Origin of the sequence: Nostoc sp. MS1 (assembly GCF_019976755.1) — a bacterium.
Taxonomy (GTDB): domain Bacteria; phylum Cyanobacteriota; class Cyanobacteriia; order Cyanobacteriales; family Nostocaceae; genus Trichormus.
This window is the reverse complement of sequence record NZ_AP023443.1, coordinates 230,686-288,356: the sequence shown is the minus strand read 5'-3', so window position 1 is coordinate 288,356 and position 57,671 is coordinate 230,686. Positions and strand designations below refer to the sequence as shown.

General features: G+C 39.0%; 56 protein-coding genes and 1 pseudogene (2 of these 57 only partly in view). 26 read left to right on the top strand and 31 right to left on the bottom strand.

All coding sequences use genetic code 11. The annotated features are described in order from the left end of the window. Together NSMS1_RS33785 and NSMS1_RS33780 are read right to left on the bottom strand one after the other, a co-directional pair. Positions 1-1,354: the 5' end (the start) of a plasmid replication protein, CyRepA1 family gene (locus NSMS1_RS33785; RefSeq protein ID WP_224095837.1), read on the bottom strand. It extends 2,357 nt beyond the left edge of the window; the window shows 1,354 of its 3,711 coding nt (coding positions 1-1,354); it begins with the start codon at positions 1,352-1,354; the stop codon falls past the left edge of the window. 899 nt (positions 1,355-2,253) lie between these two features. Further along, positions 2,254-3,663 (bottom strand): NACHT domain-containing protein, encoded by a 1,410-nt coding sequence (locus tag NSMS1_RS33780; protein WP_224095836.1) that lies wholly within the window; start codon positions 3,661-3,663, stop codon positions 2,254-2,256. Between the two features lie 692 nt (positions 3,664-4,355). Here NSMS1_RS33780 and NSMS1_RS33775 point away from each other — a divergent pair. Both NSMS1_RS33775 and NSMS1_RS33770 read left to right on the top strand, forming a co-directional pair. Beyond that, a complete protein-coding gene (locus tag NSMS1_RS33775) occupies positions 4,356-6,218 on the top strand; it encodes a serine/threonine-protein kinase (protein ID WP_224095835.1) in 1,863 nt (620 codons plus the stop codon). Positions 6,219-6,317: 99 nt separating this feature from the next. Continuing rightward, on the top strand, positions 6,318-7,241 hold the full coding sequence (locus NSMS1_RS33770; RefSeq protein ID WP_224095834.1) for a hypothetical protein: 924 nt from the start codon (positions 6,318-6,320) through the stop codon (positions 7,239-7,241). A 66-nt stretch (positions 7,242-7,307) separates the two neighbouring features. Here the strand turns inward: NSMS1_RS33770 and NSMS1_RS33765 are convergent, their stop codons facing one another. Together NSMS1_RS33765 and NSMS1_RS33760 are read right to left on the bottom strand one after the other, a co-directional pair. Continuing rightward, the gene (locus NSMS1_RS33765) at positions 7,308-9,734 is read right to left on the bottom strand and encodes a CHAT domain-containing protein (protein WP_224095833.1); all 2,427 of its coding nucleotides are present in this window, start codon (positions 9,732-9,734) and stop codon (positions 7,308-7,310) included. A 46-nt stretch (positions 9,735-9,780) separates the two neighbouring features. Beyond that, positions 9,781-10,746 (bottom strand): ShlB/FhaC/HecB family hemolysin secretion/activation protein, encoded by a 966-nt coding sequence (locus NSMS1_RS33760; protein WP_224095968.1) that lies wholly within the window; start codon positions 10,744-10,746, stop codon positions 9,781-9,783. Between the two features lie 96 nt (positions 10,747-10,842). Here NSMS1_RS33760 and NSMS1_RS33755 point away from each other — a divergent pair, with 96 nt between their 5' ends. After that, positions 10,843-12,330, top strand: coding sequence for an IS1380 family transposase (locus NSMS1_RS33755; protein ID WP_224093400.1), 1,488 nt, complete (start codon positions 10,843-10,845; stop codon positions 12,328-12,330). A 226-nt stretch (positions 12,331-12,556) separates the two neighbouring features. Here the strand turns inward: NSMS1_RS33755 and NSMS1_RS33750 are convergent, their stop codons facing one another. The 5 genes from NSMS1_RS33750 to NSMS1_RS33730 form a co-directional block, all read right to left on the bottom strand. Then, a complete protein-coding gene (locus NSMS1_RS33750; protein WP_224095832.1) occupies positions 12,557-13,312 on the bottom strand; it encodes a POTRA domain-containing protein in 756 nt (251 codons plus the stop codon). Positions 13,313-13,320: 8 nt separating this feature from the next. Continuing rightward, the gene (locus tag NSMS1_RS33745) at positions 13,321-15,594 is read right to left on the bottom strand and encodes a filamentous hemagglutinin N-terminal domain-containing protein (RefSeq protein WP_224095831.1); all 2,274 of its coding nucleotides are present in this window, start codon (positions 15,592-15,594) and stop codon (positions 13,321-13,323) included. A gap of 11 nt (positions 15,595-15,605) precedes the next feature. Continuing rightward, complete coding sequence (locus tag NSMS1_RS33740) at positions 15,606-16,427, bottom strand: SAM-dependent methyltransferase (RefSeq protein ID WP_224095830.1); 822 nt, start codon at positions 16,425-16,427, stop codon at positions 15,606-15,608. Positions 16,428-16,996: 569 nt separating this feature from the next. Next, positions 16,997-17,278, bottom strand: a complete 282-nt coding sequence (locus NSMS1_RS33735; RefSeq protein WP_224095829.1) for a hypothetical protein — start codon at positions 17,276-17,278, stop codon at positions 16,997-16,999. Positions 17,279-17,579: 301 nt separating this feature from the next. After that, positions 17,580-18,230, bottom strand: a complete 651-nt coding sequence (locus NSMS1_RS33730; RefSeq protein WP_224095828.1) for a hypothetical protein — start codon at positions 18,228-18,230, stop codon at positions 17,580-17,582. Between the two features lie 137 nt (positions 18,231-18,367). On the opposite strand from NSMS1_RS33730, the gene NSMS1_RS33725 reads away from it, so the two are divergent. Continuing rightward, positions 18,368-19,294, top strand: coding sequence for a hypothetical protein (locus NSMS1_RS33725; RefSeq protein WP_224095827.1), 927 nt, complete (start codon positions 18,368-18,370; stop codon positions 19,292-19,294). A 72-nt stretch (positions 19,295-19,366) separates the two neighbouring features. Here NSMS1_RS33725 and NSMS1_RS33720 read toward each other — a convergent pair whose 3' ends face one another. Both NSMS1_RS33720 and NSMS1_RS33715 read right to left on the bottom strand, forming a co-directional pair. Continuing rightward, a complete protein-coding gene (locus NSMS1_RS33720) occupies positions 19,367-19,528 on the bottom strand; it encodes a hypothetical protein (protein ID WP_224095826.1) in 162 nt (53 codons plus the stop codon). A 192-nt stretch (positions 19,529-19,720) separates the two neighbouring features. Further along, positions 19,721-20,290 (bottom strand): hypothetical protein, encoded by a 570-nt coding sequence (locus tag NSMS1_RS33715; RefSeq protein ID WP_224095825.1) that lies wholly within the window; start codon positions 20,288-20,290, stop codon positions 19,721-19,723. A gap of 256 nt (positions 20,291-20,546) precedes the next feature. Here NSMS1_RS33715 and NSMS1_RS33710 point away from each other — a divergent pair, with 256 nt between their 5' ends. From NSMS1_RS33710 to NSMS1_RS33700, 3 genes are all read left to right on the top strand, one after another. Further along, positions 20,547-20,744: a hypothetical protein gene (locus NSMS1_RS33710; RefSeq protein WP_224095967.1), complete on the top strand. Its 198-nt coding sequence runs from the start codon at positions 20,547-20,549 to the stop codon at positions 20,742-20,744. Next, positions 20,741-20,992 carry a hypothetical protein gene (locus NSMS1_RS33705; protein ID WP_317986625.1) on the top strand — a complete coding sequence of 84 codons (252 nt, stop codon included), beginning with the start codon at positions 20,741-20,743 and terminating at the stop codon, positions 20,990-20,992. The genes NSMS1_RS33710 and NSMS1_RS33705 overlap by 4 nt, the downstream gene beginning before the upstream one ends. Positions 20,993-21,168: 176 nt before the next feature. Further along, entirely contained in the window at positions 21,169-21,687 is a 519-nt protein-coding gene (locus NSMS1_RS33700; protein WP_224095824.1) for a hypothetical protein, read from the top strand. 240 nt (positions 21,688-21,927) lie between these two features. On the opposite strand, the gene NSMS1_RS33695 is transcribed toward NSMS1_RS33700, so the two are convergent. The 8 genes from NSMS1_RS33695 to NSMS1_RS33660 form a co-directional block, all read right to left on the bottom strand. Next, positions 21,928-22,623, bottom strand: a complete 696-nt coding sequence (locus NSMS1_RS33695; protein WP_224095823.1) for a DUF488 domain-containing protein — start codon at positions 22,621-22,623, stop codon at positions 21,928-21,930. Further along, positions 22,620-23,117: a DUF1392 family protein gene (locus NSMS1_RS33690; protein ID WP_224095822.1), complete on the bottom strand. Its 498-nt coding sequence runs from the start codon at positions 23,115-23,117 to the stop codon at positions 22,620-22,622. Before NSMS1_RS33690 ends, NSMS1_RS33695 begins: the two co-directional genes overlap by 4 nt. Next, positions 23,114-23,875 (bottom strand): DNA cytosine methyltransferase, encoded by a 762-nt coding sequence (locus NSMS1_RS33685; RefSeq protein WP_224095821.1) that lies wholly within the window; start codon positions 23,873-23,875, stop codon positions 23,114-23,116. The genes NSMS1_RS33690 and NSMS1_RS33685 overlap by 4 nt, the downstream gene beginning before the upstream one ends. 79 nt (positions 23,876-23,954) lie before the next feature. Next, positions 23,955-24,779, bottom strand: a complete 825-nt coding sequence (locus tag NSMS1_RS33680; RefSeq protein ID WP_224095820.1) for a hypothetical protein — start codon at positions 24,777-24,779, stop codon at positions 23,955-23,957. A gap of 4 nt (positions 24,780-24,783) precedes the next feature. Beyond that, positions 24,784-25,164, bottom strand: a complete 381-nt coding sequence (locus NSMS1_RS33675) for a hypothetical protein (protein ID WP_224095819.1) — start codon at positions 25,162-25,164, stop codon at positions 24,784-24,786. A gap of 177 nt (positions 25,165-25,341) precedes the next feature. Then, on the bottom strand, positions 25,342-26,235 hold the full coding sequence (locus NSMS1_RS33670) for a hypothetical protein (protein WP_224095818.1): 894 nt from the start codon (positions 26,233-26,235) through the stop codon (positions 25,342-25,344). 63 nt (positions 26,236-26,298) lie between these two features. After that, positions 26,299-27,690, bottom strand: a complete 1,392-nt coding sequence (locus NSMS1_RS33665) for a helix-turn-helix domain-containing protein (RefSeq protein ID WP_224095817.1) — start codon at positions 27,688-27,690, stop codon at positions 26,299-26,301. A 134-nt stretch (positions 27,691-27,824) separates the two neighbouring features. Further along, entirely contained in the window at positions 27,825-28,643 is an 819-nt protein-coding gene (locus NSMS1_RS33660; RefSeq protein ID WP_224095816.1) for a DUF5131 family protein, read from the bottom strand. Positions 28,644-28,680: 37 nt separating this feature from the next. Here NSMS1_RS33660 and NSMS1_RS33655 point away from each other — a divergent pair, with 37 nt between their 5' ends. Next, positions 28,681-29,640: a cytosolic protein gene (locus NSMS1_RS33655; RefSeq protein ID WP_224095815.1), complete on the top strand. Its 960-nt coding sequence runs from the start codon at positions 28,681-28,683 to the stop codon at positions 29,638-29,640. 64 nt (positions 29,641-29,704) lie between these two features. On the opposite strand, the gene NSMS1_RS33650 is transcribed toward NSMS1_RS33655, so the two are convergent. The 7 genes from NSMS1_RS33650 to NSMS1_RS33620 form a co-directional block, all read right to left on the bottom strand. After that, complete coding sequence (locus tag NSMS1_RS33650; protein WP_224095814.1) at positions 29,705-30,307, bottom strand: MT-A70 family methyltransferase; 603 nt, start codon at positions 30,305-30,307, stop codon at positions 29,705-29,707. 2 nt (positions 30,308-30,309) lie between these two features. Further along, positions 30,310-30,507, bottom strand: coding sequence for a hypothetical protein (locus NSMS1_RS33645; RefSeq protein ID WP_224095813.1), 198 nt, complete (start codon positions 30,505-30,507; stop codon positions 30,310-30,312). Then, positions 30,504-30,983, bottom strand: a complete 480-nt coding sequence (locus NSMS1_RS33640; protein ID WP_224095812.1) for a hypothetical protein — start codon at positions 30,981-30,983, stop codon at positions 30,504-30,506. The genes NSMS1_RS33645 and NSMS1_RS33640 overlap by 4 nt, the downstream gene beginning before the upstream one ends. A gap of 128 nt (positions 30,984-31,111) precedes the next feature. Then, positions 31,112-31,423: a hypothetical protein gene (locus tag NSMS1_RS33635; RefSeq protein WP_224095811.1), complete on the bottom strand. Its 312-nt coding sequence runs from the start codon at positions 31,421-31,423 to the stop codon at positions 31,112-31,114. A 76-nt stretch (positions 31,424-31,499) separates the two neighbouring features. Further along, positions 31,500-32,390: a hypothetical protein gene (locus NSMS1_RS33630; protein ID WP_224095810.1), complete on the bottom strand. Its 891-nt coding sequence runs from the start codon at positions 32,388-32,390 to the stop codon at positions 31,500-31,502. A gap of 26 nt (positions 32,391-32,416) precedes the next feature. Next, positions 32,417-32,875, bottom strand: coding sequence for a DUF1392 family protein (locus NSMS1_RS33625; protein ID WP_224095809.1), 459 nt, complete (start codon positions 32,873-32,875; stop codon positions 32,417-32,419). 63 nt (positions 32,876-32,938) lie between these two features. Beyond that, complete coding sequence (locus NSMS1_RS33620) at positions 32,939-33,778, bottom strand: hypothetical protein (protein ID WP_224095808.1); 840 nt, start codon at positions 33,776-33,778, stop codon at positions 32,939-32,941. 162 nt (positions 33,779-33,940) lie between these two features. Between NSMS1_RS33620 and NSMS1_RS33615 the strand changes: the two genes are divergently transcribed. From NSMS1_RS33615 to NSMS1_RS33565, 12 genes and pseudogenes are all read left to right on the top strand, one after another. Next, positions 33,941-34,456: a helix-turn-helix domain-containing protein gene (locus NSMS1_RS33615; RefSeq protein WP_224095807.1), complete on the top strand. Its 516-nt coding sequence runs from the start codon at positions 33,941-33,943 to the stop codon at positions 34,454-34,456. Positions 34,457-34,579: 123 nt separating this feature from the next. Beyond that, the gene (locus tag NSMS1_RS33610; RefSeq protein ID WP_224095806.1) at positions 34,580-35,623 is read left to right on the top strand and encodes a hypothetical protein; all 1,044 of its coding nucleotides are present in this window, start codon (positions 34,580-34,582) and stop codon (positions 35,621-35,623) included. Between the two features lie 198 nt (positions 35,624-35,821). Then, entirely contained in the window at positions 35,822-36,070 is a 249-nt protein-coding gene (locus NSMS1_RS33605; protein WP_224095805.1) for a helix-turn-helix domain-containing protein, read from the top strand. A 98-nt stretch (positions 36,071-36,168) separates the two neighbouring features. Beyond that, positions 36,169-39,303 (top strand): type ISP restriction/modification enzyme, encoded by a 3,135-nt coding sequence (locus NSMS1_RS33600; protein ID WP_224095804.1) that lies wholly within the window; start codon positions 36,169-36,171, stop codon positions 39,301-39,303. A 194-nt stretch (positions 39,304-39,497) separates the two neighbouring features. Next, the gene (locus NSMS1_RS33595) at positions 39,498-40,988 is read left to right on the top strand and encodes an ISLre2 family transposase (RefSeq protein ID WP_224095587.1); all 1,491 of its coding nucleotides are present in this window, start codon (positions 39,498-39,500) and stop codon (positions 40,986-40,988) included. A gap of 356 nt (positions 40,989-41,344) precedes the next feature. Further along, positions 41,345-43,771, top strand: a pseudogene (locus tag NSMS1_RS33590) (helicase); the annotation flags it as partial. A gap of 204 nt (positions 43,772-43,975) precedes the next feature. Beyond that, positions 43,976-45,466 (top strand): ISLre2 family transposase, encoded by a 1,491-nt coding sequence (locus NSMS1_RS33585; protein WP_224095587.1) that lies wholly within the window; start codon positions 43,976-43,978, stop codon positions 45,464-45,466. A gap of 259 nt (positions 45,467-45,725) precedes the next feature. Further along, complete coding sequence (locus NSMS1_RS33580; protein ID WP_224095803.1) at positions 45,726-47,591, top strand: helicase-related protein; 1,866 nt, start codon at positions 45,726-45,728, stop codon at positions 47,589-47,591. A 208-nt stretch (positions 47,592-47,799) separates the two neighbouring features. Next, on the top strand, positions 47,800-48,405 hold the full coding sequence (locus NSMS1_RS33575; RefSeq protein ID WP_224095802.1) for a hypothetical protein: 606 nt from the start codon (positions 47,800-47,802) through the stop codon (positions 48,403-48,405). Positions 48,406-48,474: 69 nt separating this feature from the next. Further along, on the top strand, positions 48,475-48,708 hold the full coding sequence (locus NSMS1_RS33570) for a hypothetical protein (protein WP_224095801.1): 234 nt from the start codon (positions 48,475-48,477) through the stop codon (positions 48,706-48,708). 14 nt (positions 48,709-48,722) lie between these two features. After that, positions 48,723-48,851, top strand: a complete 129-nt coding sequence (locus tag NSMS1_RS35245) for a hypothetical protein (RefSeq protein WP_263432614.1) — start codon at positions 48,723-48,725, stop codon at positions 48,849-48,851. 27 nt (positions 48,852-48,878) lie between these two features. After that, complete coding sequence (locus tag NSMS1_RS33565) at positions 48,879-50,930, top strand: NERD domain-containing protein (protein ID WP_224095800.1); 2,052 nt, start codon at positions 48,879-48,881, stop codon at positions 50,928-50,930. Between the two features lie 20 nt (positions 50,931-50,950). Here the strand turns inward: NSMS1_RS33565 and NSMS1_RS33560 are convergent, their stop codons facing one another. Continuing rightward, the gene (locus NSMS1_RS33560) at positions 50,951-51,232 is read right to left on the bottom strand and encodes an HAD family acid phosphatase (protein WP_411908707.1); all 282 of its coding nucleotides are present in this window, start codon (positions 51,230-51,232) and stop codon (positions 50,951-50,953) included. Between the two features lie 111 nt (positions 51,233-51,343). Here NSMS1_RS33560 and NSMS1_RS33555 point away from each other — a divergent pair, with 111 nt between their 5' ends. Further along, positions 51,344-51,793, top strand: coding sequence for a hypothetical protein (locus tag NSMS1_RS33555; RefSeq protein WP_224095799.1), 450 nt, complete (start codon positions 51,344-51,346; stop codon positions 51,791-51,793). Here NSMS1_RS33555 and NSMS1_RS33550 read toward each other — a convergent pair. Continuing rightward, positions 51,788-52,423 carry a type I restriction enzyme HsdR N-terminal domain-containing protein gene (locus NSMS1_RS33550; protein ID WP_224095798.1) on the bottom strand — a complete coding sequence of 212 codons (636 nt, stop codon included), beginning with the start codon at positions 52,421-52,423 and terminating at the stop codon, positions 51,788-51,790. The genes NSMS1_RS33555 and NSMS1_RS33550 overlap by 6 nt on opposite strands. A gap of 333 nt (positions 52,424-52,756) precedes the next feature. On the opposite strand from NSMS1_RS33550, the gene NSMS1_RS33545 reads away from it, so the two are divergent. The 3 genes from NSMS1_RS33545 (at position 52,757) to NSMS1_RS33535 (ending at position 54,220) form a co-directional block, all read left to right on the top strand. Next, a complete protein-coding gene (locus NSMS1_RS33545) occupies positions 52,757-52,918 on the top strand; it encodes a CopG family transcriptional regulator (RefSeq protein ID WP_224095797.1) in 162 nt (53 codons plus the stop codon). A gap of 125 nt (positions 52,919-53,043) precedes the next feature. Further along, positions 53,044-53,358: a hypothetical protein gene (locus tag NSMS1_RS33540; RefSeq protein WP_224095796.1), complete on the top strand. Its 315-nt coding sequence runs from the start codon at positions 53,044-53,046 to the stop codon at positions 53,356-53,358. A 115-nt stretch (positions 53,359-53,473) separates the two neighbouring features. Beyond that, positions 53,474-54,220, top strand: coding sequence for a thermonuclease family protein (locus NSMS1_RS33535; protein ID WP_224095795.1), 747 nt, complete (start codon positions 53,474-53,476; stop codon positions 54,218-54,220). Between the two features lie 217 nt (positions 54,221-54,437). Here the strand turns inward: NSMS1_RS33535 and NSMS1_RS33530 are convergent, their stop codons facing one another. Both NSMS1_RS33530 and NSMS1_RS33525 read right to left on the bottom strand, forming a co-directional pair. After that, positions 54,438-55,505, bottom strand: a complete 1,068-nt coding sequence (locus tag NSMS1_RS33530; protein ID WP_224095794.1) for a pentapeptide repeat-containing protein — start codon at positions 55,503-55,505, stop codon at positions 54,438-54,440. Positions 55,506-55,885: 380 nt separating this feature from the next. Next, positions 55,886-56,185: a hypothetical protein gene (locus tag NSMS1_RS33525; protein ID WP_224095793.1), complete on the bottom strand. Its 300-nt coding sequence runs from the start codon at positions 56,183-56,185 to the stop codon at positions 55,886-55,888. A 393-nt stretch (positions 56,186-56,578) separates the two neighbouring features. On the opposite strand from NSMS1_RS33525, the gene NSMS1_RS35240 reads away from it, so the two are divergent. Both NSMS1_RS35240 and NSMS1_RS33520 read left to right on the top strand, forming a co-directional pair. After that, positions 56,579-56,707 carry a hypothetical protein gene (locus NSMS1_RS35240; RefSeq protein ID WP_263432608.1) on the top strand — a complete coding sequence of 43 codons (129 nt, stop codon included), beginning with the start codon at positions 56,579-56,581 and terminating at the stop codon, positions 56,705-56,707. Between the two features lie 112 nt (positions 56,708-56,819). Next, the gene (locus NSMS1_RS33520; protein ID WP_224095792.1) at positions 56,820-57,347 is read left to right on the top strand and encodes an AAA family ATPase; all 528 of its coding nucleotides are present in this window, start codon (positions 56,820-56,822) and stop codon (positions 57,345-57,347) included. 249 nt (positions 57,348-57,596) lie between these two features. On the opposite strand, the gene NSMS1_RS33515 is transcribed toward NSMS1_RS33520, so the two are convergent. Beyond that, a protein-coding gene (locus tag NSMS1_RS33515; protein ID WP_224095762.1) for an IS5 family transposase crosses the window boundary here: on the bottom strand, positions 57,597-57,671 show its final stretch. 1,428 nt of this gene lie beyond the right edge of the window; the window shows 75 of its 1,503 coding nt (coding positions 1,429-1,503); the start codon falls outside the window, past its right edge; its stop codon occupies positions 57,597-57,599.

The following is a 57,671-nucleotide window of genomic DNA, read 5'->3' as shown; positions in this document are numbered from 1 at the left end:
GAGCATTAGTTTGAGTTTCGGTTTGGGTTTGTGGGGGAGATTGAGGTAGGATTTGGGGTTTTGTATGGGGAGTTTGGGGGAAAAGTTCTAGTAATAATTGTTGTACATCATCATGATCAGCAGTAACATTGTTTTGTTCAAGGAGGACAATGCTTTTGGCTGGCGATCTCTCAATAATGTTTAGGTCAGCATTGTCAACTCCCAATTGTGTTTGGGGTAAAGTTAAGGATTTTTTATTCCCCCTTTCCCTTTGCCCTTGATCATTTAACCCAACCGTATCAGGTGACGGCGGCTGTGCGTCGGGTTCATCTTCTACTACAAGTGCTTGGGTTAGGTAGCGTTCATTCACAATCAAATCCGCTTTGTACTTCCTTAGCCCCCGGTGTTTGATGAAGAATGATTGCTGGTAGTCTTTGAGTGATAGTGCATCGTGAGCGATCGCCGTCAGTAGCGCGTTGGCATCTTCACCCCTTGCCACCACGAAATCATCCACGCCTTTCTCTGGCCCTGGCAGTTGCACTACCTCGCACATACAGCCAGCCGCCTCAATTGCCTGACCCGTGCGAACTGTGGCCTGATAAACTGACCAACGTGTTTTTAGCTTTGTCTCGTAGTCAAACAAGATTTGAAATTTCCGTCCCGGCTGCGCTAGTGGTAGCAAGTCTGGGTGCAGTCTTTCGTCAAAGTCCCTCCGTCCTACCCGTCCGTTCCAGATTCCTGGGAGTGCGATCGCTACAAATCCCAGACTGAGCAAACAAGCCGCTTTCTTTTCACCTTCGCAAAGTATGACAGGAATTTGTGGGTTAGCGATTACCCACTCCCAGAATATCAGTGCGTGGAGTTTATCTTGTAATCGGCGGGAGAGGGATGAGTGGTATCGCTTAATGTTGTACCTTCGTGCTACCAGTTCCCAAATGCAATCCGGTACATCAAAATATGTTACTCGGTTGGTAACTTTCGGCGGCGATTCGTACTTGACTGACTTACCTTTTTCCCAATCAATACGGGGGTTGGAGGGTTTGAACCTTCCCCACTCCATCGGTTGCCAGTTGCGCTGTGGGTCTAGCCCGGATATCCACATCCCCCCAGCTAGTAGGTGCAGATATGCTTTCAAAAATCCATCTGTCACTCGACCCGCGTTTTTCCGGGGGATGTCTGGTGAGATGAACAGGTATTCGTAAATCGCCTCTCCCTCAATATGTCGGAAATTGCGCTCAATCAACGATGGGTGAATGGCGCTGCCCACTGCTAGCTCATGATACTCGGCGGCGGTGAGATTATTGGGGTATTCTATTGTGTTTTTTGACAACAATTGATCCCCAATACCCGACTGTGGGTATTGGTCTTTAGACACGGTAAATTCCTCCGATAACTTGGTTTTCAAGTCTCAGAGAGAGTTTCCACTCAATTTGCAATTCACCTTTGGGCGTTAGCTTCGTTCTATTGGCGCAGCCTCTGTTAGAGAAACACGCAAATTTCAACTTGATGCAATAGCTCCAAATTGCGTAGCCAGAACCCGTAGGGCGTTGCGAATTGATGCTGCTTTACAAAAATTTACTAAAGATAATATAAATTCTTGCTCCAATCCGCCAAAAAAAGGTCAGCAAAACCTGTCATTGCCTGTCCCTTTTTGGCTATAATTGGCAAAGCAAAGTAAAGCAGCGTGGTATCTTCTTGACAAGTTAGTGGTTTCAAGTCGCCAAACTTTAAACCCCACTTTCTTCGTCAGTCCGAAATCAACCTCGCTCTGAGATTATTTAGTTGTCCAGTCTCCAGGCAAAGTCTGCTCCTTAGTAGTCTTTGCCTACATCTTTATGTATTTTCTGCGTCCCTCCTATTTACAGAAGACAAGCTTGATCTTACAAAACTTCGGGGCTTTTCGCATCTAGTAAAATTTGATTCTTGAGTGGACTACCTCCTCCGCTTGTTAATCTTGGTAAAATTGCTCATCTCACTAAGGCTATCTTGCTGTCATGCTTAGTAGGATGGTATCCCTTGGTATCAGCTAGGTGGGAAAACTTATAGATTGGTTTTTATTGAAAACATTAGACACAAAGACCTGATCCATGCAGGGAGCTGTGGCTAGTATAATTTTTGAATAATGCTTGGCTGTGTAAGCGCGTTGTAGAGCAACCGTAAGTAAAAATATACATGAACTACTACAGATGTCACAGCTAATTTTAAAAGCTTGCCAAGCATCGTCTACAATTATGGATAGATAAGGTTCTTCGACAGTAATCATAAATATTTTGCCTAAGAGATAGTTGATAATATTGGTAAAGTATCAGTTATCTGTACCAAGCCTAAAGGGTCTGTCGTAATATATTTTTTAATGACTGGTTGAAGAGTAAAACTTATTTGTTTAGTATTAGGGTCTTTAAAACCTTCAATTAACGATTGCATTTCTAATTTTTCTAATGCTTTGACTAACTCTGATGTGGAATAATTTTCTTTTCTTTTATCTTTAAGATTATCTAATATAGATAAGAAAGTAACAGAACGAGAATTTAACATTATTTCTTGTGCGATATAGATAACAATTGAACGTTCAATATCTGTCAACACTTGGCTAAAAAGATGATTAAGAGTAGCTTCAAGCTTACTACTAACAAAAGTAGTTTTATATTTTAAAAATGTCTGAACGCTACCAGCGAAGTAGTGATTAATCTTGTCTACTAATGACTCAAGCTCTGAAGGATTACCTCGATAAGTTTCAATTAAACTAAGGCAATCTTCTTCATTTGTAAATCCTTGATGACGTAAAAGCTGTAAAGCAGAATCTGGATCTAACCCCTCAAGTTTGAAAAATTGAATAGGACGTTTTGATGAAATTAAATCATTTAACTCAGCAAATATGATTTGACTAGTAAGTAGCAAACAGCTTTCGTGTCTTTCTTCTGCTAGACGGCGAAAGAAGAGTCTATAATCTAAGCGCTGTGATAAATTGTTTGATTGAAACAAACCTTCTAATTCATCTAAAACAATTAAACATCGAGAAGTTTGTAGCTGTTTTAGTAATAATGTGATCTTTGCTTGAGTGTATTCAGGTAAATTAGAACTATATTCTTCGGGACAAACTAACTCTAGCAGTTCATCTAGTAAATCGTTAAGCAATGGAGAGTAAGCAAGAGATTTCCAAATAACAAAATCAAAAGTGGATTGATTTTTATTAGTAAGCTCTGATATTAATTTAGCAGCTAACATAGTTTTGCCAATTCCAGCTACTCCCACTATTGCTAGACATCGGTTTGTAGTTACTAATTGCTTTAAAAGCGTAAGTTCGTGAGTACGTCCATAGAAAAAGGACAACTCAGGAGGTTGACCGCCTAAAACTTGTCCTGATGAAAGATTATTAGCTCCATTTTGTGATGCAGATTTAGAATAATAGTTTTTAACAGCTTGCTCTAAAAAAAATTTGATATTCCTTTTAGTGATGCGCTCACCATGACCAATCGTTTTAGTAAGTACATCAAACAACTTAGAGGCTACACCCCGTTGTAGGTAATTAATGGAGAAACGGGAATGCTTGGCCATCTGATCGTAATCCCAATTATTCCAAGCCCCTTTAAGAACAACAACTTCAGGCTCATTTAAGTATTTGCCTCTTTTGGCAAACACTAATTCATTCACTATACTTAAAGTTTGATCAAAAGAAACTGTCATGGAGCAACTCTCCTTTGCTCTGCTGTGATTTTGATACAGCAGGGCGATGACAAGCTAAATTTACAGATACATCTAAAGATGTAAGGTAAAAGGCATATCTGCATAATCTTAAATTATCTAAAAGGTTAGAGTTGATGCCAAGCTTATTTCATATCACAGCTAATAATACTGTATTGATTTGTTTTTCTCTATACTTGTATCAAAAATATATCTGAAGTAGTATTTATTGCTATATTTAGGTATAACATATAAATAAATCTTATAGGAAGTAGTGTGTAGAACTAATGGAAATCCTTGCTGCGTAGAAGTTTTGGCAACAAAGTACTGAAACCCTACTAGAATTAAAATTTAGCATAGATAGGCTATCTTTTCAGCTTTAATTTGTGGTACGACTTTAGTTAGTTTACTCTCTTGTGAAATAGATAAAAGTTTAAGTTTTACTAACCATATCTTAGAAATATGTATTATTTATGACTGTAAAATGTACAAACGGAGTTGCCTTTTTAAATGGAATGTATACATATCAAGTGAATAAGGATGATATTTTCTAAGTGATACTACTGAATACTTTTTTGAAAATGAAGGAAAAAACAGACGAGCAAAATAAATTATTTCTTCTTTTAATATTTGTATGATGGCTCAAAAATGTCAGATGATAGTTCCTCCTCAGTGCCAACAAGGATTGTACAATCGTGAATTACTGTATAAACCCTCTGTGTAAGCAACGGCAAAATCCAGATGATGCTGACAAATGCGCTTCTTGCGGTACATCTTTGCTGATCAATGAACGTATCCGGTTAATCAAACCATTAAGGGAATTAGACCATAACCCATTCACTTACAATGAGATTTTTGAAGTAGAGGATTCTGGAACGCAGTGGAATCCTGGTCAGAAACGGCGAGTGATGAAGATATTAAAATGGAGTTCACCTCAGTTCGTGGCGCGATTTGAGAGGGAAGTCTTAGCGTTGCAAATAATAGAGCATCCCTGTATTCCACAGACGAATGGGTTAGATGACTACTTTATGGTGGAATCAGAGAACAGCCCCTTTAAATTACGATGCTTAGTCATGGATAAAATTGAGGGAGAGAACCTTGAAGATTGGATAGAAACTAATCCACCAATTTCACAAGAGTTAGCACTGTATTGGCTAGAGCAAATAGTAGCAATACTAGATATAGTGCATCATACGGAGTTTTTTCATAGAGATATTAAACCAGGAAACATAATTCTAGATCCGGATGGACATTTATATTTAATAGATTTTGGAGCTGCACGGCAAATAACAGATACATATTTAGCTAAAGTAAGCTCGACGGGAGGAACGGACAGAAGTGTAGGGAGCTACGAAATCACCAAAGTAATTTCCCATTATTACAGTCCACTAGAACAAGCGCATGGTCACGCGGTTCCCCAGTCTGATTTTTATGCTTTAGGTCGGACTATGGTTCGCTTGGTGACGGGGATAAAATTAGGACAATTAGAAACAAATCGTGATACGGGAAGACTAATCTGGAGACATAAAGCACCACAAATAGATAAGCCTTTTGCGGATTTTATTGATGAGTTGATGGCTCCCAACCCAGCACATCGACCGCAGACGACGGGAATGATTTTGTGGCGGCTGAAAAAGTTACCTGAACAAAGTAAGATTTATCGAATCACAAGGTCGAAACCCTTCGTATTTAGTGCAGCGATCGCCAGTATTAGTGTCGTAGGATTACTAATTTATCTATTGGGATTACCAGCGTATGCAAATAATTTAGTAGCAAGAGGACAAAAGCTAGAAGCGACAAATAACACTGAACAAGCACAGAATCTGTTTGAGCAAGCAGTAAAGATTAGTCCTAAATTAAGTAATCAAATCTCTAAATTTTACTTTGATAAAGCTGCAAGAGTTAAAGAGAATTTAGGATTACAGAAAAAATATTACAGTCTAGCAACTAAATATAATCCAAATGATGTAGATTCATATAATAATTTAGCACTGACTTGTCAATTTTTAAAAGATATAGAATGTGTAAATAAAACTTATCAACAACTTTTTAAGCTAGAGCCTAAATCATGGACAGGATATTATAATTTAGGGAATTTCTATGAGGAGCAAGAGAAATATGATTTAGCCGAGGAACAATATAATTTAGCAATTAAATATGGACAGGAACAGGCGTTAACTGCTGTGAATAATTTGTCGAGGCTGAATAACTTACAAGGAAAATATGCTCAAGCCCAAAAACTATCGATAGAAGGATTAAAGAAAGTCCCATCTAGTGATAAACAGTTAAGGGCAGCATTATATAAAAATTTAGCTTGGGCGAAACTGATGCAAAAAGATTATCAAGGGGCGGATAAAGATTTGCAGACAGCTTCAGAGTTAGATTCACAAAGAGTAGATGTTTACTGCCTATTATCGAAGACGAAAGAAGCATTAGGAGATATAAAATCTGCAAGTAACTATGGAGAAGTATGCTTACTAGCAAGAATGGATACATGGTTGCCAGAAGTACAAAAATGGCGAGAGGAATTAATAGGGCGCATATTTAAAAGTAAATAAATCTTGGGTTTTTCATAACTAGTTTTGATCAATAAGCCTATGTTAAGAAGAAATCAGCTTGGAGCGATTACATCAGTATTGATATTAATGAGCTTAAATATGAGTCCTGGGTGGGGGCAACCCAGAGCAAAGTTAGACTCGAAAAAGGATGCCACTTGTAAACCAATAGCGAAAGTGATAAGTGGAGATAGTCGTTATCAACCTTCAACAAAACTATGTAGTGAGGATAAGGTTGTTGCAGTCAACGGTGGGAGGGTAAAAATCCTCTGTTACCCAAGAGGAAAAATTATAGACATGCTTAGTGATGTTGTCGGGAAACAATGCCTGCCATTAAGAGCCAACGAAGGTAGAGGCTGTAACGTTTTACAAGGAAGAAGCTGTGTCATCCCTAAAGGGCCGGATGAAGAGAACAAACCCACAAAGATAACACCGTATGGAGTAGTAATCTTTCAAGAGCGCCCGACAATATCATGGTCTAAACCAAAGGGAGCGACTGATTACATTGTACGTATGCGAGGTAATGGGGGCATTAACTGGGAGGTAGCAGTTAAAGGAGAAAGCCTCACCTACCCGTCCCAACAGCCAGCATTGAAACCAGGTCAAGCATACACTTTAGATATAGTTGCCATGCGGGGCGATGAAGTGATAGATGGCAGTAACTCATTGTTATTGCTGTTACCCACAGACAAGATGCAAGAACTAGAAAACACAATTAACGTTCTCAAGAATCTTCAACAGCCGCTTGATGAATTGGCGATTGATATGGATGCAGTATATGAGTCATACAATTTAGTCAACGAATCAATAAAAGTGTTAGATGCAAGAGCCGCATCAGGTTCAACGAACCCAACGATTTACAGATTGTTAGGCGATCGCTACTTGATAGCTAATTTTCCTCAACAAGCTAATGAAGCGTATTCAACAGCGAAGAAATTGGCACAACAAGCGAATAATACTGTAGAGATGGCTTTAGCAGAAGCTGGCTCTAAGATGGCGGCACAGATAAAGGTAAAAAGTAAATAATTCAATATTCAACAACTATAAGTTTCTCAAGGTGAGAAACTTATAGTCATCAAACTAGTAAACAAATCATCCGCCAACAAGAATAAATGCACTCCAATAATATGGATGAAAATATTTATCGCTTTTCAATAAACTAAGTTTTGCAGCTCTTAATGCTTCTGCTTTAGTAACTCCAGAGTTCAATTCATCATAAAATTGAGTCATTAGTTGAGCAGTAGAATCAGCATCAACTAGCCACAAGCTAGCTAAAACCCCACGCGCTCCTGCTTGTGCTGCTATACCAGCGATACCCAAGAAAGAGCGTCTATCGCCCTTGGCAGTTTGGCAAGCACTTAACACCAGCAAGTCAAGGTTGTTTTTATTTTGTAGCAAAGCTTTTAAATCATTAACAGTCAGAGGAGTATCCCACGTTAAGACAAAGGTTTGGTCAATGTCTGAGCTAAATTGAGCATGGCTACTTAAATGAATAGCCCAAAAAGAATTGTTTTCAATATCCTGCTCAAATCGATTATAAGTAAATTCACTATCAAGCAATGTAATGGTAGAAGGATTAGCTTTCTTAATATTCTCAATCTCTAGCTTGACTTGAGGTAAAGGACGCAAATCTTTAGGGACGATAGAATTACTGAAGCTAGGGCCAATTTGGGAAACACCACTAGCGAGAGTTGAAGCTGGTTTCAAGAGCGATTGTCGCAATTGTTTAGCACTAGAACCTACCGAGGTAATGTATGTTTCTAATAAATATTGCTGCCCATCATGTAACATATCTAAGGGCAGATTTTGAAAATAACTATCTAAAACGAAACCTATTTTGCCCGATGAGGGTAAATATTGTTTAATAGGTTGAATCAAAATTTGATAAAGAGCTTGCGAGTAAGTGAGAAAAGTATAACCTTCAGTCTTAACGAACTCTGATTTCTGGATGATACTAAATAAATTAGTCAGAGGTTCATCTATTATTTTTAAATCTATTGTATGACGATAAATATCTTGTGGAGTTCTGACAAGTACCTCTACTCGGTCATCTAATTTAATGAAGTAAGCAATATAACCCAAATCTTTTAATTCATGATTAAATCTTGCGTCTAAGGCATTTTCTGCAAATTTACCACAACGTAAGAAATTCTCTACTTCAGCAAAGTTTAGTTCTTCTTGAATTTTAGTAGCTTGCCTATAGTATTTTTTATGAGAATTATTCTTGCTAAGTAGTAATGAGATGTATTCACGGTATAGTGGCTCTACTTTTTCTTGAAAAGCAAATTGAATATCAGAGTTAAACAGTAAAACATCACTACGTACTTTATCAAGATTTTTGATAGCCGTTGCATAAAATTGATTAGCCTGTTCGATTTTCCCAGATACTTGAGAAAGCCGGGCTAATTCCCATTGCCATTGATAGACGATATCCCAAGCCTGTACTGATTGAGCATATAGCATCCCTTGATAATAGGAATTTTCAGCTTTTGATAATTCTCCAGTAGCAGTATAAATCTTACCTAAAGTACCATAACCGTAAGCAATTGCTCTAATATTATTCAAATCTCTAGCATCAGCTAATGCCTCCTGTGATAAGGATAAAGCTACAGATTGTAAATTAGGACTAGTTAGTTGTCTAATTTTTAAAGTAGGAGTTTGAGTAATGTTGATTAAATTTCGGGATAACTTAAATTTGCCATAAATCGACTCAATTTTTGATAAAGTGCTAAATTGGTCTAATCTTGCCAGAATATCATTTATTATGTGGGAAACAGACTCATTTATCGGAACATCTTGGGAGATTGGTGATGATGTATTATCTAAAAGTAACTTTAGCCAATTTAATTTAGCTTGTAGAGAAACTGTACTTTGGCTATTGCTGAGTTTCTGGTAGATTTTTTGGGCGGCAACAAATTGAGACTTAGCTAAAATAACTGCTTTTCTTTGAGCAGTAAAATCATCAGTAAGTTGATATTGACTTTTAGCTTGATTGTAAAGTATGACTTCTGTATTAGCCAGATTCAGTAATAAGTTATCTTGGATTTTTCTATTTTGTAATTGTGGTGCTGATGTTAAACATTGCTGTAGAATTACATAAGAAATTTCCGGTTCGCCCATAACCCGAAGCACATTAGCTAAATTATAAAATCCAATTAACTGAAAATCTTCAGTAATTGAATTTTGAAGTGTTGACTCTAAATAAGATAATTGAGAAGAATTAGTTGGTTTCTGTAACGAATCGGGGCAAATACTCTTATTTAAAGATAAAGCTTGAGTAAGAGCTTCGCAAGCTATAGTATAAGAGCCTAGTGCTTGTAGTGCTAAACTCTGATTAATTAAACTGCCGTTCATTCCTTGTTTATTATTTAATTTTTTATAAGCTTGATAAGCTGATTGCCATGTTTCCAAAGCAGTTTCTGGTTTTCCCTCTTCCAATTGTGAAAAACCCTGCTGTGTGAGAGACTGAGCCAGTTGTAAACTAGGTGTAGATGCTAGTATTACTTCATGATTAGTCACTAATATTAGTGTTAATAGTAAACTTATAAACAAGTACTTAATTTTCTTAAAAAAGTTGATAATTGAGCGAGAAATAAATACCATTTTCTTGCCATGTATTGGAGTTTGAGCTAGTTTCATTAAAAGGGATGCCCCAATCAAGGCGGGCATTTAAGCGATCGCTGCGATATTGGAGAGCTAGACCAGCAGAGGTTAAACTTCCCGAAGGACTGAAAGTATCAGAACTATTGTTCCAACTTGTGCCAAAGTCAATGAAAGGGATGACCTGTAATTCCTGCGTAGTTGTTTTCCAGGCGGGAATGCGTAGTTCTGTAGATAAAACAAATCCATTGTCAGATATAAAAGTATCTTGCCTGTAACCTCTAACAGTACTGATGCCTCCAAGACTAATTTGCTCGAAAGCGGGTAAAGGTCTATCCGCCAATTGCAGGCGTGAGCGCACAGCAACAGAAGTATTACTATTGCCTAAACGCTTCAACCATAGAGCTTCACCTACCCAACTAAAAAATCGTCCATCAGGAGAGTTGGTATTGATCGTAGAATCTATCGCATCTAAGCCTAAACTAAAGGTCGAACGAGCGAATAAAGATTCTGTCAGACTACGATTTGACCAGTCTTGAAAAAATCTGAGTGCGAAAATCCTTGTGCGTCCACTAGCATCTGCACCTGCTGATATTGGAAAAGGAGTATTTTGCAAGGATGACTCGCTCTCTAAACGCGAAGCCGTCAAACCCAATGCCAATTCTTGAGCCGAATTAGCCGAAGCCTGTCTTATCAAAGGTTGGCGAAAACTAATTTCATAAGCTCGTGCATTGGCTACAATATCTAGGGAGTTAAGCGGTTGCTCAATAATATTATTAGCAATATTGGCGTAGAGAAAACGGATAGTGCCATTATTTGAGTTGACAGGTACAGAATAAGCAACAGCGATCGCATTACTACCATCTGTATTTCGATAACCGATGCTTAGTCCGTCTCCTAACCCCAATAGATTACTGTGTGAAATATCAATACGACGTTGAACCCGGATTTCTCACAAAGAGATAAAAAAAGGGGGTCAAAAACTGCGAAAATGTATATAGGATAAGCATTCCAGCAGTTATAAACCATGACCCCGACTTTCACAGATATTACACCAAAACAATTCAAATTCTCCGGGGAAAAATCACACCCGATTGTAGTTAATTTTCAGGGTGGGACGGTAACATCGGATGCAGGATTAAGCTTAATTGCGGAAATAGACAGAAAATTAGAAATCACATCAAAATTTGCACAGTGTTTCCAAGATTACCGTCAGCCAAATCGAGTTGACCATTCAGTAGAGAGTTTAATTAAACAACGTATATACGGGTTAGTCATGGGATATGAAGACTTAAATGACCACGAGGAATTACGTCATGACCCGATGTTTGCTCTAGCAGTCTTAAAAACAATTGGAATAGAGGATGAGCCTGCAATATTGGCAGGAAAAAGTACATTAAACCGACTGGAACATTGCCCTGAAGAGATAGAACAAGGAGTAGACAGTCGTTATCATAAAATCGGGCATTCTCGATCAGAGATTGAAAGTTTATTTGTCAAAATATTTCTAGAATCTTACGCCAAAGAGCCAAGACAAATTATTTTGGATTTAGATGTAACTGATGACTTAGTACACGGCAATCAGGAGCAAGTTTTCTTCAATACTTATTATGGGGGATACTGCTATGCTCCACTGTATATATTTTGTGGAAAACATCTGTTAGCATCCAAACTTCGCCCTTCAAATGTAGACCCAGCATTTGGGGCATTATCAGAACTACAGAGAGTGATTAAACAAATACGTCAACAATGGAAGAATGTTGAGATTTTAGTACGTGGAGATAGTGCCTATTCTAGGGACGATATCATGAGGTGGTGTGAATCACAGCCCGGTTTAGATTATGTTTTTGGATTGGCGCAAAATAGTCGTTTAATTGGGATGACTACGACGACTCAAAATAGAGCCTCGCTTGAGTTTGAGCAAAAACTATCAACAGTAGTTTCATTTTTAGAAACAGTATTTCAGCCAGATGAACAACTTCCTTCGCTTGCGGAAGATTTGATTGATAACTCAATTTGGTACAAGTCTTTAGACTATCAAACCCGTGAATCTTGGAGTCGTAGTCGTCGTGTTGTTTGTAAGGTTGAATATGGGACGAAGGGAGCTAAAATTCGTTTTGTTGTAACTTCTTTAGCTACTAATAAAGTACCTCCTAGTCAACTGTATAAACAAAAATATTGTCAGCGAGGGGAGATGGAAAATCGCTTTAAAGAACAACAATTAGAACTTTTTAGTGATAGAACAAGCACCCACACGTTTGCGGGAAATCAATTACGTCTGTGGTTTTCTTCTGTTGCTTACGTTTTGATGAATGCGTTGCGTCAAAAATGTTTAGCTAAAACTGAATTACAAAATGCCACTGTTGGAACTATTCGTACCAAGTTATTGAAGTTAGGAGCTTTAATTACTATAAGTACACGCCGTATTTTAATTGCAATTACTAGTTCTTGTCCATACAAACATATATTTGCTACTGCTCATAGACGTTTAAAAATGCTCCCTAATACTGCTTAAATTGAAATTAAATTGCCTTTTGCTTATTTCTAATCAATGATACTTTGGGCTTGGGCCGATTCAAGTCCTGTTTTGGAATGCGGATATTTTATGAACAGAGCATTTTAATTTTACCAGCAATAAAAAATAGTAATCATTTTTACTTAACAACTTCGGTTTTATACTTAATTTATCTCTGCGCCTAAATTTTGATTGATGATGTATCAGAAAAGAGCCTCACATCAGGTCATGTAAATTTATTTTTTACTGCTTGTGAGAAATCCGGGTGAAAGGTTCCGATAACTGGAGAGCGGTAGTTGTCTAGACCAATATTGACATTAAATTCCTGTCGGGGCTGCACATTAATATCCAAAATGGCTTGGCTTGGTTTTGCTCCCTCCTTCAATGAAGCAGTAATTTTTTCAATTAATGGGTCTTGTTGAAGTAACTGTAACGCTGATAATAAGTGTTGATTGTTGAGAATCGGTTGTGGGATACGAGCGCGGATATAGTTGTGTAGTCTCGCTCCGCCCACAATATTGATTTTTTCAATTCGTCCCTCAACAATGGAGACGGTAACTATGGCATTCTCAACCTTGAGAGATTGATTCTGAGCAACACCAATATATGCACCAGAGTTAATATATCCTTGCTTTACATAATAGTCAGTAATTTTATCGCTAATTTTTGATAAATCAGTAAAAGTGATTTCTTGACCAACAAAATCTGATAATACTTTTTCTAACTCTTGATTATTAAAAACAGTGTTCCCTTGAAAACGAAAACCTTGAACTTTAATTTTGACGAAATTATTCGGTTGAATCGTTCTTTGAGGAAACAAAGGGGTAGAGGACGCTGGCGGTGTTAGTGGTGATGGTGTTGGAGTTAATGGAGAAGGGATTTGGGGGACTTGTTGTATGGTTGGCGGATTTTGTTGGTGAATGCCACTTGGCTCAATTTGTGCCTGTGTCAAAGTTAAAGATGCTAGTAAATGTAAACTCACGCTCTTATTTAGCCCCCTACATCTGGTACTCTCTTAATACAAGAGGATTTCAATGGTGAACTGTATGCACCTATATCATTAGTAGGGTCTGGGCTAATGACAAAACTAACAGTGCCATCACCGTTGTTACGCCACCCTTGGGCTACCATTATATTTTCTGTGTCATCAGTTTGAGTCGGTTGGGGTATTTGTTGAGGAGGAATAGATGCAGATGAATCTGTCCACCCCAGTGTAGTAGTAAATAAATCATCAAGACTAGTAGGAAGTCCGCCTCTACCAGACATGGAGAGATTGTTAGGTAAACCGAAGGAATCTGGAGAACAGGTATTAAAAGGTGGGGTAGCTTGAAAAGATGAACTTTTGATGTCAGGATTTACAATGTCTAATTGTGGAGTATTAATTTGTACTGTTCCATCAACTCCCTTTTCTGAAGTGGCCGTAATTTCGCTGTCTGTTGATACAAATAAACCTTGAGCATTAATTTTGATATTTCCGCCTCGTCCTTCAAAAGCATTAGCGCTGATACTGCTGTTGTGCAATACTAATGTACCTGTATCAACATTGATATTACCACTGTTACCAGCGTTAAGAGCATTAGTATTAATAGAGCTATTAGACAATGTTAGATTATTTGAGGTTAAAGAAATATTTCCTCCTTCTCCACCAGATGTAGCCGCCAAAATGGAGCTTTGAGATATTAAATCAACTTTATTAGCATTGATTTGTAGGTTTCCCGCATTTCCTGTCCCTGGGTTTTCAATTGGGATATCTACAGAAGGAAACTCACTGCTGACACTGATTATTGCCCCATCTTGAACAGATAGCAGTCTAGCATCTACTTTTACATTGCCTGCGTTTCCAGAACCCCATGTTAAAGCGGATATTCTGCTAGAAGACAAAGTACCATACCCAGGCAATTGTCCAGTAAGAACAATAGAATCAGAGGCTTTAATAGCCAAATTGCCTCCATTTCCTTGACTATAGGTAGAGACTGATACGGCTCCTCCATCACGAATAGTTAATCTTTGGGTATTAATATTAATATCACCGCCAGCACCAGTTGCACCTGGCTCAACTACAGTAGCTATTGAACTACCAAATGGAGATTCTGTGACCACAGATTTTCCAATTACTTCTATATCACGAGCTGATATTTCTATAGAACCACTATTACCAATACCAGATGTACCAGCAGATATCTGTCCTTCATCTGCAACAACTAAGCGTCCGGTATTAATGCTGATATCGCCACCAGTACCAGTAGCCCCTTCATAAACTTCTGCGGCAATTGTCGTGTTCAAAAATAGGTCAGACCCAGGCGTACCTACTATAGTCAGTGAGCCTGTTGTATTGACTTTTATAGTACCTCCAGATTCAGAACCTAAAGTGCTGGCCTCAAGCTGAGAACCCCCTGTTAAAGATAAATTTTTAGAATTTACACGGATATCGCCACCTCCGCTACCACTTGCATCAACCACGGCTGCATCAGATAATTGAATATCCCCAAAAGTTTTGATATTTGAATAACCTAATACCCAGCCTTTATTTGTAGGTGTTAAGTTAACTAAACCATCTCCGGTTACACTACCTAATTCGACCCGTCCACCTGCTGTTTTGATTGTTGCGCCTGTTAACGCCATGTCACCGCCCACTAAAGCAAGAGTTTGATTCGGTTGTACACGCAGACCAGAAGTGGTATCTATAAGGTCTGATCCTGTTCTTGCTCCCTGTCCATCACCAGAAACGAGAATACTAGCTGGTTTATTTGTGAATCTTAGTCCAATAGGAATAGTAACTGTTAGTAGGGCTTGGGTTGGGGAGGACTGTTGAGCGTCAAAGTAAGTACCATCTGCAAATTGAATACGGTTGGCTGTACTGGCTATAAACGAACCGCCAATATTTAGACTAGCATTAGGGCCAAAAGAAACACCATTAGGGTTAATAAAGAACAAATTAGCTGTGCCGTTGGCTTGAAGCAATCCATCAATATTAGAAGGAGACTGTCCTGTAACTCGAACAAATATATTTTGAATATCTAGTCCATTATTAAAGTGAGCTTGATATCCAGTAGGAAGGGAAAATTGTCCAAAGCTGTGAAATAAGTTACTGCCTGCTTGAGAACCACCAGTAATATTAGTAATATTGCCATCTATCGTGATTTGAGAATTAACTTTCAGTGTTGTATCTGGAATAATTTGAGAAAATGCTGGTTTTGCTGTTAACTGAAATAAAAAAATTGTATTAGCTGCCAGAAAAAGTAAACTAACCAATGTTTGTTTCATATATAAGGCTTTTAACTTTTCTTATGAGCTTTGATGAGAAAAACACGCTCTACGTTATCATGATTGCGTGGTGGGAAAGGATAAATGTAGCGATTAAAGTTTGCTCCCTCTTCTCCTGGTTGGAATACCTCTGCTTCCCAGCCGTAAGCAGATAGTAATTCTTCTGGATTGTCAAATCCAGAAAGAAAATAGCCTTGGTAAAATTCATCGTAAGTAGAATCTTTGCATAATTGGTTCAGTGAATCTAGACCAATCCAACTTTCAGCAGATGTTATTTCCGTAATTGTTTTAAGTAAAATGTGAGCTTCTGTTTGGTTCAAGTAGTAAATTAGTCCTTCTAGTAGCCAAACAGAAGGTATATTTTTGTCATATCCTTGCTGGAGCAAAAGTTCAACCCAATTAGTATCTGTTAAGTCAACAGCAACCGAGTATCGAGAACAAGTAGTAGGTACATTCTTGAGAATTTCATTCTTATAATTTAATACTTCTGGGTAATCAATTTCATAGTATTTCGTTTCTTGTGGCCAATTTAAACGAAATGCACGGGTATCCATGCCAGCACCCAGATTAACTACTTGTGGAGCAATACCAACCGAACTTAGAAGAAAATCATCAAAAAAACGAGTACGAACAGCCAAAAAAGCTCTGCCTTCTTCTTCTGGATCTTCTAATGCAATCATTTGAGCTTCAGGAGTAACTAATTTAGCGGCAAACGGGTCATCAAATAAGCGATCGCTTCTTTGACACTCAACTGCTCTATATGCAGCCATTAGTGGTGCAGATAGCAATACAAAATCTTTTTGAGAAAGTTTTTCTTTATCTGGCTGATTCATAAAAATGTAGTCTAAAGAATTTAGCAAAAATATTGGGTTTTAAGTATTGAGTAATGCTTTTCTAGTAGTGAAGAAAATTTCAAAGCGTAAATAAGTAGTTATATCATTGAGCAAAGTTGCATCAGGGATAACTTGTGCGTTAGATGAGGAAGTAGTCATAAGGGAACAGAAAAATCCTATAGCTATAACACTACTAATATTTGATTTCATAAAAAAATATGACGCTAATATTGCTAAAAGCGCTGCAAAAAAGTGGAGTAAATAATTTAATTTTCAAAAGTAATATCTAAAAATTTTACATATTATGAATAATTTAGCAAGCAGTTATCTTAATTTTCTGCTGTAAATTTGAAAATTTAAGCACAATTGAAATTTATATTCACTAATTATAATGTGCCACCTACATAGCATCTATCTATAGATAGATCAAAAAAGCATAAAAATTATATAGATAATAGACAGAGATTCGTTTCTATATATCAAGTTTTTGTTTAAAAGGGCTTTTAAATAACTTTGTGCATATAAAACAGATGTGTAGGAGAGGTGCGATATGCGATCGCACCCTAAAATCAATCACAGAAACCATCGACACGTAAATCCCGCCAGATGTCGGAAACTTGCCAGCCGGAGTTGCCAACAGACTCAACTAGAGGAGAATCATAGACTGGAAGATGAGGAAGATAGTAATCTGGAATTGGGGCATCAATATCTAGTTGTGGTTGTGGTGGTTGCTCCTCAATGAGAGGCTCATCATTAGGGATAGTCTCAACTATTGGTTCTGGCTCTTGTACTGGCTGTGACTGGGCAGATTTCTTGAGAATGCGTAAATCGGCTTTTTTGATAGGTTTCATATTTGTAAAGGTAGAAAGTCTGGACTGAAAAACGAATTTAGCTTTAAATTAGGAGCAAAATAATAGCTGATCTACACTGTGAAATTGAGATGAAAGTTCATAAATTATTAGTGATATTTGTATTCAGTACAAAAGCTAATTTATAGAAATGAAAAACCCCGGTCACAGTAGGTGAGGCGGGGATAAGTAAGACCATATCTCATACATAGTACATAAATAATCTATACTTAGACACAAAGGACTTAATATTACTACCATAGATACAAGTAAATTAACCAGTAATCTACTGAAATATTTAACTTTAGCCAACTGTTCCATCAAAAATTAATTCTTCATCCACAACTTCGTCCCACTCCTCATCCCATGTCTGCTCGTTGTAGACCTTAGTAGCTTGAGCAATTTTCAAGCGATGAGCAACCGAAACACAATGTCTAGGTTGCCAGCCGATGTTCGGGTATTTACCTTGCAGATATCTTACAGCCTCCTGACAATCATTAATTACTGGAATGTCCAAGTTGAGATACCTTCGTAACCCAATGCCTAAACGAATTGCCTCAATTTCATGGTTGTGAAAGTAGTATTCTTCATCATCAGGGGTAGAAATCAGTAGAACTCGTACCCAAGCGTGAGTATCATAGACAGCTTTAGCCACAACTACATTGATTTGTTGAGGCTGGTAGTTATCCAAAAATTTATCTACAGCAGCTTCATCTTCTAAATCGATATCTACACCCTGTGCGGATAGTAAATCAGAGATATCATCAATACTTTCAAGGAATAATTCACGCCAATCTTGAATAGTTTGGTTGCTAAAAAATTTAGTTGCATCATCAAATGGTATTTTTTCCCAGCCTGCATCTGTAGTTATCTGTTGACCAGTTTTAGGGATAAACAGATTCTCGTGCGCTAACCAAGGGGGAACATTCTTTTGCTTTTTCTTGTGTTTACCCATTTAAGAAGAAATGCAAATATATAAGAAATAGATGAAAAACCCCAACCTAGAAACAGGATGGGGATAGATGAAAACGTTAATAATATGATGACACAAGTAAATACCCGTTCAACTGCCTTCAGTCTGGAGGTGGCAGCATGAGCCAACCAACCTCCAAGCGCAAGAGACTCACCCCCACAACTCCCACAACTCCCGATAAACCAAAGCCAGCCCTCAAGCCAGCAAAAGAGCCAGAAAATCCAAGCGCAGTCACGGTTGATGTAGAAGCGGTGGAAGTGCCGGACATGACCGAGGAAGAACAGCGCGATCGCCTGCACCTGGAGCGAAAAGTGGAGAGCGCGTTTGTGGAAGCGGGGAAGGCATTGAAAGAGTTACGCGATCGCCGACTTTATCGTTCAACGCACAAAACATTTGAGGAATATTGCAAAGACAGGTTTGGATATAGTCGCAGACAACCTTACTTGTTGATGGATGCAGCAGTAGTGTTTGATAACTTGAAAGAAAAATGTGATCCAATGGATCACATTTTGCCGACAAATGAAAGGCAGGTAAGGCCATTAATAAACTTAAAACCATCACAACAGCAGAAAGTATGGCGGCAGGCAGTCAAAGAAGCTGGAGGAAAAACCCCCTCTGGGCGCATAGTTCAGAGTATTGTGGACAAGATCCGTGATCGCACTTCTGTACCCAATCCCTACCAAGTGGGTGAAATCTGCGTCATCCAACCCAAGGATAACCCGGACTTGCGGGGCAAAAGTAGCTACTGGGGTGTAGTGACTCATGTAGGTGGGTATAGTTGCACAGTTAAGTGCTGGGATGGCGACTACACAGCAAAAGTCGAACACCTGAAATCCTTGGAATTGCTGGAGGAAGATTGTAAGTTTATGCAGCATTTATGCGAAAGACTGCGGCGATTGCATGAGGTGGCAGGACGCGATGAGGCGGTAGACTGGCTGTTGCAGGGGTTGGGGAAACAGGCTAAACCGTATTTGTCGGCGTTGCAGGCGAAAATTTTGGCGGCGATGGAGCGAGAGTATGGGATTGATCCTAAGCAGAGGAAGTAACCTTCAACGAGTTCAACGTTTACTAGTTCGATTATACTATACAGGAAATCTATGATTTGTTGATGGCAGAATTTACAGTGTTAATCTCAAACCTCCAAATGTTGCATCAATGAAATTATTTCCTAAAAGCTGAATCCTAATTCCTCCTGTGATTTCCATTAATTCTGCCGCAGTTAGCTCTCGTTCTTCAATTTGACTAGAAGTCAACAAGTCAAAAACTTTAATATTAGACATCTTTCTCCTTAATTATTGTTTTTGAGGATAGTACAGTTTTGTCAAAAGAACTACTTAACTTCATCACTCTCTAGGTGTTTAACTTAGTTAAATAGCTATTTTATCTAGATATTAATATAACTATTTTTCTGTGAAACTAAAATAAATATTCAGACATAAGTCATCAACCGTAGATGATCATATTGCGAGTATTTAGTCTTCTTCATTCGACTCATCTTGCTCGGATTTCTTCTGTGCTTCCCTCTCCAGCCGCAGTAACCGTTGTTCCTGGCGTTGACAATAAAAATCCAATGCTTTACTTGTGACGGCTCCGGTAGCTGCACCAGAAATGGCAAAAATAATTGCAGTCTTCCAGCCCTTGATCAAGTCGCCAGCAATATCTAAATGATTGATGTTCAGCCTGACTACCAACAAATAAGCCAAAACTGCAACAGCCGTATTCAACGCGGCAAATATTCTTGGGGTTGGTTCCTGTTGGCGAAGTATGATCCATTGTGCCAGCCAGAGGAACAGGCTCAAGAAAACTGTTGCAATGGTTAAAAAGATATAACTACCAGGAGGCTCAAAAGGAAAAAGATTTAGGGAGCCAATCATTACTATCAAGGCAGCAGCAGACAGTAAATAAGCAACAAATAACCCCAAAGTAATTGCCAAAGTCCAGAACCTACCGTGATAGCCCAAGTGATATTTAAGTAGCCATTCTTCTTGAATTGCCGCCATTGCGACCATAAAGATAACCGTCGCCATGAAGTAGTCGAGCATTGCTATTGTGTCACCTCCGAGTAGCTGTTTTGAGTATAAATTGTCATGTGCAATTGCGAATTGTTTTGGTCATATCGCTTCTTAAAAGGAAGTAAGTTGCTTCGGGCGATAGCGTGTCTGGGCTGATAAAGATGGATTTTCTAACACAGATAGTTGTTGATTATCTAGAATTGAGGCGCGTATATCACGACTTAATAATATCTTGAGAGTATAGTTATTATTTCCAAAATCTTCTTCAAGTCACAACAAGTTGCTGATGCGCCTGGGGGTGAGTCCTGCACCGATACCGTATAAGAACGTGACAGAGGACAGTTTAGCAGCAGTGATTAAGGTAATGCTGGGTGATGAAGTGATGAGGTTGAAAGTCCAGGAATTAGGGGAGAAGATTAGGAATGAGGATGGGGTGACGAATGCGGTTGAAGCGTTTCATCGGCATTTGGGGCTGATTGGGTGAGCCAGTTTTTCAAAAATGATGCACAATTGCTAGTACCGCAAATCTCATACCAAATCATGGTCGATATCAAGGTTGATGAAGTCCTGTGCATTAACAGCAGTATCCTAATCGTTTATTACACACCTGGACAGTGCTGGCAGTTCCGCATCATTAGCCGTTCAGGGGGTATATTTGGCGAACAAAAGATTTATTACAGTGCTGCGGCGGCATTGCGGATGGGGCTGGAGTGGCTCAGGGATGAGGGGTAACTTTACGTAAGTCATAAAAAATAACTAACGTAGTGTTACTGAGGTTGAAGTCTATAGTATAAAAGTACTATAAAGGCTAAAAATCATCTTCCTTTGTAGAAAAAAGGAAATTTTGTGGCTCAATCAAGTAGAAAAAACGCAAAATAGTAAAAGAAATCCTGTGCATTAATTTTTATATGGCAGAAACTAGTGAAACCAAGAAAGCGATAAAAGCGATAATTCATTTAGGGAATATTCCACTTGATGTTTATCAAATGCCCAATGGAAGCTACAAACTGTACGTAGAATCGGTAACGGATGCCATCAAAAGGCCAAAAAACGATTTAATGCGTTTTCTGGAGGGTCAATCGGCACAGGCACTGCCATATAAGAATAGAGCATTGTTGCAAGAACCAATGATACCTGTAGAGGGATATGGAGGGTATGTAAAGCCCATACCAATAGAACTAGCTACGTCCTATTGGCTTTATCGTGCTATTAAAGGTAATGAAATAGCCCAAGCTTTGATTCAAGCATCTTTGATGGAATCAATTGAAAGACGAGCGGACGCGGCATTTTTATTCAAGCGGACGGAAGAGGAATACAACCAGAAGTTTGGGGAGCGATTAGAGGAAATTCTAGAGTACAACCGAGAGGAAGTAGCTGCTAGAAGATTACCTGGAGATGCGATGTATTTACCCCGTAGAATTAACTAAAATACGTTTTTTAAGTATAGAATATTGCTGGTTACATTTTTAAGCTTAGAAAACGCTGTAAGTATTGCTATAAAGGAACAAAAACTGGTTACAAAAAACTTAATCTTCAGTGTTTTTGTAAGTAAAGATGTAGTTAATTCTTGAAAACTCCCGATTGCTCCCGCGCTTAACAAGCGTCAATACTTGTACTCCGCTTTGAGCTTTAAGAAACACACACACCACCGAGCGCTCCTTACCCGTTCAATAAAGTGCGCCTGCTTGCTGTCGAAGCACAGTCTCCTGTTGTACTTCTGCGACTGGAGGAGTTGCCACCGCCGCCAAGGATGGAGTCAGTCGCGGACGATAAAACTCATGCTGCAAACCCGACAGAACACTCAAAACCCCCAGTTCTGACCAGACCCCCAAATCTTCGCCGGGAAGAGATACTTGGTAGTAGCCGCAAGCTAGGCGATCGCATACTACCAGATAACCAGAAGCATGACATTTGTCGATGAGTTCCAAAACCTGATCCGGGAAAGTTGCAGGATGATTAATCTTTCCACCTTGTACGATTCTCAGTTGCGGACGAGTTGCACTAATTTCGCCACCCCAAAGTCCTGGCAAATAAGCTTGTATGACTTCCTCCCCAACTTGATGACGGTGGCAGAACTCCTCACTCGGCTCAAAGCAGCACAGAGTCATATCCATAGGCTTGTCCTTCTGTTTCCCCACCCATAACCCAATCAGCTGTTGCCGAGAATCTAAAATCTGGCGGAAACGGCGCTTGTACTCATTCTGCGCTGCGGCATCTTTAGCCGAAGACTTCCACCACTGCAAAAGTTCAGGAGTAGGGGCAAACAGGGGTAAGTGTTTACCATTCCACCCCTTGGGAGGATAGAGCGAAATAGAAACAGCCTCACCCTTGATTTCACCTTTGTAATATGAGGTAAAAATCATATTACCTCCGTTAAATCATGAGGAGTAACCCAAGCAAGGCGATTGATAAACTTACCCTGCTGTGTAGATTTGGGGAAAATACAAACGCCTTCATCAGTGGGTAGTTGTAGGGCTGGCGATCGCCATTCAACCTGATAAAGCCAAGCATTATTAATGAGAGACATCCCCAAAATCATGCGAATCTTCGGGCCATCGTTAGCGAATCGAAAGTTGACCAACTGACCCAAGCGGAAGTGAGGCTTTTGGATGGACAAGGGCTGAAGCTGCCCAGAGGCGATGATTTCGCTATCGGGAACAGAGATGATTCCGCGATCGCTCTCGACAGAATAGTTCCAGCCGTCATCATTCCACTCAACACCGCAGCAGTAACCGGCGATTTTCTCTGAGGGCAAGTAGACTTTCTCAAGTAAGCTGACAGCGATCGCTCTCACTTCTTGACCCCACGGTGGGGAGATGTACCAACACGTTTCCAGGGCGTAGATTAAGTTAGTCATGATGCCTCCTGACAAGAAAGTAAACTGCACAGATAATCAATGCGTTTCCAAGCAACGGCGGCCTGTCGCGGAGAGCAACTCAATCCGTAAGCACGACGGGCATCATAGTTACCAGGGATGTTTTTAGCTACTCCAATGGAAACCCCATGAGCCACCGCAAGAACTCCGGGTTCAAAGCTTCTTGTTTCGAGAGAGAGCCGAACTTCCTCAATGTGATCTCTAATTTGGTTTGTCCAGGGGGCCGGGACGACTTGGTTGAATAAGCCATTGGGGTAGGCAATGATGAAGATTCGTTTCCTTTCGTGCGGCAAGCCGACTTGTTGTGCAGAGATACAGTCCCATTCGCCCATGTACCCGATGCTGTCAAGGTCAAAGATGATTTGGTCAAGTCCGCGATAGAGTAAACCTGTGGGGTTCTCGATGAGAGCGAAGGCCGGTCTGTCGGATTTAATGATGCGGAACTGTTCAGCCCAGAGTGCGGATCTGGGGTCATCAAGTCCTTGTCGGTTGCCTGCATTGCTTGTACCCTGGCAAGGCAGACCTCCTGCCACGATATCGAATTGTCCTCTATGGCAGTGGTAGGTGGTAATGTCTGAGTGAATTGGGGTTTGGGGCTGTTCATGGCGCAGTCGTGATTGAGAGTAGGGTGAGATTTCGACAAACTGTTTGACTTGGAACTTGTGGGATAGACCCGCCTCCGCGATACCGTGATGGCAAAGTCCGCCGATACCGGAGAACAAGGAGAGGACGGATTTCATGCAACTGTCTCCAAGCCGTATTCAGATAAATCAACTTCGACATTAAACTTGATGATTGTTGTAGTCATGATGAAAATTCCTAATTGTGATAAAGCTGTGGCAATAATGAAAGCTGTACAGGAGAATTAATGACTGAGGCGCGATAGTTCAAAGCATGATTCCAATCATTGGCATATTGATACTTAGTTTGCTTGCGTGGTTTACCATAACTGCCCAACGAACCAGCTTGAGAATCAACAGAGTAAAAACAACCGCGAATCGCCCCATCTTGCAAAGCTGTACGTTTGACACCGAAGCCATGCCAGCGAAAACCTGTTGGTAGTCGGTTGAGGATAGCCCAAATAGAACCAGGATTAGAGTTGCGTTTGCAGACTGAGCCGATGCCTATCCAGTCATCCATTTTTAGGCGTAGGCCGTAATCATCCAGATGCCTCATGTAATCATCCGGTTCATAGCCTTGCAGCACTGGCATAATATATGGTGGTGCTTCACCAGTGGCTTGGGCTAGTCTGTCCAACTCTTTGACCAAGCGATCGTAGCGATGTAAAGTCAAACGTTGATGAGTTGGGATATCTAGCCCTGTGATTGAAACAATATATTCCTCGCACATATAATCTTGAACTACTACAGCCACAAGATTACAGCAGTTTTTGAATCGCCAGAGGACTTGGGCGTAAGTCTTGGTAGGTAGGTGATTTTTATATCCGTACTGCCGAGAAATGCGGCTGAATGCTCCACTGTCAAAAATTATCGGGTGATTGCCACCGTCAAATGGCTCTTTTCGGCAAGTATATTTATTGCCTCTTTTTTTGAAGAAGCCGTTAACTGAAAGCATCACGGGGCAGTTAAGCGAGGCAATCTTTTCAGGAAAGTTACAACCAAGGAAGTATAGGGGTTCGTTCATCTGGTTAAAACTCAAGTAATTGAATATATGCGTCGAGGGCAGCAATAGCCGGATGTGCTTGCGGCTGAGACTTTAGCCCATTACAGATAACAGCACAAGTTCCAGCGTCAGCAAAAGTAAAACTGATATTGGAGTGCCTAATAGCGCAGTGGTGCATGATAGTGAGTAGCACAAAATTGAGTTGCACCAGCACTATGCTTTGGTCGTTAGCCAAGCGCCAAGCAATGTTATCTGATGTCACTAAACGCCAAGCATTAGGAGAATTACGCTTTTCTACGCTTGGTAGAATCCTGACTTTAAATTTGTGGTTGTGGTCAGCTTTTACGCATTCGTCAGGTGCAAGAGTAGACCATTTGGAAAGTAGTTGCTGATATGTTCTATTCATAAGTTAGTAGTTAATTTTTGATAAAGGGTTAATTAATAAAATCCTATGAACAACAATTATTACTAGGTGGATACAATTGCTTTGTCTAGCTCTATGGTTAGAGAAAACTATAGAATAACCAACGCTGTTTTCTATCCTTAATAGAGAATAATTGATCCACATTGACTGTTAAAAATCTTATTCAAGAAGCATCGTTGAATTATCAAAATGTTGAAGTGTTTCTTGTGCTTGTGATTGTAATTCTTCATTGAGCCATTGACGAGCGATCGCCTTAACATCAACAGTGGGGCGTGGAGCCTGATAACCACTAATATCGTCAAAGATAATTTGAGATGAATGCCAGGAAGATTTGTTCTTCATCGCAAATTGAAATCTAGCTAAAAATTGTTTCTTAGGTTCTTCATCCATCGCCACAAAGAAGTTCAAGCGTTGTTCATCAATTTGCCAACCGTACCGAGCAAAAGTATTCTTGTAGACTTGCTCAAGTGGAATTTCTACCCCGATTGAACGCAAATGAAGATTTTCGAGTACGCGACGAATTGAGGGTGATTTTGTCTCCAAGTTAATGGGGTCTGAAGAAATGTCTTCTTCAAAAACTTGGAAATGAGGTTGCCCAACACGAGCCGGGGGTAAAAGCTTCATTTGGGGTGGAGATTGGCAGTAAACCGTTGTAAACTCCTTGTTGAGTTTGCTTAATTGCCATTCATCAGCCCAAGCAACTGCATCTATTCCACCGATAGCAGCCAAAGCGGTGTGAGCTTGGTCTTTAAGCTGTTGTAGAATTTCTTGTCGCCATTGTTCGTTAGCGGTTTTGGCAGCAGCAAGAACGATCTGCCACTGGGCGATCGCATCGACTTCCTTTGTGGCAGTAGCGAACTCAACAAGTTTTTTGGCACTGGGGAAGAAGTCAAGCCCGATAATTGCCTCTTTGACAGCGAGTGTAAATTCTTCGTCGCTGAGGTGTTCGTTGAGATATTCCGACCAGATAGCGATCGCGCTTGGGCATAGTTCCCGGTTAAAGTGGGTTTGCAGTAAAGCGATACCTTTCTCAAATTTTTCTTGGGTAATCATACTTTCTTCTGTGGGGTTAAGGTATAGGGGTGTATGGGTTTTGAAAGCTCAGTAACACCTAATTCAAAGCTCGAATTTTGTATTGGCTGCTTGTCGAATGCGTTCTAACTCTTGTTGGTGATTGACCGCAGCCGCAACATTTACCGTAGTTTTGGTTTGACGCTGCTGCTGCCACTCAGTCACCCAACCCACCAGCTTTTGCCAGCACCGAGGGTCACGTTCGCATTTGTTGATCACGCTAAAGCCCAGTGCGATGGTTGCTTGTTGCCCTCGCTTGCAGTTTTGTTTGGCGACGTAAACCGCAAACTCGACAGAGACATCATTACCACCTGTGAGGATGAATCCGCTTTTACGGTAAGTTTTGACATACTGCCCAATTTCTTGCTTTGCCCAGTCGCGTAATTCCCACTGTTGAAGCGGTATACCATCAGCGTCAAGTTGTTGGTAACGCTGAAGTGTAAGAACTTCACGCTTCTTCGGCTCAGTAATATTTTGGGTAGAAGTAGTAGGCAAATTCATTTGTTCGAGATTATCGAACGACCCCGCCACGATTGAAGCAAATGCAGGATCTGAGTTTTGTTGCAAAGATTCGGGTTGTTTTGGCAACAAAGAGTGAATTTGTGGGGTTGGTTGATCTGGTTTCTCAAGTTGAAAGTCTAGGGTGAGTTGGTCTAGTTTTTCAACTTGAGAGTCTGGGGCTGGTTGATCTAATTTTTCAAGTTGAGAGACTGGGGTTAGTTGATCTAGTTTTTCAACTTGAGAGACTGGGGTGGGTTGATCTAGTTTTTCAACTTGAGAGGCTCTTGTAGGTTGAACTAGCTGTTCTGTTTGAAAAGAAATTTCTTGAGGGAGCGATAAGTCGAGTGAGACAGAGGGGCGTTCTTCTCTCTTAACTGAATAGTCTTCAATTGGATAATCTTCAATTGGATAATCTTTGGGTGTTCCCCCAGCACTACCGGGGTGTCCCCCCAACACTACCAGGGGTGTTCCCCCAGCACTACTGGGGTGTTCCCCCCGCACTCCCCCCAGTGTCCCCCCAGCACTAGGGGATGTTCCCCCAGCACCACCCGACGATTTACTACCTCGGATGAGAGTAGAGGAAGAAGTGGGGCTGGTAAACCAATCTTCCATATCTGTCAGACTGTAGTGATTTGATGTTTGTAATCCATCAAAACTTCTGCTAGTTTTATTAACCAAATTCCAAGCGATTAACTCATTAACCGCAGCGATCGCTTTACGGCGTAAGCTATCTGTTGGTGAGTTTGGGAAAGAACCACGAAAACAAGCCTCACCAATAGATTTATAGGAGGGGAAGGCATTATTATCGCAACCAGCACGACGGCATAGATGGCAGTAAACACGATATGCTTCCATTGTCAGGGGCAAATCATCAAGTTTACTGTCCATGTAAATATGGCGTTTTCTTCTGTTATCGCTGAAGCTATCGGTACTCATGATTCCCCTCCTTGAGTTACTGTCTCGTGGTAGATTTATTCCAAAGCTGTGTTAAAGCTTTCAGTAAAAGTTACTCGAAATCTCATTGATATAAACATCTCCAGCCCTAAGTTGTGGTAAACAGCATGAGGGCTTTATTTCGCTTTCTCCAGATGTTTTAAAACAGGAAACTCTTTAATTCGCAGATGTTCGGGAAACTCTTGAATAGTTCCTCCCTTCTTGTCTCTGGTTTTAAATTGTTGGTGATTCAAAAAAGCATTACTACCCAATTGTTTGACAAACACGGGTGTTTTAGCTGATTGACACTGTTGAACAATAGACTCAATCCATTCAATGTGGCATGGTCTAGAGTTAGAGCCAGATTCTCCCCCGATAATGACCCATTGAACATCATTCAAATATTGGCTAATGTCACCTAAATTTTCTAACAATGGTTCAACTGACCAAAACCGAACTTGAGCAGGAATTTGGGAGAGGAATTGAGAACGTTGTTTTAGAGTGCGGATATTCTCAATAGAAGTGCCTGTCCAAATATTAGAGGGCAATTGGTCTAAACCATGACTATCTAGCCATTCCTCTAATGTAGCGGACATAATCTCTGGGCGTTTTGTAAGAACTTGAAATGTTTGCTTGGGTGCAACAAACATACCGTCTAACATTTCACGCTGCCAATAACGCGGAACCCATTCACCAAAAACATCAGTCATTGACGCGACGAAATGTTTTTTAGGCTTTCTTTGGAATCCCCATTGACGGATAATTTCTGTGTCTAATGTTAATTCTGGAGGACTGCCAACATAGGCTAATTTATTCCCACCAAAAAAAGTATTTTGATTGATTTTCTCGCTATAGCAATGTAAGCAGCCTTCGGAGATTTTTTGACACCACCAACCACCTTCTTTGGCGCGGATGATATTATCTGTTAAGTCAGTCCATTCTATGTTTGTTGACATAATTGCACCTGATTAATTTTAAATTGAACAGTTTTTTATGGCTAATAAAACACCCCAAACTCAATACGATTCGCCTTGGAAACAGATGTTGCAACTGTATTTTGAAGACTTTATGCAATTCTTTTTTCCGCAAGCTCACGCTCAAATTGATTGGAGTAGAGGTTTTGAGTTTCTAGATCAAGAATTGCAACAGGTAGTCCGTGATGCTGAATTAGGAAAACGACTGATTGACAAATTGGTGAAAATTTATCGTGTTGGGGGTGAAGAATCTTGGTTGTTGATCCATGTTGAAGTTCAAAGCCAAGAAGAAAACGATTTTCCTAAACGTATGTTTGTCTACAACTATCGGATTTTTGACCGTTATGATCGCTCTGTTGCATCCTTGGCAGTGCTTGGGGATGACAACATCAACTGGCGGCCATCGCAATTTGGGTACGATTTGTTTGGCTGTACGGTTAATTTTCAGTTTCCTGTCATAAAGTTGTTAGACTATCAACAAAGGTTGTCGGAGCTAGAAGCAAGTCGCAACCCCTTTGCTACGGTGGTAATGGCTCACTTAGCAGCAGTACAAACCCGTAGTAATAGGTCGCAACGCAAGAAGCAGAAAATAACTTTGGCACGTCGGTTGTATGAGCAGGGGTTTGACAGAGATGCTGTTCTAAATTTATTAGGTTTTATTGATTGGATGTTGACATTACCATTAAATTTAGAACGAGAGTTCAAAAGGGAAATTGAACAACTGGAGGCACAACAGTCTATGCAGTACATGACATCATTTGAGAGAATTACCCGAATAGAGGGATTGTTAGAAGCGATTGAGTTAGGCTTAGAACTAAAATTCGGTACTTCTTCACTGTTTGTAATGGATGAAATTTCCCAAATTGACGATGTTGAACAGTTACGGGCAATTAAAGATGGTATAAAAACAGCCCATACGGTTGATGAATTACGTCAAATTTATCAGCACTCAACAACCGATACCCAACTAGAAAACTAGTGTTGCTTGTTAAATATTTGATTTTCAAGGTTCAGTAAGCTTGTTATGCCTAAATTAACTTCGCTTAAGCACTGAGTGAAGTATTTTGCTGACTCTGCTCAACAGGCTGATCAAACATATCCGCCTGATCTCCCCAACAGTCCCAGTCGTCCCTAGACTCTCGTGCGAACATCTCCAGCTTGGTCATCTCTGGACACAGCTTCTCTACAAGTTCAAAAAATTCAGGCGGTTTGCGGGAATGCTCTCGTCGGGGCGCGTGTAGGATTGTTGATTGATTGGTAAGCGATCGCCCCGCAAAAGCCCTGACATCGCCACGCACAGCCAACGCACAATGTTCGGTGCAGTTCCTCAACCAGTGGCCAGTGCCAATATGTGGGGTTCCCAGCTTCGTAATCTTTTGCCATGTGAGGATAGTCTTGAGGTTGAAACCCCATGTCTGTAGGCATTGGGACGCTTCAATCATGTGGTTATTGGTGAACCATAGCCACAGAACACAACCGCCAGCGTCGCATAATTCTGGAATGGGCAGCGCCAGGATTTCCTCAGTTCGCATTGGCTTATATGGAATGCGATTGCGGTGGGTCTTATCGTTAGAACGAAGTCTGTAGAACCAGGGAGGGTCTATAACTATGCACTGATACTGTCCTTGTAGAGTGGAGATTATCATATTTACTCCTGTGGTGTTTTCACAATTTGAGCGTTGATGGATTGAAAATCTACTTGACAGATATTAAAGTCCGTTTGCATTTGCCCTGAGTTGTAGCGGTCTGTGATGTATTGTTTGATAGCATCTGGAGATAGTTCATCAGGAATTTCAAGATGTGCTTCACTAACCACAGTTTCTACTACTTGAACAATGACTTTCATGAATTTTTATTCCCGAATGTGATTTGGCTTAAGGCTTGCATTTGATATGCAGCTGATATTAAAAATTCTTGTAAATATCTAGAAGCTAATTCCTTAGCCATTTTCTCTTCGTAAACATAAATTATTTGGTGGCTTAAATAAACTTCTGTACGAGTTAAATTGAGATGAGGATCAGTTACTAAAGTCAAGCCGAATAGTCCATAGTTGTAAAAATAGTATTCAAGTCCTTCACGAAAAGATTGTCCTTGCTGCCAAGTGATGATTTCTTCATCCTCATCTAAATCAGCCAGGGCAAACTCGACTTCCTCAATAGCAGTAATCGCCATTTGCACACAGGCTTTTACTTGCGGGTGAGTGGCATTCTGCATTCTATAGTCCTCTCGAACCACATAACCTTGAATACGGTAGAATGCTTTGGCTAATTTCTCGATGAGTGCATCTTTTTGTAATAGTCCGAGTTGCTTGTTGTTATTCATTCCTGAAACTTTCTCCAAGTTGATTGTTAATTAATGACTGTTAGATATTGGTTGTTAGTGGTGGGACTGATGACTCATAACTGACAACTGATAACTGATGACTAATGACTAATGACTGATGACCAATCTCATATCTCAGCTTTGAGTAACAAGCCTTTTGGGGATAGAACCCAGTAACTGTCATTTCCGTTGCTAATTTCTTGCACGAATCCCCAGTCTTGAAGTTCCTTCAAAACATCGCTGAGAAATTCGCCAACACCATCGCCGCAAAAAGCACCACAATCAATAATCATTTCTATGGTTCCTTGCATTTCGGGATCAGCTAGTGCTTCTTGCGGTGAAGTGAGTATTTTAATCACATCCACGTAAACCGTGCTGATGATGCACTGCTTACCATCGCTGGCAGTAACTAGGGCTTGTAAATCAAAAGGGATGATCATGAAATCTCCGATGTTAAGTGCTGGGTTTTGACGACTGATGACTAACAATTAACAACTGACAGCTGACAGTTGACTCTCAAGCAGTGACTACAGACTTTTTGTTGAATGCCCCCGCTTGTCTGAGTTTCGCCGCAGGTTCTGGGTGTGCAAAGAACTCTTCAATCGCTTTCGTTAACCCAGCAGCCACCGCAGGGTCATGGCAAGCATAAACATATATTTTTTGCTGAGTACCCTGAACTATGCGTGTTTCTTGGCGATCGCCCAAATGTGAGTAAAACGTCCGTACCCATGTACCCAAATGCCCCCGGTAGTGAGTGCCACTTGTAGGCACATTGCGACCTAGTTCAGTCTCCGCGAAGTTCACCACGCCCAGCCACTTTTCTTCTGAAGGGGTCAACATCTTGCGGTTATGTTCAGCCAAGAGGTTCGCAGCGAAATCTTTCATCTGCTGTTCCATGTACGGGTTAAGCCGTCCACCTGTAAGTTCAGCAAGCGTTTTCATGGATTGAACCAAGGTATGCAATCGCTGTTCAACTGGGGGAAGTGCGTTTACTGGAGGTTGCTCTGGCTGTGGAGTTGTTGTCTTTGCCCAACCCATGATGTCTTGCATCCAGGCGCGAACACCGATGGTTTCAAACGCTTCACAAGCTAACTTTGCCTGTTGGCTGCATCGTTTACCAGCTTCATAGCCGTAGTAATGAAGTATTGCGGCAACAGCTAAATCAGGAATGCCGGACTGTGACCAGCTTAAAATGTCAGCACCTCCAAACCCTTTACGGACAAGCTTTTCAACCAGTTTAGAACCAGAAATGTCAGCAGCAGTTTTGAGACTTCTAAGCAATCCAGCATCGTTGACATCAGCTAATCTGGCTGTTGCACGAATACTAGCCCTACCCTGTCCATTGGAGTCAACAGTAATTTCCTGTTTAATCTGTTCAATGATTTGAGCGATTTCGATTTGTGACATAATCGTTGCTCCAAGTTGAAAAATACTTACAGATGAACTCGAACTAAATCTTTTTCACTAACCAACGGGAAACGAATTGGTGAACCCAGTACAGGGGATAAAGCAGGGGACAACATCTCAACCACGTAAAACCAACTGTTATTCACCAGAACAACACCCAACACCAAACGCTGTTTTGTGGCGTGGCTGCTGAAACGGAGTAATACGCGATCGCCCACAGCAAAAGCAGGTTTCTCCAAGTTGGTACGTTGTACTTCTCCAGTACCAATAATTTCGTGTTTGCCCAGATACGCAATAGTGAGATTACTCGCAACTGCATAAACCAACTGGTCGTCTTGCCACACTACGCCACAGCAGTAACCAAATGTTCCAGTAGCTGTGATGTACACTCGTTCCCACAAATCAACTACAACAGATGGCATTTGCTGACCCCAAGGCGGCGATAAATACCAGGATTTTTCAAGCTCAGAGATTAAACAGGACATAATTGTTATTTCACCCATTAGAAATCAGGAAGTAGAGTCTCGCTCTACTCCCTTCCGCCTTATTTACACTGCAACTAATTCAGCCCCGATAAACAACTGCGCCCACTGATAAGTCTTGAGTTGTTCAAGCGGGTGGTACTGCAAACATTCTTCAGCAGACGAAGGATTAGCTGTTGACAACCACCAGACTGCTTCTGTTCCGCGTTGGCGTTCGCGCAGCGTTCCGCAGGAAAGCCCGCCGTAGGCATCGCACATCACTCGCTCTTGGTCATCTGCGCGGACTGCCCACAAGATACCCTGGCGCAATTCCACTTCACCCAGTTTTTGGTCGTCTCTGTATACGCCGTCATCCAACAGTTCCAAACCGCGTTTCTCGCATTCGGTGGCGATTTCCGCCATGACTTCATTACCTGTGCTTGTCTCTGTGGCGCTCTGTTCTTGCACAGGTAACGAGCCATCTAAGTATTTCCAGTGGATAAAGCGATCGCACCCTTCTGGAGCATAATGTCTGTGTATCTCTTGTCCATTCACCATGACTACCCAGCGTTGGGTTACGAAGTCTTCCCCATCGTAGGTCACAGTGGCTATCAGTCTGTCCCCAGCGCAATATTCAGTTTCGTAGAAGGATATCTCTCTTACCGTTAGACTTTCGGGCGCAATTTCTTCGGCTTGCTGGGCGATGAAGTTCTCTAGCTCGGCTTGGGCTAATGCTTGTTCATAAAGGGCAGCCGGGGCGATTCTGTGGAGACGCTGGGCTTGGTGCTGGGCGATCGCGCTAATCCAGGCGTTCTTGGAGTAGCGTTTGCTTATCTCAACTGTGCAACCAATATCGCTGTAGATTTGCTTGAGTCCAGCTATGGATTTGTGCTGGAGTTCTTGATGACTATAAGTTAGATATGTCATGATTAATAAATTCCTTATGGAATGGAAAGCGCTTCAGATTGGTAGTCAGGGGCGCTTTCTTTATTATCAATCTACCGTAAATAGTTTTATGGTGTCAATACTTATTTGACGTTTACCGTAAATAGTTTTACTATTTAATCATTATTAAACGTAAAAGGTTTTATGCTAGCCGTAGATAATTTTGATGTTTTAAGCCTGCCATTTATGGCAATCGAAGACCTAGCCAACTTACCTCAAACTCCATGTGTCTACTTGGTTGTTAACAGCCAAGGTAAAGTTTTGTATGTTGGCAAGTCAGAAAACCTCAGACGAAAATGGAAGTCTCATTACAAACTGTCCAGTTTGATTGAAGAGTCAGGAATTAAAATCTCTTACATTGAAGTGCATGAAGATTTATTGTTTAAGCTTGAAAAGGCATTAATTAATGCGCTGAATCCTCCGCTCAATGACTATGAGCCACCTAAAGGTATTGCTAGTCTTCGCCAAAAAGCAGGTTTAACACAACGGCAGTTAGCTGACATAGTGGGAGTTACTGAAACAACTGTTCGTAATTGGGAAAATAACCGTAGTGGAGTTGAGTGGTTCGAGAGGGTAGCGAAATTGTGTGAAGCTTTACAATGCACACCTAATGATTTGTTTGGTTATCAACAAATGGCAGACAACAAAGAAGATGCTTGATTTTAAATCCATGAGTTCACTTAAAAACTTGCATTTAAACTGTCAAAAAAAGCATCAATACAGACAAAATTTATTTGTAGTTGGCTCTAAGCAAATACCACTGAATTAAAAGAGGTGGACGCAATGAACACCCCACCCCGTAAGCGCAAGAAAGCCACCTCTGCGTCATCTATCAATCCAGAATCAGCAAACTCAGATATCTCAACAGAAGATCCCGCTTCAGCAACGATTGACGTGGTGGCGGTTGAAGTTCCTGAATTGACACTAGAAGAACAAAGCGATCGCCTTTTGCTTGAGCGCAAGGTGGAACGGGCGTTTTTTGAAGCGGGGAAGGCACTTATGGAACTGCGCGATCGCCGTCTCTATCGCTCAACCCACCGCACGTTTGAGGAGTATTGCCGCTCTCGGTTTGGATACACTCACCGCCGTGTGAACTATCTGATTGCGGGTTCTGTAGTATTTGACAACATAATAAAGGGAACAAATTGTTCCCAAAACGAGGGGGAAGGTGAAACGGGAACAAATTGTTCCCAAACTGAAGTAGATGAAATAGGAATAAATTGTTCTCAAAATGAGGGGGAAAGTGAAACGGGAACAAATTGTTCCCAAAACGAAAAACTGGATGAAACCAAAACTAACAGATCACGAGTCCTGCCAACTAACGAGGGGCAAGTTCGGCCATTAGCCAAGCTAGAACCCCAGGTGCAACGAGAGGTGTGGCAAAAGGCAGTAGAGGAAGCTGGCGGTAAAGTTCCCACCGCCAGAATCGTAACTGATGTAGTGCAACGCATTATGGAAAGTACCAGAGTCCCCAACACCTACCAGATTGGGGAGGTATGCCAAATCTTAGCAAAGGGCAATCCAGAACTTAAGGGGATGGGAGGCTGTTGGGCGATTGTTACTTACGTCGGTGAATTTAGCTGCACTGTCAGGACTTGGAACGGCGAATTGACGGTTGGGGTGCAGCATCTCGAATCCTGCGAATATTTACCTGCGGAATGTCAGCAGGTGCAGGTGATGTGCGATCGCATTTCACGGGTGTACTCCAGTGAGTTAGAGGAGTCGGTGCAGAGGTTTTTAGAGTCTCTGGGGAAGTTGAACCGGGCTTATCTGACGGCACTGGAGGAAAAAGTGTTGAGTGTGCTAGAGTCAGAAACTAGCCGCTAATGTAATAAAGAAACAATACAGTAATGCTGCAAGTAATTTGATATTACATAGTTACTTAACATTTTTAGCATTGAAGCAAATCTTTTTACATAAAAATCTTGCGTATATATACTGTTAGATCCATAGGTTGAAATGGAATAATATGTAACCAAGATATAGCACTTGCTACTTAAGCTAGTGAATCAATTTTAAATCTAAATGGCTATTAAAAAACCCTTGGCTATTAACCAGCCAGAGGTAGGGCAGTTTATTCGTGAACTGCGGCTTATGGCTGGGCTTACGCAAGAACAATTTGCCACCTATTTAGGTGTTAAATATTGCACAATCAATCGTTGGGAAAATGGTCATAATAATCCCTCTCCACTAGCAATGGAAAAGATTTCTTCTTTGTTAGAGGAGATAGGAAATAGAGGGCAGAATTTGCTAGCCAAATATTTGCCAAATTGATACTTATTTATTTTTGTGTGAGCAATGCCTGTGATGGAGCGATGGTCGTAGATCATCGCAGATTTGACGTGACTATTAAAGATTCAAGAGGGGCATGAATGGTTTTCACTAAAGAACAATTGCAGAATGTAATAGGTGGTACAGATATAAATCGTGTTGAAGCATTGCGGCAGATGTTAGGATATCCGGTGAAAGAGCGTGACCCTCTTGGTTCTCGGTTTTGGTATTTGCGCCCAGGTGCGGATGAGGAAGAAGCAGAGGAGACTTGCCCAATTGCTGTTGGCTTTTACGATGAATTATCAGGGGCAACAGACCAAGAAATCAAAAGATTTTTGACCTCAAAAGAACAGCAACAAGAAATTTACGGGCATTACACAAACCGAGTTGCTGAACAGCAACCAGTGATGTATTTGCTGCTGCCAACTGAAGAAGCGACAGGTCGAGTACCGTTGGTGCTGCCAAATGAAGGAGGGTTGCGCCAACGCCAAATCCAAACTTTTGATTGGCATGAACCTCAACTAATAGCACGATTAAACCGCTTAAAACAGGAGGAACTACCCATCGCGGCTAAGGGATTACGTTCGGTTCCTTTAGTAGAGTGGGTTTTCTATGAACCAATTAAGACGGCGAAGGAACTAGCACAATTGTTAGCTGAAGCAGCTCGTCGGATTGAGCAGGCAATTCCTTTGGTCTATAAAAAAGAAAAAGCTGATGGGTATTTACACAACCTATTGAAGAGTTTTCAACGGGAGCTACTGCCCACACTGCAATTGACTTCAGATAACGAAAAAGATTACAGTTTTGCTGATATTTACGCTCAAACGATTGCTTATGCACTGTTTACAGCAAAGGTATTCAGCTATGTGAAGGATAAACGCGAGGGACGCGAGAAGGAAACACATTTTGACCGTGAATCTGCTTGGCAACAGTTACCAGAAACTAACCCGTTTCTTCGTAAGCTATTTCAAGATGTGTCAGAGCGTCAGCCAGAAGAATTGGGAGATGAGTTAATAGGTGTGATCGCAGATATCTTTGGCATTCTTCGCGCTGCCAAGATGGATGCAATTCTCTCGGACTTCCAGTTGAAAATGAACCGAGAAGATATTGTAATACGGTTCTATGAGGATTTTTTGACAGCCTATAAGCCACAAATGCGAGAAAGTCGGGGTGTTTATTACACACCTGAGCCTGTTGTTTCTTACATGGTGCGTTCTGTAGATATTTTGCTGAAGGAAAAGTTTTATAAGCCCTTGGGTTTGGCAGACCCAGAAGTAATGGTTCTTGATCCAGCTTGTGGAACTGCTAGTTTTTTAGTTTATATATTCCGCTTAATTTATGAACGGTTTCATGATATTGAATACCGAGAGTTTTTTAAAATAAAAGTTGGTGATATATCCTGGTCACAGTATGTAGAAAATCATTTACTAACTCGGATTTATGGTTTTGAGTTATTAATGGCCCCCTATGCTATTGCCCACTTAAAAATAAGTTTATTTTTAGAAGAAACTGGTTATAAATTTGATAGCGGTAAACGCTTAGAAATCATATTAACCAATACTTTAGATGTACCAGAACGTAAATCAGAAGTTTTACTAGGAGAGTATATTTCAGAAGAATCAGATCGCTCTGTTGCTATTAAACGTGACCAACCTGTGATGTTGGTAATTGGAAATCCACCTTACTCGTATGAGTCAGAAAATACGGGTGAATGGATAACCTCTTTAGTTCGTGATTACTATCAAGTTGATGGTCAAGCTTTAGGTGAAAGAAATCCAAAGGGTTTACAAGATGATTATGTTAAATTTATCCGTTTTGCTCAATGGAAGATAGAAAAGACTGGTCAGGGTATATTAGCTTTTATTACTAATAACGGTTTTCTTGATAATCCAACTTTTAGAGGAATGCGACAACAACTAATTAAAAGCTTCGATACATTACACGTCTATGATTTACACGGAAATAGCAAGAAACAAGAAAAACAACCTGACGGCTCACCTGATATAAATGTATTTGATATACAACAGGGTACTAGCGTAACTTTTGGAATAAAAGGAACAGACAAAAAAAGTTTGCACTGCCATTTATGGGGAAGTAGAGAATATAAATATAAACTTTTATCAAAAAATAACATTAATTCAACTGACTGGACAAATATACAGCCATACTCACCATTCTATCTTTTGAATCCTCAAGATGTCAGCTTACTATCCGAATACCAATCAACCTGGAAGATAAAGGATATAATGCTAGTAAATTCTACGGGAATAAAAACTCATAGAGACCATTTTGCGATAGATTTTGAGCAACAAGAACTATATAATCGTATACAAGATTTTAAAAATATTTTAATTTCTGATGCAACAATTGCTATCAAGTACAATCTGTCTGATACAAGAGATTGGAAAATAAATCAAAGAAGAAAATCTTTATCATCGAAATCAGAATGGAAGGAACATTTTACTAAATGTTTATATCGCCCTTTTGATATCAGAGCTTATTATCATCATGAAGATGTAGTAGAGCTTCCAAGGCTTGAAATTATGCGTCATTTATTATCAGGGAAAAATATCTGTTTAGGTTTAGGTCGTCAAGGTAATGCCGTGAGTGACCCAGAATGGGCATTGATTACAGTATCTTATAGTCCCGTTGATACAAATATATTTAGGCGCGGTGGAGTCAACATATTTCCCCTTTACCTCTATCCCAATCCAAATAATCCCAAAGAATTAGACGAACCAGTTCGCTCCAATTTTTCCCCCGCATTCCTCAAAGACATAACCGCAAAACTTGGCTACACCCCCACGCCAGAAGACATCTTCTACTACATATACGCCATCTTCCACTCACCCACCTACCGCACCCGCTACGCTGAATTTCTCAAAATTGACTTCCCCCGCGTCCCCCTCACCAGCAATAATCAACTCTTCACCCAACTAGCAGAATATGGCGAAGAATTAGTAGCACTCCATTTAATGAAATCTAACAAGTTAAATAACCTCATCACACAATTTACAGAAAATGGTGGTAGTCAAATAGTTGATGCAGGACACCCAAAATATACCAACGGTGTTGTCATTATTAACAAAAAAGGAGACAAATTTACAGGCGTACCAGAATCAATGTGGAACTTCTACATAGGTGGTTATCAAGTCTGTCAAAAATGGCTTAAAGACCGTAAAGGACGCACTCTCACCCCTGATGATATCCAACATGGGAGCAACGCGATTTGGTGAGGTGGGATCAAAAACCAGCGATCGCTAACAACTTTCTTCAGTACTAAAAAATATTTCTTATATTAGAAGCCGTATTAATACGTAAGCTATCAACCAATTTCAAGTCTGGTGATGTGTGCAAAAATTTATAAAGGTCAAAAACAAGGTAGGATTCCGGTTAAGTAATCTTTCCAGAGTTTTAACGTCTACCTTTTATGGCAAAAAATATAAGTGCAACTCTTGATTTAAACAAGTCAGTTAAAAGTTTTCACTTACAGGTCACAAAACTTTTAGAATTTACAAATATCACAGAGTGGGATGGAAAAAAGCTGAGAGAACGAGAAAAAGAAATTAGAGAACAGGCAATGATTTTAGCAGGTCAATGTATAGCTGTTTTATTATATAATCTTTCCGTATCCCCAAAAATCCTAAACTATTCTGTTAGTCAAACACAGGGATGGAGAAATTTAAATACACAAAAACATGGTTCTAAAAAGCGAAAAATAGTAACAATTGGAAACGTCGAAGTAACTTTAACTTTACCTTATGTACTTGAACGGAATCCCACAAGTAAAGAATCTGATAATCCTCTGCTCAATGAGCCAAAAATAAAAACTTCAAATCAAGGATTTTGTCCGTTTTTAAAGTGGCTAGGGATGTCTGAAGGTATTACCCCTCTAGTCTGGTCAATAATCGCAAAATATGGTGCGATCGCTAGTTCTTTCGATGCAGCACGTTCGACGCTAACGGATTGGGGAATAAATGTTAGTTTAAAACGAATCGAACGCCTGACTTACCTTTTTGGTGAAATTGGTATTAATCTACGCCAATCAAAAATATTAAATCTGGAGATGAACCACTTATCTAATAGTAATGTTCTCAAAGGCCAACGAGTTGTAATCGCTGTAGATGGTGGAAGAACTAAAATTAGGTTTAATAAAAAAGGTAGACGCAGTAAGAAAACAAACCGTCATGGCTTTGTTGGTGAATGGATGGAGCCAAAGTTACTAACAATTTATGTAGTAAATGAAGAAGGTAAAAAAATTAGGACATCGACAATACCTATTACGAATGATGGCACATATTCAGGTTATAAAGAATTCCTCAAAATTTTAGAGATGTATTTAGTAAATTTGGGTATAAGTGAAGCCAAGCAGGTGTTATTGATTGCTGATGGTGCAGAGTGGATATGGATACACATTCCTCTTTTACTAAAAAAATTAAAATGCCCACTTGAAACTTATCAATTATTAGACTTTTATCACGCAGCATCACATTTACAAGATTTTGCTGATGCCGCTTTTAGTACAGATAATGAGCGTCAATCCTGGTTTAAAAAATCTCGGAAAATTTTAAAGAAAGGTCAGGCACTAGATTTAATGAGAAATATGGGTGAATTTATTTCCGAGGCAACAGGAGAGCGCTGTAAAATTATGGTAAGAGAGCGAAATTATATTTTAAAAGCGTATAGAAGGAGGCTTTTAAAATATAACGAAGTTGCAGCTCGAAAATTACCTCTCGGTAGTGGTGCAGTTGAAAGTTTAATTCGTCAAGTTGTTAATTTACGCATGAAAGGAAACAGTAAGTTTTGGTTACAAAATAATGCAGAAATTATGTTACATCTGCGTTGTCAATGGATAGCTAAAAGTTGGGATAATTTTTGTGATTCTATCTTTAATTCTTTTATCAAACCCCAAACTGGTTGATAAATTTTATACTTTAATTCTGCCTTCAATTTATTTTCTGCCGTAATTGATACTAAGTATCAAAGACTTGTTGCAGAGATTTTTGGAAATAATCCTCAAATGACTTGCTAGCAATCTTTTTGAGATATCTCATCAAGATGATTTTTCGTGTAAATCAATATTTTATTTGTAAATAAAATCACTATTAAATTAAGTATGATTTTTAGCGATCGCTTGATTTTGATCCGACTTCACAAAATCGCGTTGCTCCCTCCAACATTACCAGCGTATTGTTGTAGCCCTCAAAGAAACCATTGAACTAATGGCAAAGATTGACGCAGTAATTCCAGCTTGGCCTATTCAGTGAGTTATTAACCATGCTTGAAAACTTTATCCAAGACCTAATTCGCAAACAACGCCCTTACTATCTAATCCAGGGTTATCCCATAAAAGGTGTTGATAATCAATACTGGCTTGTTTTCAAACATCGTGATGCCGATAGTCTACTAAAAACAGTTGTGAAGTTCTTACGTATTGGCGAAAAACAAGCTACTTATAAAATACTACGCATAGATCCAAAAACCGCTAAAATCTTTGAATACACTCCACTCAAGGATGGAAATGTACCCAGCGTTTCTTTATTACGTACGAGTAATTTAAGTGTTATTGAAAACTTCCTCCATAAAGAAAGCGAAACTAAAGAAAAAGCTTTACTCGCTGGGAGCTTTTTAGAAATCAACGGTCGTCGTCGTAAATTTAACTTACCAGATGAATTAGACAAGTATCATCCCTTTATCTGCAAGATTTTAGAACGTACACAAGTTTATCGCCGCTCTACAGCTTACTTTGATAGCGGTGTACTTAAGCTTTATGAAGAACCTCTAGCTTCAATTGTGCAGACAGAAGGTCAGATTCGCTTGTTAATGGACTGGCAGGGATTTACGAAGCAAGCAGATATTCAAGAACTTGAAAAACTACAAGACCCTGTTTACCGCGCCCAATTTGCTCATCTTAGTCTAGGCGAATTTCTTCAAGGCTTAGAGGATAGTGCTTTTAGTGGTACGGAAATTTTGGCAGAGTTAATTCGTCTCAATTTTCTGCAAATAAAGCTTGTCAAGATGGATTCTGGACGAGCTATTTATCACAAGAAAACTGGTATTCTGAGCGATCAGTTAGAAAATCACATCCTGCATGAAGGTTCAGATAATTTTACTCGTGCTGCACATTCTAAAAATGCTGAGAGCGTAACTTTTCTCTATTCTTGGGATTCTCCATTAGATGCAGAGGCTATATCTGAGAGTATTGTTCAGTTTGATGCAGAATGGCAACGAGATGATATTTCCTTTGATCTGAGTCAAGAATTTTTACAACAGGTATTAGCAGAACGAGATCGCCGAGCCGAACTAAAACGTCCAATTATTGAGTTTATTAATCCCGATGAGTTTACCCCTGGAGGAACAACCCAAATTGAAATTACAGGGCAAAACTTAGACAAAGTAGAGAACATCGAGATTATAGATGATGAATTGATCAAAATTATCATCGATAGCCAAGATTCTGAACGCATTGTTGGTCAAGTTGAGGTAGACCCAGAACACCCACCGACTAAGTTAACTGATTTTCAAATTACAACGGATGATGGCGTTTATCACAATAGTCCAGATAATCCCCCATCAGTTACCAAGTCTTTAGAGATACCTGATTTCAATGAAATTGAAGGATTTAGACAAGCTGTAGAAATAATTCTGGCTGGTAATCACGGTACACCTAATGATTTTCTTTATTGGTTAGCGCAGCAACGCCCCCGTCAGTTCCGGGTTGAACGTAGTGATCTACTAGATGAATTATTGAATCAAGGAATATTGTTTGAACACCAAAAATCTGGAGCGCAACATTGCCTAAGAGTAATGCAGGATTTTGGTATTGCTGTTTGTGCGGATGCTGTAGGACTAGGTAAGACCCGATTGGCTGCTACAGTTTCCCGGTTATACCGTCAGCAGAAGGGTCAAGCAAAGATTGCAATTATTGCTGCAAAGAAACTTTTCCCCAACTGGGAACGAGAAATGGCTGAACTTGGTTTTAAATCAGGTGATTATGAACTTTACAATAAAAACCTGATGAGCCGTAAAGGTAGTAACTTCTTGGCAGATTTTAACCGTTATGGTGGCCCTGACTTAGTTATTATTGATGAAGCTCACGAAGGCATCCGTAATTATAAAAACCGTATTCATAAAACCTGTGCAGCGATTCAAGAAAGCGATCGCAAGTCTAAAAGGCAACGTCATTTTCTACTATTGACCGCTACACCTTGGAACAATCGTCGGGAAGACATTTATAACATCCTGTCACCCTTTATTAGCCGTCCCGAAGGATTCAATGATTTAAAATTCCCTGTAGAAGTCGCCCAATGGTTTCAAAATCGAGAAATTGGGGTAGAAAACTTTACAGACAATACAGAACTATTCCGGCGTACCTACCGCGAACTGTTTTTGCAACGCACCCGCCAAATGCTACGAGAAGCTACCCCAGATTTAAACTTATATGCAAAACGTATAGCAGAATGGTTGCCTGTGCATTTTGAACCGAGTACAGAAGAAGCTCTTGAGCAGATTTTTACCCAATTTGAAACCAATCTATTCATCCCTTTTGCTGATCCAATCCGTTATTTAACAGGTAGTGTTGAACAACGAAGTTTGTTAGGCAACCAACGCCGATTTTTCTTGCAACGGGCTGAATCTAGTATGTATGCTCTGAGCCGGACAATCAAAAACTTTGGTGATCGCATTAAGCAAAGGGAGCAACGCGATTTGGTGAGGTGGGATCAAAAACCAGCGATCGCTAACAACTTTCTTCAGTACTAAAAAATATTTCTTATATTAGAAGCCGTATTAATACGTAAGCTATCAACCAATTTCAAGTCTGGTGATGTGTGCAAAAATTTATAAAGGTCAAAAACAAGGTAGGATTCCGGTTAAGTAATCTTTCCAGAGTTTTAACGTCTACCTTTTATGGCAAAAAATATAAGTGCAACTCTTGATTTAAACAAGTCAGTTAAAAGTTTTCACTTACAGGTCACAAAACTTTTAGAATTTACAAATATCACAGAGTGGGATGGAAAAAAGCTGAGAGAACGAGAAAAAGAAATTAGAGAACAGGCAATGATTTTAGCAGGTCAATGTATAGCTGTTTTATTATATAATCTTTCCGTATCCCCAAAAATCCTAAACTATTCTGTTAGTCAAACACAGGGATGGAGAAATTTAAATACACAAAAACATGGTTCTAAAAAGCGAAAAATAGTAACAATTGGAAACGTCGAAGTAACTTTAACTTTACCTTATGTACTTGAACGGAATCCCACAAGTAAAGAATCTGATAATCCTCTGCTCAATGAGCCAAAAATAAAAACTTCAAATCAAGGATTTTGTCCGTTTTTAAAGTGGCTAGGGATGTCTGAAGGTATTACCCCTCTAGTCTGGTCAATAATCGCAAAATATGGTGCGATCGCTAGTTCTTTCGATGCAGCACGTTCGACGCTAACGGATTGGGGAATAAATGTTAGTTTAAAACGAATCGAACGCCTGACTTACCTTTTTGGTGAAATTGGTATTAATCTACGCCAATCAAAAATATTAAATCTGGAGATGAACCACTTATCTAATAGTAATGTTCTCAAAGGCCAACGAGTTGTAATCGCTGTAGATGGTGGAAGAACTAAAATTAGGTTTAATAAAAAAGGTAGACGCAGTAAGAAAACAAACCGTCATGGCTTTGTTGGTGAATGGATGGAGCCAAAGTTACTAACAATTTATGTAGTAAATGAAGAAGGTAAAAAAATTAGGACATCGACAATACCTATTACGAATGATGGCACATATTCAGGTTATAAAGAATTCCTCAAAATTTTAGAGATGTATTTAGTAAATTTGGGTATAAGTGAAGCCAAGCAGGTGTTATTGATTGCTGATGGTGCAGAGTGGATATGGATACACATTCCTCTTTTACTAAAAAAATTAAAATGCCCACTTGAAACTTATCAATTATTAGACTTTTATCACGCAGCATCACATTTACAAGATTTTGCTGATGCCGCTTTTAGTACAGATAATGAGCGTCAATCCTGGTTTAAAAAATCTCGGAAAATTTTAAAGAAAGGTCAGGCACTAGATTTAATGAGAAATATGGGTGAATTTATTTCCGAGGCAACAGGAGAGCGCTGTAAAATTATGGTAAGAGAGCGAAATTATATTTTAAAAGCGTATAGAAGGAGGCTTTTAAAATATAACGAAGTTGCAGCTCGAAAATTACCTCTCGGTAGTGGTGCAGTTGAAAGTTTAATTCGTCAAGTTGTTAATTTACGCATGAAAGGAAACAGTAAGTTTTGGTTACAAAATAATGCAGAAATTATGTTACATCTGCGTTGTCAATGGATAGCTAAAAGTTGGGATAATTTTTGTGATTCTATCTTTAATTCTTTTATCAAACCCCAAACTGGTTGATAAATTTTATACTTTAATTCTGCCTTCAATTTATTTTCTGCCGTAATTGATACTAAGTATCAAAGACTTGTTGCAGAGATTTTTGGAAATAATCCTCAAATGACTTGCTAGCAATCTTTTTGAGATATCTCATCAAGATGATTTTTCGTGTAAATCAATATTTTATTTGTAAATAAAATCACTATTAAATTAAGTATGATTTTTAGCGATCGCTTGATTTTGATCCGACTTCACAAAATCGCGTTGCTCCCTTAAGCAAATGCAATACCGTCTAGAATTAGTTTCTCCTGATGCAGATGGTTTAAAAGAGTTTTTGCTAATTCATTACAATTTTGAATCGGATAAAAAAGATAACTTACAAAATTTCTTTGATGACTACGAACGTGAAAGCTCCGATGAAGACTATGAAGAGGCAGAAGAGGATGAAGATGAAAACGAAGCAGAACAGCAACAAAAACGTCAACAGCTAAAAAGTTCTATTGATAAGGCTACAGATGCCTTACGAAATAATCCTAGCAATGCTCAAAAGATTTATGAACGTATGTTGGCTGATTGTAAACGTGATTTACATCAGCTAGAGCAAATACAAAATCTCTTAGTAGATGAGTTTTTAGTTGACCACAAACGTAAGCAAGTTACTCAAAAAGTTCGAGAACTGGTAAGCCAGGGGCATAAGGTACTGCTAATCTCTACCTTTAGCGACACAGTAATTGATTACTACCGCTACATGGCTCGTGATAGTGCGATCGCATCTAAAGGTATTGGCATGGTAATTGGGTCTACTAAATTGTATTATGCCAGTGGTGCAGACAAACCACAAAAAGTTAACCCTACCCAAGTCTTACAACCAAATCGTCATCAAGCTAACCTAAATCGTCAAGAGATATTTCGATTGTTCGCTCCGGCTGCCACCTGCAAAAATCCAACAGATAGACCGAAATCTGAGGAAGAAATTGCTGTGCTTATTGGATCAGAAACATTATCGGTAGGTCAAAATCTTCAGGATGCTGATTACTTAATAAACATTGACTTGCCCTGGAATCCTATGATTCTAGAACAGCGTATTGGGCGGATTGACAGACCCAAGCAGCATAAAGCTAAAAACATCTCTATTTACTATGCAAATAGTGAAAGCCAATTACTACGGCAAGCATCTCGTCTATCAAACTTGAATAAAAAACTGGTAGGAGACTTAGCCCAAAATGGAGGAGGCATCGCTAGTATAGAGCCAGATCCGAACCCTAATCCTAACATTCCTACTATTTCTAATATAAACGCATTAGGGGCATCTATTTATGGAGATACATTATTTGATGATGAAATTTTACCTGGCTATATAGATTTTCTCCAAAGTTTAGTGAAAGCTAGAAAAATGGAGCAGGGTAATTTACAAGAAGATGCTTATAAGAAACAAGAAACTAATCGTGACCTTTATACTCAAAACGAGATTCTTCATAGTGAGGAACTCAGTAAATTGCTCAAAGACTTAGGTGAGGATTACCAAGCTAATCCAATAGCTGTAGGTCGTTTGACTGGTGAAAAGGATGAACCTACTGGATTAGTAGCTTTGACACTCCAATACTTCGGGCCAAATGGTGAAGTAATATCTGAAAAACAACAGACTTTATTTTGGAATGACCAAACAGGAGAAAATGATGGTTATGGTATGGCGATCGCTACAGCTATTAAAACACCTATAGCTAGTAATATATTTTCTACAAGGTATTTACTGTCATGCGCCCAAACTATTTATGACGAGTTGGTCAGATTAAAACAACAACTCAGTATAGAACTAGAACAGACAGAAACGTTAGAAAATCTTACTATTACCTCTGAGCGTCTTACTAAAATTCAGCGTCGGCTGAGTGCGCTTGATAGCTTTCCATCTGGTTTAGATAGATCAATGGTTAAGGGTGCATTAAAAAAATTAAATAGTTGGAAAGAAATGAAGCCTGTGCAAAAGCTTTTAAAAGAATACACAGATGGTATTAAAGCTAGTTTAGATGATGAGAATTTTGTTATCGAGTTAGTGCAAGATACAGACAAGCTTAATTTAATTTTTTCAGAGGGAATTAAACCAACTAGTATAAAAGTTTCTCTTGCTGCTTTTTTACTAAAAGCATAATTTAAAGTAATTTCTTAAAATTAAGTATGAAGTGTGAATGAGCCATAAAATTTAATTAATACAAATATATGTAATATAACAAATGTCTGATAAATCAGTTTATCACATTAGAAAATATAAGTTATTTGTACTAATTAGCTTAGATTAATAATTTGTTAAGTTACATCTGAAACCAAATATTACACAAATTTGTAAACTTCTAAAAAATATGAATAGCTCAAATTTAAAACCCTTATTTACATCTTATGGATATGAGCTTGCTTTCATACTTCAATTGGGTGGTTACTATCTTGAAAATTTGTATAAAAATAACGACCGAGTTTTCTTCTCAGAATGGTCAAATAAAGTTAATGAAGCTATAACTTATAAGTTAGATGATAAACAGTTGAGATGGCTTTGGAAAACGATTACTACTGAACCACTAGTGCAAAAACATTTTCAAAAAGGAAAATTAATTTCTTATAATGAAGAATTAAAGCTAAGAAAAGTTCGTATTCCCGTTTTGCCTAAAGGAGAAGTAATTGCTATTTTTTTAAGGAATTATCTTAAAGAAGAAAACCCTATTGCAGATATTGAATCACTGCCTCATCCGGACGGTAAAGTCATACTTAATAGTAATTTGGAAATGCAGCCTGGAAAAGATGGTTTCTTCGAGTGTTGCGAAGTTGAAGCCGAACTTAATTTTCAAGTAAATCAAATTCAATCTATTGAACAAGAAGCAAAGTTTTTAGAATTAAGTAGCTCAGTGTTAAAAATTATCGCTATGGCAAGGCAGGAGGCAGGAGGCAGAAGGCAGGAGGGAAGAGGGTTATAGCCTTGTTTACCTTTCTTAACTTAGCTTTGTTTTTTCCCACCGACTTACTTAGATATAAAAAACATTAAATTGGAGGGAAGATTACTCATAATTAGAGTTGACAGTTTAAATCATGCTTATAAGCTTATTGACAGAAGAATTTGCCAAGACAAGGGAAAAAATAAAAAAAGTCCAGGAGGTTCTATTTACCTTGGTAATTTAGCCTGGGTTAATACTTATAAATATGTTTCACTTGGAAAAGTTAAGTTTGATGTTGAACAAGGAAAGTGGAAGATTCCAGGTGAGCAAAATTTATCTGAATAAAAAGCTACCAAACAATGACCTACTGGCTATTTCAAGTCAACCCCAAGTATTACCGCATCATTGATGGCATCCGCGACTCCCTTGCAGATGCCAAGGCTTGTCACATGCTATGTCTTTGTAAGGGTACATGGAAAAGCAGTTGATAAAGTTATTAAAATATTGAATTTGTTATGAAATATAAAAAGCTAGATTTTAAAATATTAACTAAAATTAGTTTAGGCTTTTTTAAAGTGGTGATTACAAGCTCAGTAGCTTTTTCAGCCTCTACATTTTTAAATTTTGCTAGTTATAAAAGCTATTGGAATGGCACTATATTTGCAGTTCAAACAGTTGACTTTAATATTTTATCTCATACTTTGCCTACTAAATTATCTTATGCCCTGCAAAGAAAAAATATAGATGAGGTACAAAATACACTCAACAGTAATTTTGGTTTGTTTGGTATAGTAATTACAAATTGCAAAACTAAAAATAAAGAATGTCCTAACCAAAAAATTTTATATTCTTCTAAATCTAGACGCGATTGGGAAAAACAATTAGATACTAAAGATTTATTTCAGCATCCTTACGATTTACTAAGAAGCCCAATACCACTAAATACGGAAAATAAATATACTAGCACTCGTGCAACAGAAAGAAGAAGCACTGGTAAAAAGAATTCTGGAAGAATTATTGGAAGAGTTTATTATGTCCGAGGTATTCCTCCTGAATTTCAACAAGATTATTGGCGTTGGTTACAAAATCCTTTAAGTACCAGTGGAGCGCATAAGTATTATTTTTTAACTACTTCTGTATTTTTATTTGGAGGATTTACTGTTTTATCTATTATAGAATTTTTACTTTACAAGAGGCATAAAAATCAGGAACAGTTAAAACAGGAAGTAAAATTATTGCAATATCAACTCAATGGAGAACAACGTACTAAGGCTCTTCTACAATCTGAAATACAAGAGTTAAATACAGATTTAGAAAGAAAGAAGAAAGAACTTAGCTTAAAGAATGAAGAACAATTTTTATTAGAAACTCATATACAAGATTTACAGGATCAAACTAAGTTAAATCAAGAGACTATTAGTTTATTACAAACTCAACTTGAACAGGTAAAATTACTTACTGAATCTGATGAGAATGCGATAGCTCAACTGGAGAAAGAAATTGCTGATAAACAGCAAAAAGATGTGGAGATTGATTTAGTTGCTCAAATGCAGCAGGAATTAGAACATTTATATCAGCAAAGAGATAAAAATTATCAGAAGTTTAATCTTTTAAGAGACAAACTTAAAGATTTATCTTTGCAAAAGAAATTAGATGAAGAATATATTAGTGATTTAGAGCTACAATTAGCAGATGTACAGCAGGAAAAAGAAATATATAATCAATCTTATAATGAACTTAAGCAACAAATATCAGAAGTAGAAGCACAAAAATTAAAAGCTGAAGATTTAGTTAGTCAAGTACAAGAAGAATTACAGCTAATCAATCAGCAAAATAAAAATCAACTTGATGTGAATAATTCACTTTCTCTATATGTTACCCAATTAGGCGAGGAGTTAAATCAAGAACGTAGACTCAGACAAAGAGAAGAACAACTTGTTAGAGAACTTAAAAAGCAATTAGAAGAATATTATCAACAAGACGAAGAAGATAATTTATTTGAAAAAGAGATAAAACAATATTTGCTTGATAATATAACTCCTTTATTTCCCGATTCTAGAATTTTAACTTCTTTTGATGTTGCGTCAGGTGTACAGGCTAGTAGAGTAGTTGATATAATTATTATATTAAATTCTTATTGCGTAATTACAATAGAAGCTAAAAGTTATAAAGGGCAAATTAGGTCTGATGGTTATGCTAGAAATAATAAATGGTATTGCTATTTAAACAATAATAAAAAAATTTCAATAAAAAGTGCTAGTTTTACCAACCCTTATACACAAATATTAAAATACTCACAAACTATCGGTAAAAAATTAGATTACTGTAATAAGAAATACGCGAAAGTTAATGTTTATGGATTAATTGTTTTTCCACAAAAAGCAAATATCTCTCAAATTAAAAATATGTTTGGCAGTTATTACGAAGTTATAAATATCAATGATTTGATAACTGTTTTGCAATCATTAAAAGATAGCAAAAATGGTTTAGGCTCACGGTATCAAGCCTTGTCTACACAACAAATAGAAAATATACTACGTGGTAAAATAATAATTCAAAATAATTGATTTAATTCAGTTAAACCAGTTTAGTAAGCACTATTGTCAAGAACTGTCTCATCAATATCAACAATCACTGTTGGTTGGTGTACTCTTTTGGCTTGATCAAAGACAATTTTGGCGATGTTAAATGCTTGGTAAGTAAGTGCTTGATACTCTCCCGATTGCTGTACCCAGTTAATAGCCAGTACAGACTGTTCATTTAGCTGTGCGTTAGTTATCTCTGCGGTATCTTGCTTAAGTCCTACAAGAAGCAGGCTTGAAGTGAGTAATGTAGGAAAAGCAATCAGCTTCAAATATGGATGATACATTTTATTTGCGTGATCCTTGAGTTAGTTGAGTGGGTATCTGCTATTAGCGAATTGATCTGTACACTTATAGCACACTGAGAATAAATGTCACTCCATTGAATTAGCTGGGCGATGCTGTCCGTTCACATCCTGGTGATCGCACACGACTTAGGGTTCATTGCGCTCTACCAAATGGGAATTATAGAAGTAGTTAAATTTGCGATCGCCATGAAGTTCTTGAATTTCCTCAAACCCAAACCAGCACAACCGACGATTGAAAGCTATGGGCAAGCCAGTAGTGGGCTTGAGCAGCAGCAGATCCAGTCAATAATGGAATGGTTATTTGCAAGTCTTTTGAATGCTGGGTATTCTGGCAAGTCGCATATCATCTGGCATAACAGCGATGAACTAGAACCCAGCTTGGAGCAAATGGTTAAGAAAGCAATGCGCCGGGGTGAGCCAGTTTTTCTGTATCGTTGTGGTGGTAGTAGTTCGCCATTGCCAGAAGGGCTTTACTGGCGGATGATGGGCGAACACCCGTCAATGCGGATTTATCAGTTAGAGAGTAAAGAAGAATTATAATTTTGTAATGATTTTCCCTAAGTGCTTGAGTATTCTTAAAACCCCAGATAAATTGTTAAGATGCTGAGAGCGTGTAGCAAATAAATCAGAAGTAGCATACTGTTTACTTAAGGTTTTAACAAACAAAAAGCTACTACCGTTGGTGATCATGCCGTACAAGGGTTGTTCTGGATGGGGATGAACGGCCATATAAGCTAATGTTTGGGGAATTGCTAACTCTACATCAAAGGTGGTTTTCTTTGATTCAATTAAGATAATCCATAATCGACCTTGCAAAACTAAGACATCAATTCTTCCCCGTAAAATTTCTTCATTATCGCCTTGTGCTTCAATCTCAACGGATACTTCGGTTTGAAATCTGTATGGTGCTTGATAAAAACTTGCAAGTTCCAGTAGTGGAGATAGCACAACCATTTTGACAGTTTCTTCTAAGAGAGGGCCATAAGAGATTTGATAAAGATAATTTTGTCGAACTTGATCTAATCGTGCCTGTTCTGCTTCACTTAATGCAGGTAAATCTGCCATCCACTCAGTAAAAAATTGGCCATTTTCACTTAGTGTTAATCCCAGTTTCTCCTGGACTTGGCGAAGGGTGGTAATTTTTTCTGCAATAGCTATGCTTGTGGTCATGGTTAAATTTACAATACTTGCATATTACTAAGTTAACTCAAGCCATCACAGAATTTTCTTAGTTATACGGTTGGTAAGCTGCTATTCACTGTGTATTTTTGCTGAATGCTTAATTACCGAAAGCTTTTTAGCTTATATTATATTCACAATTTTTGTTTTTAAAGCATCTAAACTTCACACTATAAAATTCATTTAAGCACTTTATGACAAGTTTAGATATAAGTGCAGTTTCTTAATAGCTTCTTAAAGCTAATTTGGTTAAATATATACTGGTAGCAACAGCTTGAATGATTGATATTAGAGAAGTAATTTCAAGTAAAGCTAATTTAACTAATGAATAAGAAATGGGCTGCTAAACGTATGACAGTTAATCTCTCATCAAGTGAAGCCGAAAGATTGGAAAAATACTGTTCAACTACAGGACGACCAGCAACAGATGTAATTCGAGAGTTAATCCGCTCTTTGCCGACTGAAGAAATACCGAATGCAGATTGAAAGCTTGAAAGAATAATTAGGTTTAGCTTAATTTACTTACATTATCTATGGGATTAATTTTTTTATTTATTTTAATCATTTGGGCAATCGTAAATTTTGTAGGCTTATGCTCAGTTGTCATATCCATGATTCAGTGTCGGACTGTACCAGGATACCGGAACATTGCAATTATAGGAGGAGTTCTCATTCCCGCAGCACTTTTATTTTTAACCTTTTTGGATATTTTAAGCAATAAACCTGCTCCTAGTCCAACCTACGATATCCAGCTAATAGCAACTATCGTCTGGTCTAAAACATTTTTAGTTTGCTTTTTAGGCGCTTGTGTAACTGCGGTTATTAGCTTTCCTAAACCCTATGCTATTCGCCGTTATTCAGCACTCGCTTGGGGTTTTCTGATTACATCCCTTTGTGCTTGTGCATTTGTATTTGTAAAATTTTAATGGTAAGAATTTTCAATTAAAGCAATAGTTTCGAGTGAAAACTTGTGAGTGCGATCGCATTCATAGCTTAATTACTTAGATAAAATTAAATCTTTCAGGATAAAAATACAGACAAATGGATTTACTCGAACTAATTTTAGTGCTAGGTACAGTAATTGGAATTGTAGATGGACAAACGATTGAGGTTAAGGATAATGCCGGGCAAAAAATTACAGTCACTTTAGCGTGCATAAATGTACCAAAAGCAACTGACCAAGGTTATCTAGCAACGACACAAAGACTAAAACAGCTACTACCACTTCAAAGCCCCATAGTGATTAGAACTACAGAACAACAAAGAACTGAGCGTACAGTTGGTGAGGTGTATGTGGATAATCGCTCAGTAAATCTGCTTTTGGTAGAATCAGGTAATGCTGTTGTCGATAGAGAAACTATACAAGATTGCTCCGAGAACAAAACCCGATATTTAATTGCACAAGCGAATGCTAAAAATAAACATTTGGGATTGTGGCAGCAATCAAATAGCAGAGTAAATTCATCAAAAACATTTACTTTGCGTGGAAAATTAATTTATGAACAAATTTCTGCTGTGATGTCAGCTAGAGCTTACCGGGGAGAGGAATTTTTCTTACTTGCCAACACTACAAACCAAAGTCGATTGGTTTTACGTCCATCTAATCAAGTTTCTCGGACTCAATTGCAATCATTTCAGAACCAAATTGTTGAGATGACAGTGGTATATGTTGAAGGGACTCGCCCAAAGCTGGAGGAAAGAGCTTGCCCCATTGATGTTGATGGTCAATGTATGCCTCAAGGTGCTGGTTATCAAGTTTTATCTATAGTGCGATTGAAGTCCCACTAGTTAAGTGATTGCCATCTGATATTAAGTCAGGATAACTTGTTCAACAAGCTATTACTAGGGGAAAATTAAAACAATACCTTCAATGGGTTGAGTGAACATATCTGAGATCAACTGCTTGGCTGTAGCTAACTTTTGTTCTGCCAAGCAGAGCGCGTTTGTCCCAATCCGAAGGTTGTTTTGTGACCTGTCCCTCAGTATGGGGCAAGCCTAAGCAGATTTAATCAATAGAACTACGTCTAGCACGGTCTAGTTCTTTGGTATTGTCAAAGCAAGTACGAGTCAAAGTAGCTTTTGTGAAATCTGCACTTTTAAGGCTAGCTTCTGTAAAATTAGCTTCAGTTAAATCGGCACTACGGAAACTTGTGCCTTTAAAAGCTGCAAAAGAGATTATTATGTTACGAATCAAAGTATATCTATAATTTCCTTTCAATGCTTGCAAACTGGTAATAATGCTTAACACTTCTAAGAGAATGGCTACAGAGCCGAACCTCTTAGAAGTGAGGAAAGTGCTAGGTTCAGCAAAGGCTAAATTAGTAACAAAGGCAGTAGCTGTAGGTTCAGCTAAAACTAAGGTTAAGGAGAAGGCGTTTATTAAGGCTAAGGTAACGGCTATAGCTAAGGCCCTGCTGGAAGTGACGGCGAAGGCTAGGGCAAAGGCAAAGGTTAAGGCAGTAAAGACAGCAATAGAAACCGCAAAAACGATGATTAAGGCTGCGATAACGTTGAAAGTTCCGATGAAGGAGAAGGCTAAGACGACAACTAAGGCAACAGCAACGACAATAGCTAAGACTCTAGCTTTGATAATTGTGAAAGCTAAGGTGACAGTGAAGAAAATAATTAAGGCGGCGGCGGAGCTTTTTCCAGCGATGACGAATAAGGTTAAGACTCCAGCGAAGAGGCTGACTAAGCTTTCCGCAACGGCTCTAGCAGAATTTAACCTTTGGCGACTAATTATAACTATAAACACAACAATTACTACTATTAAAGTAGTCCAGCCGAAAACTTGATTGGGTAAATTTGAACTATTAAATATAGAACTTATTAATGCTCCAACAAAAGCCGAAGGAAATCCTGCCAATCCGCATATCAAACAACAAATAAGCACCAAAAACGTTGCCCACCGCTTCTGCAATCCAGCTTGAGCATAACTGAAGTTTGCACCTTTTAAGTTAGCACCAGTAAAATCAGTTCCCCGGATATCTGCCCGACTGAAGTTCGCACCCTCAAGGTTCTGACCTTGAAATGAGCTACCTCTAATATTCTGTCCCGAATAATCTCGTAGCATGGTTGAAATGGAAAATGGGGTTGAAATTTTAGATGAAGCATTCGTAAGAATTAACCACTCAGATCCCAAGGCATAGTAAACAATTCCTTAACTGTAGTACAAATATAGTTATAGTGACTGCTAAATATTAATCAGTTAAAAAAGCTCTGTTTTATGTAGCACCTGTTATTTCTTTACAAATATTGAACAAAAGATCATTTGGCTTCAGTACTCGCTAATCATGAATTATGTTCATTATCTCAAGTGTAGACCAGAAGAAGTCAAATCCCCGCAACAGGAGTTTACTGCCTTACTATCTCTATTTTTCAGTAATACTTTCACCCCTGACTGGACGCGAACATCCTGACGATATGAAATTTCCTATAGGTTAAGGGGCGGTGCTACGATTGCTCTCGTCCGAATTTACTGACATAAACAATAAAAGTGGTTTGAGCTAATAAAGTTCCGAGCGCTGCACCTGTAAATGCTACCTGAGCTTGAAAACGGTGAAGCTCATCAAGTTTTGGGGTTTCGATAAATGCTACCTCCTGTCGTTCTTGTCGTAACAGATGGAATTGCCATCTTGCTGCTTCTGGGTGAAGAGAAAAACTCAGAGGTAAGCTGAGAATATAACCAAGACCTGTAAATACTAAAGCTGTAGGAATAGTCAGCTTTAAGTTCTGAAATAGTAACCAACCCATATAAAAAATTATTTAACTTAAATTTTGACAACTAATTTAATACTTAGAAACAGTATCTTGCCTTTGATATTATGCAAAGGTGGTCTAGCCAGATACTAATAACAATTGACTCACTCAATGGGTTAAAGTTCCGTTGAGACACAAATTCTACTGGCTAGTAATACTTGAGTGCCGAATGTCAACCGATGCGCTTTTGTGTGCGACGGCGCAGAGCGATCAGCTTCCCTACGGATACTGTTGGCGAATGTAATACATGTTTGTATTTTAAAATATTACGCAAGCTCAAAGCTTCAATCTATGGTTGCGGATTTTAGTTGTAGCACTTTTGTTTATGAGTTTGTAACACTTTCGCCAACAGTATCCCCTACGGGACGCTCCGCGAACGCTGGGCGCATGAATCAAATATATTCTGATTCTTGGGAGGAGACAGTCAAAAATCTGTTGCATTCATGGGGAAAGTTGAACCGTCCTTATCTTACTGCTGTGGAAGATAAATTGCTGAGTATTTTAGAGACGGAATAAGGGAACGGTATTACCAGATTTATTAACATCTTAGTAAGTAGCAATTTTTTAAAATACTGCTTTTCGCCTGCTAGTCTCAGAGCAGCCTAATTATTGTGTTAACTATGAGTAGATGAAGCTAATTCTATTTTTTGGTATTCCTGGCACTGGCAAAAGTACCCTGTCAGAAGAAATTGCACGGACATTGCATATCCCTGTATTCTCTCTAGACTGGATATTGGGAGCAATGCTGCTATCACAGTTGCGTGTTCAACAGGAAGGATTTTACATTAAGACTGCTGAAGCACTGCTGACAATGCTGATTCAAAGACAACTGATGTTAGGACAGTCGGCTATTTTGGATACTCCTGCTAATACAGTCGCGCAAAGAAAACACTGGCAGGATTTAGCGCAATCATATAATGCAGCATTTTATGGAATTGAAACAATTTGCTCACATATGGAGTTACATCGTAGACGAGTCGAAGGACGTAAGCGTGGTATTCCAGGGTGGCATGATACTGTTAATTGGAGTCACGTAGAACAAATGCGTCTCAAGAGTGAAGCTTGGAGTGCTGATGAAGGAGAACATCTGACAATAGATGCGGTTCATCCTTTAAATGAAAATGTTCAGACAATACTCAAATATGTTCAATCCTGAAGATAATAACTAGAAGGGAGCAACGCGATTTTCTGAAGTCAGACAAAAACGAGTGATGATAATCCCCTTATTGTCGGCGATCGCCACTCAAATACCTGGGTTTATTGAGAATTTGTCCATGTAATTGAGAATAAAACCAAATTGCAAAAAATCGTGTTGCTCCCATTTTTACTGTGCCAATTGAAGTCTCAGTTATTTAGGGCTTGCTGAAAAAGTCATTTCAAAGGAAGAGAAAAATTGATTAAGTAGTCAGTCCAGAAAAAAGATAAGTTTTTGTTGTTTAAGGTTGAATGAAATATCAGTTTCGATAATAGAAGAAGTAAA

Excerpts from the sequence above, each read along its gene's own strand:
- NSMS1_RS33735 (WP_224095829.1), bottom strand. The coding sequence starts at position 17,278 with ATGAAACCTATCAAAAAAGCCGATTTACGCATTCTCAAGAAATCTGCC.
- NSMS1_RS33575 (WP_224095802.1), top strand. The coding sequence starts at position 47,800 with ATGAATAGCTCAAATTTAAAACCCTTATTTACATCTTATGGATATGAG.
- NSMS1_RS33770 (WP_224095834.1), top strand. The coding sequence starts at position 6,318 with ATGAGTCCTGGGTGGGGGCAACCCAGAGCAAAGTTAGACTCGAAAAAG.
- NSMS1_RS33540 (WP_224095796.1), top strand. The coding sequence starts at position 53,044 with ATGATTCAGTGTCGGACTGTACCAGGATACCGGAACATTGCAATTATA.
- NSMS1_RS33720 (WP_224095826.1), bottom strand. The coding sequence starts at position 19,528 with ATGTCTAATATTAAAGTTTTTGACTTGTTGACTTCTAGTCAAATTGAA.
- NSMS1_RS33745 (WP_224095831.1), bottom strand. The coding sequence starts at position 15,594 with ATGAAACAAACATTGGTTAGTTTACTTTTTCTGGCAGCTAATACAATT.
- NSMS1_RS33675 (WP_224095819.1), bottom strand. The coding sequence starts at position 25,164 with ATGAATAGAACATATCAGCAACTACTTTCCAAATGGTCTACTCTTGCA.
- NSMS1_RS33725 (WP_224095827.1), top strand. The coding sequence starts at position 18,368 with ATGAGCCAACCAACCTCCAAGCGCAAGAGACTCACCCCCACAACTCCC.
- NSMS1_RS33530 (WP_224095794.1), bottom strand. The coding sequence starts at position 55,505 with ATGCTACGAGATTATTCGGGACAGAATATTAGAGGTAGCTCATTTCAA.
- NSMS1_RS33595 (WP_224095587.1), top strand. The coding sequence starts at position 39,498 with ATGGCAAAAAATATAAGTGCAACTCTTGATTTAAACAAGTCAGTTAAA.
- NSMS1_RS33710 (WP_224095967.1), top strand. The coding sequence starts at position 20,547 with ATGCGCCTGGGGGTGAGTCCTGCACCGATACCGTATAAGAACGTGACA.
- NSMS1_RS33700 (WP_224095824.1), top strand. The coding sequence starts at position 21,169 with ATGGCAGAAACTAGTGAAACCAAGAAAGCGATAAAAGCGATAATTCAT.
- NSMS1_RS33665 (WP_224095817.1), bottom strand. The coding sequence starts at position 27,690 with ATGAGTACCGATAGCTTCAGCGATAACAGAAGAAAACGCCATATTTAC.
- NSMS1_RS33680 (WP_224095820.1), bottom strand. The coding sequence starts at position 24,779 with ATGAACGAACCCCTATACTTCCTTGGTTGTAACTTTCCTGAAAAGATT.
- NSMS1_RS33660 (WP_224095816.1), bottom strand. The coding sequence starts at position 28,643 with ATGTCAACAAACATAGAATGGACTGACTTAACAGATAATATCATCCGC.
- NSMS1_RS33535 (WP_224095795.1), top strand. The coding sequence starts at position 53,474 with ATGGATTTACTCGAACTAATTTTAGTGCTAGGTACAGTAATTGGAATT.
- NSMS1_RS33695 (WP_224095823.1), bottom strand. The coding sequence starts at position 22,623 with ATGATTTTTACCTCATATTACAAAGGTGAAATCAAGGGTGAGGCTGTT.
- NSMS1_RS33655 (WP_224095815.1), top strand. The coding sequence starts at position 28,681 with ATGGCTAATAAAACACCCCAAACTCAATACGATTCGCCTTGGAAACAG.
- NSMS1_RS33670 (WP_224095818.1), bottom strand. The coding sequence starts at position 26,235 with ATGATTACCCAAGAAAAATTTGAGAAAGGTATCGCTTTACTGCAAACC.
- NSMS1_RS33610 (WP_224095806.1), top strand. The coding sequence starts at position 34,580 with ATGAACACCCCACCCCGTAAGCGCAAGAAAGCCACCTCTGCGTCATCT.
- NSMS1_RS33685 (WP_224095821.1), bottom strand. The coding sequence starts at position 23,875 with ATGAAATCCGTCCTCTCCTTGTTCTCCGGTATCGGCGGACTTTGCCAT.
- NSMS1_RS33740 (WP_224095830.1), bottom strand. The coding sequence starts at position 16,427 with ATGAATCAGCCAGATAAAGAAAAACTTTCTCAAAAAGATTTTGTATTG.
- NSMS1_RS33630 (WP_224095810.1), bottom strand. The coding sequence starts at position 32,390 with ATGTCACAAATCGAAATCGCTCAAATCATTGAACAGATTAAACAGGAA.
- NSMS1_RS33620 (WP_224095808.1), bottom strand. The coding sequence starts at position 33,778 with ATGACATATCTAACTTATAGTCATCAAGAACTCCAGCACAAATCCATA.
- NSMS1_RS33520 (WP_224095792.1), top strand. The coding sequence starts at position 56,820 with ATGAAGCTAATTCTATTTTTTGGTATTCCTGGCACTGGCAAAAGTACC.
- NSMS1_RS33690 (WP_224095822.1), bottom strand. The coding sequence starts at position 23,117 with ATGACTAACTTAATCTACGCCCTGGAAACGTGTTGGTACATCTCCCCA.
- NSMS1_RS33550 (WP_224095798.1), bottom strand. The coding sequence starts at position 52,423 with ATGACCACAAGCATAGCTATTGCAGAAAAAATTACCACCCTTCGCCAA.
- NSMS1_RS35240 (WP_263432608.1), top strand. The coding sequence starts at position 56,579 with ATGAATCAAATATATTCTGATTCTTGGGAGGAGACAGTCAAAAATCTG.
- NSMS1_RS33780 (WP_224095836.1), bottom strand. The coding sequence starts at position 3,663 with ATGACAGTTTCTTTTGATCAAACTTTAAGTATAGTGAATGAATTAGTG.
- NSMS1_RS33525 (WP_224095793.1), bottom strand. The coding sequence starts at position 56,185 with ATGGGTTGGTTACTATTTCAGAACTTAAAGCTGACTATTCCTACAGCT.
- NSMS1_RS33635 (WP_224095811.1), bottom strand. The coding sequence starts at position 31,423 with ATGATCATCCCTTTTGATTTACAAGCCCTAGTTACTGCCAGCGATGGT.
- NSMS1_RS33585 (WP_224095587.1), top strand. The coding sequence starts at position 43,976 with ATGGCAAAAAATATAAGTGCAACTCTTGATTTAAACAAGTCAGTTAAA.
- NSMS1_RS33565 (WP_224095800.1), top strand. The coding sequence starts at position 48,879 with ATGAAATATAAAAAGCTAGATTTTAAAATATTAACTAAAATTAGTTTA.
- NSMS1_RS33640 (WP_224095812.1), bottom strand. The coding sequence starts at position 30,983 with ATGAATAACAACAAGCAACTCGGACTATTACAAAAAGATGCACTCATC.
- NSMS1_RS33545 (WP_224095797.1), top strand. The coding sequence starts at position 52,757 with ATGAATAAGAAATGGGCTGCTAAACGTATGACAGTTAATCTCTCATCA.
- NSMS1_RS33600 (WP_224095804.1), top strand. The coding sequence starts at position 36,169 with ATGGTTTTCACTAAAGAACAATTGCAGAATGTAATAGGTGGTACAGAT.
- NSMS1_RS33650 (WP_224095814.1), bottom strand. The coding sequence starts at position 30,307 with ATGATAATCTCCACTCTACAAGGACAGTATCAGTGCATAGTTATAGAC.
- NSMS1_RS33560 (WP_411908707.1), bottom strand. The coding sequence starts at position 51,232 with ATGTATCATCCATATTTGAAGCTGATTGCTTTTCCTACATTACTCACT.
- NSMS1_RS33555 (WP_224095799.1), top strand. The coding sequence starts at position 51,344 with ATGCTGTCCGTTCACATCCTGGTGATCGCACACGACTTAGGGTTCATT.
- NSMS1_RS33605 (WP_224095805.1), top strand. The coding sequence starts at position 35,822 with ATGGCTATTAAAAAACCCTTGGCTATTAACCAGCCAGAGGTAGGGCAG.
- NSMS1_RS33755 (WP_224093400.1), top strand. The coding sequence starts at position 10,843 with ATGACCCCGACTTTCACAGATATTACACCAAAACAATTCAAATTCTCC.
- NSMS1_RS33715 (WP_224095825.1), bottom strand. The coding sequence starts at position 20,290 with ATGCTCGACTACTTCATGGCGACGGTTATCTTTATGGTCGCAATGGCG.
- NSMS1_RS33625 (WP_224095809.1), bottom strand. The coding sequence starts at position 32,875 with ATGTCCTGTTTAATCTCTGAGCTTGAAAAATCCTGGTATTTATCGCCG.
- NSMS1_RS33615 (WP_224095807.1), top strand. The coding sequence starts at position 33,941 with ATGCTAGCCGTAGATAATTTTGATGTTTTAAGCCTGCCATTTATGGCA.
- NSMS1_RS35245 (WP_263432614.1), top strand. The coding sequence starts at position 48,723 with ATGACCTACTGGCTATTTCAAGTCAACCCCAAGTATTACCGCATCATT.
- NSMS1_RS33580 (WP_224095803.1), top strand. The coding sequence starts at position 45,726 with ATGCAATACCGTCTAGAATTAGTTTCTCCTGATGCAGATGGTTTAAAA.
- NSMS1_RS33645 (WP_224095813.1), bottom strand. The coding sequence starts at position 30,507 with ATGAAAGTCATTGTTCAAGTAGTAGAAACTGTGGTTAGTGAAGCACAT.
- NSMS1_RS33730 (WP_224095828.1), bottom strand. The coding sequence starts at position 18,230 with ATGGGTAAACACAAGAAAAAGCAAAAGAATGTTCCCCCTTGGTTAGCG.